Below are 43,080 nucleotides of genomic sequence, written 5' to 3'. Positions count from 1 at the left end.
GTAACGACTTCCCCGCTGTCTCCAGCATAGACTCAGTGAAATTGAATTCCCCGTGAAGATGCGGGGTTCCTGCGGTCAGACGGAAAGACCCCGTGCACCTTTACTACAGCTTCACACTGGTATTCGTCACGACATGTGTAGGATAGGTGGTAGACGTTGAAGCCTTGGCGCCAGCTGAGGTGGAGTCACCCTTGAAATACCACCCTTGTCGTCATGGATATCTAACCGCGGTACAACCATATCCGGGACCGTGTGTGGCGGGTAGTTTGACTGGGGCGGTCGCCTCCCAAATGGTAACGGAGGCGCGCGAAGGTGGGCTCAGAGCGGTCGGAAATCGCTCGTTGAGTGCAATGGCATAAGCCTGCCTGACTGCGAGACTGACAAGTCGAGCAGAGACGAAAGTCGGCCATAGTGATCCGGTGGTCCCTCGTGGAAGGGCCATCGCTCAACGGATAAAAGGTACGCCGGGGATAACAGGCTGATGATGCCCAAGAGTCCATATCGACGGCATTGTTTGGCACCTCGATGTCGACTCATCACATCCTGGGGCTGGAGCAGGTCCCAAGGGTTTGGCTGTTCGCCAATTAAAGTGGTACGTGAGTTGGGTTCAGAACGTCGCGAGACAGTTCGGTCCCTATCTGCCGTGGGTGTAGGAGAATTGAGAGGATCTGTCCCTAGTACGAGAGGACCGGGATGGACGTACCTCTGGTGGACCTGTTGTGGCGCCAGCCGCATTGCAGGGTAGCTATGTACGGAAGGGATAACCGCTGAAAGCATCTAAGCGGGAAACCCACCTCAAAACCAGTTCTCCCTGAAGAGCCGTGGAAGACCACCACGTCGATAGGAAGCGTGTGGAAGTGCAGCAATGCATGGAGCTTAGCTTTACTAATAGCTCGTTCGGCTTGATCCTCTCATTAGTCAATGCTCATCTTGAAGGGTGCGCATCGTGCCAAACCTACGGTTTGGCCCATCCGGACCCTTCAATCTGATTGTTTGTTTTGTTCTCACGGACGTACCGGTCCTTAACGACCTGTCCTGGGAACCACGCGGCCTGACCGGCCGGCGGCCGCTTGGCCTTGCCTTCGCTGCGCTCGGAACAGTCGTTCCCTCGCAACGCCGGCAGTAAGCAGCCCGAAAACAGCCAATCACATCAAAATCATCGATAAGACCAGTTTGTTCTCAGCGCTTCACGCTCAAAACCCGCAAGGGAAAAGAGCCGAACCGATAGGTTCGCAAAGCGCGACCGCGCGTCGGCCACAATTGGCCGCGCCTGCGCAGGTTAGGGCCAAAGGCCCGCTCAACCGTGAGCACAAACAAACAGACCAGTTTTACCAAGCAAACTGCGCTTCGCCGGCCTGGTGGCCCCAGCGGGGAGCCCCCACCCGATCCCATCCCGAACTCGGCCGTGAAACTCCCCAGCGCCAATGGTACTGCATCTTAAGGTGTGGGAGAGTAGGTCGCCGCCAGGCCTGCAAAACGCAGTTTGACAAAAAAATCTCTTCAACAAAAATACCCAATTAACGCGGGATGGAGCAGTCCGGTAGCTCGTCAGGCTCATAACCTGAAGGTCGCAGGTTCAAATCCTGCTCCCGCAACCAAATAATAAAGCCGCCCACAAAGGGCGGCTTTTTTTTTGGTAACGAATACAGATTTTAACCTGGCCAGCAGCCCGCAAGAAGGGCAACCCCCGACGCAGGGGGACAAAAAAACACTCAAATCAACCTCCCGAAACCAGATAACAACCCCGTCAGAATAGCTGGCGGGGTTTTTTGTTGCTCAACGGATGCCGGTCAGAACTGACGTGCGCCCCTTCAAGAAGGGAAAAACCCGGCGAAGAAAGGCACAAAACAAACCCTGACAACGAAAACAAATCAAAAGCCCGAAGGGGAAACCAGCGGGCGTGCTGGCGTTCAAAAAACAAAACAAAGCTCCTTTCCGGACCGCCTCCGGCCGGGACTCCCAGGTTGTCCTTATTCAGAGGGCAGAGGGCAGAGGGCAGAGCCGGCAAGCAGGAAAAACGACTTCAGGCGCTGAAATCAATTGCGAACATGGGCATGCCGGCCCGCCCGGGAGCGTTGTCGCGGTTCCTGGCCGGGCTCGGTTCGGGCTATCTTCCCATCCAGCCGCCGTCGACGGTCATGACGGTGCCGTGCATGTAGTCAGAGGCGCTTGAGGCGAGGAAAACCACCGGCCCTGCGAAGTCTTCCGCATCGCCCCATCGGCCGGCGGGGATCCTGTCCATGATCGACTTAGACCGCACCGGGTCTTTGCGCAATGCCTCGGTGTTGTCGGTCGCGATGTAACCCGGAGCAATGGCGTTCACATTCACGCCCTTCGACGCCCATTCGTTGGCGAATGCCTTGGTCAATTGTCCGATGCCGCCCTTGGAGGCCGCGTATCCAGGGACGGTGATACCACCCTGGAATGTCAAGAGGGAGGCCGTGAAGATGATCTTGCCATGTCCGCGCCGGGCCATTGTCTCGCCGATCTCGCGAGACAGTATGAACTGGGAGGCGAGATTGACCTCCATGACTTCGTCCCACAACGCGTCGGTGTGTTCGGTGAGGGGCGCGCGCCGGATCGTGCCGGCATTGTTGACGAGGATGTCGATGACCTGGTGCTGCTTTTTGACATCGGCAATGAAGCTTTTCAGAGCCTCGCGATCGGCGAAATCGCACTGATAGCCGTGAAACTCCCGCCCCAGCGCCCGGACCTCCCTTTCGACGTCGCTGCCGCTGGTTTCCAAGCTGGCGCTGACGCCGATGATGTCTGCGCCTGCGTCCGCAAGGGCGACCGCCATCTCCTTTCCTATCCCGCGCCGCGCGCCGGACACCAGGGCGGTCTTGCCGGTCAGGCTGAATTTGTCCAGAACGCTCATTGCGGGTTTCCGTCTATCTTGATCATGGATTTGATGGCGCTCGGATCTCCCGTGAGCGCCTCGAACGCTGCCTGGATATCCTCGAGCGGCTGAATGTCGGTGATGAACGAGGCGCAGTCGACAACACCCTCCGCCAGAAACTTCATGGCATCGTCGTAGTCTTCCGGCCTGTAGACGCGGGCGCCGAACAGCTCCAGTTCGCGCCAGAAAAACTGGAACATGTCGACAACGGGTTTGTTGGCGTGAATGGCGACCATCACGATCCGTCCGCGGGTCGCGGCGGCGGCGGTCATCAGGTCGACGCCCGGCTGACTGCCGGACACCTCGAAGACGACATCCGCTCCCTTGTTTCCCGTCATCTGGTTGATCCGTGCCACCGGATCGTCCTTCCCGGGGTTGATGGTCCTGAAGCCGAGCTTTTGAGCATAGGCGAGCCGGTTTTCGCTGATCTCGCTTATGACGATCTTGCCACCCGCCTGTCGGGCGACCAGAGCCACCAGCAGGCCGATCGGTCCGCCGCCGATGACCAGCACGTCTTCGCCAAGGGCAACCTGCGCGCGCTGCACGTCGTGACAGGCAACGGCGAGAGGTTCGATCAGGGCTGCATGTGCCAGATCGAGCCCTTTCGGCAGGACGTGGACCGTATGCGCGGGCACGTTCCAGAATTCCTGAAAGGCGCCCTCGGAATCGATGCCGATGAATTTCAGATTGTGGCAGATGTGCTGGTGGCCGGCTGTGCAGGCAGGGCATGTGCCGCAATGGTCCAGCGGCCGCACCACGATGGGCTGACCCGCCCTGTAGCCTGTCACACCGTCGCCGATGGCAGCAACCGTCCCGGACATTTCATGGCCGATGGTGCGCTCGAAACCGACCCGCTTGTCCATATGACCCAGATAGATGTGCAGATCGGTCCCGCAGATACCGCAGTAGGCGACCTTGATCTGCAGCTCTCCGGGACCTGGAGGCGTAACTGTTTTTTCTTCAAGCGTGAATGTCTTGTCGCCGCGGTAGACGGCTGCCTTGCTGATCATTTGGACCTCTGGTGCGTGAGGATCTGGTGAGGGGCGAGCAGGTTCCAGTCGAAGGAGACCCCGATGCCGGGTTCATCCGGCGCCTGGGCCAGATGCGCCTTCACCTGGAGGGGCCGCATCGTGTACTGGTCGATGGGGAAGGAATGGACCTCGATCCAGCCTGGATTCGACTGGCCGGAAACGAGACTGACGTGAAGTTCCTGCATGCCGTGGCTGCAGACCGGAATGCCGTGCCGCCTGGACAGGTCGGCGACCTGCAGAAATCCGGTGATCCCGCCGCAATTGGAGGCATCCGGCTGGATGAAGCTCAGCTTCGCCTGTTCGAAGGCGTATTCGAATTCGTGGATCGTATGCAGGTTTTCGCCCATGGCCAGCGGCATACCCGTCGCGTCGGCGATCTGGGCGAAGCCCTGGTAGTTGTCCGGAATGATCGGTTCCTCGAACCACAGCAGGTCGAAGGGTTCGAAGGCGCGCGCGGCCGCGATTGCCTGGTCGGTGGTCATGGAATAGTTGGCGTCGACCATGAAGGCGACATCCGGACCGATCAGGTCCCGGACGGCCGATACGCGGCTGACGTCTTCGGCCAGGGTAGGCTGGCCGATCTTGATCTTGACGCCGTTGAAACCGCGATCGAGGTAGCCCTGGATGCTCTTGAGAAGCTTCGGCAGGGGAAAGTTCAGGTCAATGCCACCGCAATAGGCCTTGCAGCGGTTGCCGGCACCTCCGGCCAGCTGCCAGAGCGGCAGTTCCTTTCTTTTGCCCCTCAGGTCCCAAAGCGCAATGTCGAGCGTGGAGATCGCAAAGGAGGCGATCCCCCCTCTCGCTACGTAATGGACGTGCCATTGCATGGCCTCGTAGAGGTCTTCGACGCAGCTTGCGTCCTGGCCAATCAGAAACGGTGCCAGGTCGTGCTGGATCATGGACGCGATCGCATGCCCGCCCTTGCCGCCGGTGTAGGTGTAGCCGGTTCCGGTGCTGCCGTCGTCGAGGGTCACCGTCGCGGTTATGAGTTCAAACAGCGTATGGTTGCCGTGTTTTGCATCCACCAGTACTTCCGCGAGCGGCACATGGAACAGCTGGGTCTGGATGTTCGTTATCGTACTCATCAGGCGTGCCCCGTTCTTGTCTGCTGGTTCATGATACGCGTCTGGAAAAGGATGACGGCGAAGAGGAATGCTCCGCGGATGACCATTTGCCAGTAGGCGCTGAAACTGATCCAGCCCTTGCCGTTTTCGAAATTGAGGATGTTGAACACCAGGCCGAGGAGCAGCGCTCCGGCGACCGTTGCCGGGATCGATCCGAGGCCTCCGGTCAACAGCGTGCCGCCGACGACGACGGACGCGATTGCCGAGAGCTCCCAGCCGACGCCTTCCAGGGGCTGACCGGCGCCGAAGCCGGACGCGAGAAACACACCGGCCAGGCCCGCGCAGCCGCCGGAGAGCGCATAGACGAAGATCTTGGCGCGGTTCACCTTGAGACCCATCATGACGGAGGCATCCTCGCCGCCACCGACCGCAAGGACCGTTCTTCCAAGGCTCGTCATTTCAAGAACGAACCACAGGCCGACGATCAGAATGGCGACGATCACGATCGACCAGGGCACGAGGTCGAACGCCTGTTCCATGCCGAGCCGGGTAAAGTTGGATCCCCAGTCGACCGCAATCGTCTGCGCGCCGGAAATCACCAGAGACCCGCCTTTCGCCCCCAGCATGGTTGCCAGCGTGGTGATGAATGGAGGGATGCGCAGGTAGACGATGCAGACACCGTTGAAGAGGCCGAAGCCGATCCCGGACAGGATCGCGAGCGGCATGGCGATCTCGATCCCGTAGGGGCTGAGATAGGCGGCGACCACGGAGGTAAAGGCGGCCACCGAACCGACCGACAGATCGATGCCACCCGTCAGGATGACAAAACACATGCCGACCGAAATCGCGATGAACATCGCGTTGTAATTGAGGAAGGATGTGATGTTGTAGGCGCCGCCGAAATTGTCGTAGCGCAACAATCCGAACACGATCAGGACAACGAGCGCCACCCAGACAGCAACGGATTGCGGATTTCGGGAGATGTATTTTCGTAGGTCGAAAGCGGACTGATCAAGCACGTCTCATTCCTTTCGCGCTTGCTGGATGTAGACGGCGGCGAGAATGATGGCGGCCTTGGCGATCAGGGCGACCTCGTCCTCGACACCGTTTGCAAGCAGCGTGTATTTCACCAGCTGGATGATCACGGCACCGAGGATCGCCCCGAAGATCGGCGCCTTGCCGCCCTGGAGCAGGGCCCCGCCGACAACCGCCGCGGCGATGGCGTCGAGTTCCATCAGGTTGCCGTTGCGGGCGGCATCCGAGGCGGAATTGATCGCAACGACGATGAGGCCGGCAAGACCCGACAGGATCGAACAGATGACATAGGCGCCGATCTTGACCTTGCGCACCGGACCGCCGGACAGTTTCGCTGCGCGTTCGTTGCCGCCGATGGCGAGCAGGTACCGGCCGAAAATCGTGCGGTTGACGAGCCAGAACAGGAAAATCGCAATCGCAATCGCCAGCCAGCCCTGGAAGGGAAAACCGAGGATCTTGCCGGTGCCGAGATAGCTGAATTCCGGATTGGAAAAGGTTTGCAGGTTGCCGTTTGTCAGGACCTGGGCAATGCCCCGGCCCGAGATGAACAGGATCAGGGTCGCGATGATGGGCTGAACCTTCAAGACGGCGATGATCGTGCCGTTGAACAGGCCACAGGCAAGCGCGGCAACAAGGGGAAGGAACAGCGATGCGACGAGCCCGAGAACCGGGTAGGCGGTTCCCAGCTCGGACTGGAAGATCAGCGGGGCCAGCGCTCCCGACAACGCCATGACGGCCCCGACGGAAAGATCGATGCCGCCGGTGGCAATCACGAGCGTCATGCCCATCGCGACGATCGCGATCGTCGCCACCTGCGAGATGTTGACCGCTAGCGTCTGCGCCTGCAGGAAGTTGGGTGTCACCACGATGTTGAAGATCAGGATAACCGCCAGTGCGACGAGGCCGCCGTTGTTCTTCAGTCGCGTGGACAGGTCGGTACGGCGGGGTTCATCGGAAATGAGACTTGTCATCTGCCGACCTCCTCATGGTGAGCGAGCGCCTTGACGAGCGCATTTTCGGTGATCCCGGGGTTGGTCAGTTCCGAAACCGCATGGCCCTCGTGCATCACCACGATGCGGTTGGCGCCTTCCACCAGTTCCTCGAACTCGGAACTGATCAGGATGACGGCGTGGCCTTCGTCGACGAAGTTGCGAATGATCGACTGGATTTCCCGTTTCGCGCCGACATCGACGCCGCGTGTGGGTTCGTCCAGGATCAGGATGTCGGGTCTGGTTGCCAGCCAGCGTGCCAGCAGGACCTTTTGCTGGTTGCCGCCGGAAAGCTCCCGGATCGGCTGATCCATATGTGCGGTCTTGATACCGAGTTTCGCGATGAACCCGGCAACCAGCTCCCTTTCGGCCTGCCGGTCAACCTGACCGTTGCGCCTGAGGGCAGGAAGCAGCGCAAGCGTCAGGTTTTCCCGAACCGACATATGCGGGATTATGCCTTCCTCCTTGCGGTCCTCCGTCAGGAAGCCGATCCCGGCGCGGATGGCCGCCGATGGATCTGCGGGCCGGAACGCCGCGCCTTTCAGCGTCATCTGCCCTTGTGTGAGCTGATCGACGCCGAAGAGACTTCTGGCCGCCTCGGTTCGGCCCGAACCCAGCAGTCCGCCGAGGCCGACAATTTCACCCCTGTGCAAGGTCATCGAAAAATCGGACAGGCGAGGCCCGGTCGCTGTTCGTTCGACGTCGAGCACAACTTCCTCGAAACTGGCATCGCCTCCGGAAAGTTCCGTCAGGCCTTCTGCGGCAATCTCATCGGCGTTGCGCCCGAGCATCGCGGCAATCAGGTCGAGTTTCGTGGTGCCGGAAATGGATCTCGAACCGACGGTCTGGCCGTCCCGCATGACGGTGACCCGGTCACAGATCTGAAAGAGTTCGTCGAGGAAATGCGAGACATAGAGCACCGAAACGCCGGAGGACTTCAATTCGCGCACGACGCCGAAAAGGATCTCGACCTCGGAACTGTCGAGAGAGGACGTTGGCTCGTCCATGATCACGAGCTTTGCGTCCATGGAAACGGCCCTGGCGATCGCAACGAGCTGCTGAATTGCCGTCGAGAAACTGCCGAGCGGCGCGGTCACGTCAATGTCTATGCCGAAGCGCGCAAGGATTTCACGGGTTCTGCGGTGTGCCTCGGGCCAGTTGATCATCAGGCCGAGGGTGCGCGGTTCCTGCCCCATCACAACGTTCTCGCTGACGGAGCGAAGCGGCACCAGGTTGAGTTCCTGATAGATCGTCGCGATCCCGGCCTGTTGCGCTTCCCGGGGTGAGGTCAGGTGGCTCGGTTCGCCGGCGAGGGAGATTTCACCCCCGTCGCGCCGGTAGAGACCGGTCAGGATCTTGATCAATGTCGACTTGCCGGCCCCGTTCTGGCCGATCAGCGCATGAACTTCTCCTGGAGAAATTTCCAGAGACGCCCCCCTGAGGGCCGGGATCCCTGCAAAATGCTTGGCAATACCTGACATGGCAAGCAGCGGGGCCATATCGTCTCCTGGTGTCTGGATGAATGAAAAAGCCGGGAGGGAAGGATCCCTCCCGGAAGACGGGTTCAGTAGGCTTCGTCGATGTGGTCCGCAGCATTCTCGGGAGTGAAGATGCGGTCCTCTACCTGAACCCAGGGTTCGATGGTTTCGCCGGCGGCGTAGCGTTTCATGGTGGCGCAGGCGAGCGGTCCGAAGAACGGAGAGCTTTCCACTGTAACGCCCATCTTGCCGTCGATAATCGCCTGCAGCGCGTCGCGGGTGCCGTCAATCGACACGACCAGAACGTCCTCGCCGGGTTTGCGCCCTGCCAGTTCCAGGGCCTGGATCGCACCGATGGCCATTTCGTCGTTGTGCGCGTAGACGATGTTCACGTCCGGGTGCGCCTGCAGCAGGGTTTCCATGACCTGGCGGCCGAGGTCCCGGGCGAAATCGCCGGTCTGTGAGGCAACGATCTCGAACCGCTCGTCCTGCAGGATCCGGTCGTCGAACCCTTTCTTGCGGTCGTTTGCCGGCGACGAACCGGTGGTGCCCTCCAGTTCGACGATGACGCCTTTGTCGCCCTTGAAGTTCTCGATGGTCCATTCGGCGACACGTTTGCCCTGGTCGATGAAGTCGGAGCCGAGGAAGGAGACATAGTCTTCGCCGGCCTTGGCTGCATTCGGATCGACGGAGCGGTCGACCAGGAAGGTCGGAATGCCGGCGGCCTTGGCCTTCTTGACGGCGGGGATCAGGGGTTTTTCCTCACGAGGCGGCAAAAACAGGACATCGATGCCCTGGGCGATCATGCTGTCGACATCCGCAACCTGCTTGGCTGCCGATCCGGCGGCATCGGTCGCGATCAGATCCCAGCCGCAGCTTTCCGCCGTGTCGTGAAAGGATTTGGTTTCAGCTATGCGCCAGGGGTTGTTGGATTCCATCTGGGAGAAGCCGACCTTGTAGCGCTCCTTCACCTCCAGAGGGGGCAGGCCGGCCGCAGCGGCCATTGACGTCATTGCGCCGAATGCGATGGCGGTTGCCAGCAAGAGAGTCCGTTTCATGTTTTCCTCCACTTTGGTGCGGCCAAACTCCTCCGGCCGCTGATCTTGAGGTGTCACCCCCAATTCAGGTACGCGGTCTGTTTGCGCAGATAGTTGTCGAAGCCGTAGCGGCCGTCCTCACCGCCAAGTCCGGACATCCCCCAACCCGTATGGAACCCCTGAACCGCTTCTCCGTTGGAGCGATTGAGGTAGAGTTCGCCGAATTTCAGGAGATAGGGCGCCTGCGCCAGACGCTTGTAATTGTTCGTGAAAAGATAGGCCGACAGGCCGAATTCCGTGTCATTGGCCAGGGCGATGGCTTCCTCGAAACCATCAACGCGCATCGCGACGGCAACCGGCCCGAAGACTTCCTCTCTTGCCGCCGGGTTGCCGTTGTCCTTCACCTCCAGGACCGTCGGGGCATACCAGTGGCCCTTGCTGTAATTGCCGTCCTCGAGAACACCGCCCTCCAGCAGAACCTCCGCGCCGCTTTCGACGCTCTGGCCGACCATCTGCGCAACCTTGTCCCGCTCGACCCGGCTGACCTTCGGGCCGAGGTCCGCGTTCCTCAGCGGGTCGCCGACCGTGAGCGCCCTTGAAGCCTCCACAAACCGGGCGAGGAACTGATCGGCGATCGAGCGGTGCAGATACATGCGCTCGTTGCAGGTGCAGATCTGCCCGCAATTTGTGTAGCGGGCGGCAACGGCTGCCGTTACCGCCGCGTCGATATCGGCGTCTTCCATGACGATGAAGGGCGCCTTGCCGCCCAGCTCAAGGCGCACCACCTTGATGTGCTCGGCGCCGGTCCTGTAGATCGCGCGGCCGGCGCGCGTGCTTCCCGTCATGGTGATGAGACCGGACACGGGGCTTCGCACGAGGGCGTCTCCGACCACGGGGCCACGTCCTGTCACCACGTTGAAGACGCCACCGGGGAGGCCGGCCTGCTGGCTCAGCGCGGCCAGTGCAAGTCCCGAAAGAGGGGTCGCTTCATGCGAAAGCAGGACGAAGGTGTTTCCGGCAACGAGCGCGGGGCCAAGTTTTCTGGCAGCCAGGGCCGACGGGTAGTTCCAGGCGGTGAGCCCGACGACGACACCATAGGGGTGCCGCCTGATATGGATTTCTTCCGACGGGCTGTCCGACGTGACGATATCACCCTCGATGCGCCTGGCGTTTTCCGCGGCGTACCTGAGGAAAGTGACGCTTGCCGAGATCTCCTCGAACGCGTGGTTGAGTGGCTTGCCCTGCTCCAGCGTGACGAGACGGGCAAGATGGGCGGCGTTTGACTCGATCGCGTCGGCCAGCGCAGCGACTGCGCGCCCGCGCTCGACCGCCGGCAGCGCCGCCCATGCGGGAAAAGCCTCCTGCGCCGCCCGGAGTGCGGCCTCGGCATCTTCTTTTGTGCCGTCGACCACGCTGGCGATGATTTTTTCCGTCGCGGGATTCTCGACGTCGATCGTTGAACGGTTTTCTGCACCGGTCCATTGTCCGCCGATAAACATGCCTGAGGACTTTCCGGGATCGGAAGGGAGCGAAATGTCAAACACCAGAGACGCCTTTTGGTCATACCAAATTAGGTTCAATAAGAATCAAAACAGGATTGGAGTCAAACCGAAACTTTGGGCGGATCTGAAAATCATCCGGAAGTCGCGGAATTTGGGCTGATTTTTGTGGGTTGATTGGTGTTTGTCGAATTTACGATTTCACCATAGGGAATTTTATGTCATACCAAAATTCAGAAAGCAGAGGCAGAGAATGGACAGCAGGCGTTCCTCAGAACCGGGTGTCGAAGGCGGGCGGGCTGCCGATCATGTCGTAGCCGCGATCGAGGCCCAGATCGTGTCGGGTGAACTGGAGAATCGATCGCCGCTGCCGGCGGAGCGGGACCTGATGACCCGGTTCGGTGCCAGCCGAACGGTCATTCGTGAAGCGATCTCGAAGCTGTCCAGTCTCGGTCTCGTGGAAACGCGGCCCCGCTTCAGGCCGGTCGTGCGCAAACCGGACTACGCGACGGTGCTGCACGCCTGCGGCAACGTGGTCCAGCATCTCCTGACGGACAGGACCGGCATCAAGAACCTTTACGACAGCCGCGTTTTCATCGAACGCGCGCTGGTGAGAGAAGCGGCGATTTCCGCCCGCAAGGAGGATATCGTCGATCTCAAGAAGGCGCTGGAAGACAACAGGAACGCCATCCCGGATTCGGCCGCGTTTTATCGCACGGACGTGGCGTTCCACGGTGTGCTGTACAGAATTCCGAAAAATCCGATCTTCCCGACGATCCATGAGGGCTACACCTCCTGGCTCGCGCCGCAGTGGGACCGGATGCTGCGGTCGCCGGAACGAAACGAAATGAACTACCTTGCGCACAAGTCGATCCTGGAAGCGATCCTGGAACGCGATCCGGCGGCTGCGGAAGAGGCGCTTACCAATCACCTCAAGGCCGCCTGGGAATTCGTCCGCGTGACATTCGACTGGTCGGAAGGATGACGGCCGAATACGACCACATCGTCATCGGGGGCGGCTCGGCAGGGGCCGTCGCCGCCGCACGACTCGTGATGCAGGGCAATGCCAGGGTTCTGCTTCTGGAGGCGGGGCATTCGCACCGCCATCCGCTGCTCGACATGCCGCCCGGCATCTTCAAGATGATCAACGGGTCGAAATACATGCGCTACCACACCACTGTGCCGCAGGCGCATCTGGACGACAGGGTCCACGATATTCCGCAGGCCAACGTGCTGGGTGGCGGGTCTTCCGTCAATGCGCAGGTCTATATGCGCGGCCGTCCGGCAGACTACGATGCCTGGCAGGCGCAGTTGCGCCGGACCAACGACAATCCGGGCTGGGGCTGGCAGGACGTGCTTCCGTTCTTTCGGGAGATGGAAGCGAACAATCGGCTGGCAGGAGCGCTCCACGGGACCGAGGGAGAGGTGAAGGTATCCGATCCCGGTCATGTCGACGACCTGTCACGCTGGTTCGTGCAGGCAGTGCAAGCGCTCGGAGAACCTTACAACACGGACTTCAACGGACCGACCCAGCGCGGTGTCGGCTTCTACCAGTTCACCAACAGGAACGGCCGGCGGAGTTCGACCGCCTATGCGTTTCTCGAGCCCTTGCGGCAGGATCGAAGACTTGCGGTCCAACTGAACGCGCATGTCGAGCGGATTGTCATGGAAGACGGTCGTGCCGTCGGTGTGCGTTACAGGGATCGGAAGGGCGTTCATACCGCCCGTGCAGCTGGGGAAATCGTTCTGGCCGCGGGGGCGCTGGTCACACCAAAGATCCTGATGCTTTCGGGTATCGGAGACGCGGACCATCTGCGTGATCACGGGATCGATGCCGTCGTCGACCTGAAGGGCGTCGGCCAGAACCTGATCGATCATCCGGAAGTGCCCATCACCGCCTATGCCAACGGCCGATATGGCTATTTCCGGCAGGGTGAGGGCTGGCGCATGCTCAGGAACGGAGCGCAGTTCAAACTGTTCGGCAGCGGTCCCGTTACGTCCGCGGGCGTGGAAGCCGGCGCCTTTGTCAACCCGGCGGACCGGGACGGGGAGCCGACCATCCAGGCTTTCTGCGTCCCGATTGTCTATCTGGACCGGGATGCGCGCGCGGAACTCAAGGACGGCTACGGTGTCACCATCACCACTGTCGTGGTCAAGCCACGCTCGCGGGGAGAGGTGCGGCTTGCATCCGCAGATCCGCAGCAGATGCCGCTTGTCAGTCCCAACCTGCTGAAGGACGAGGCCGACATGCGGGAGATGATTGCCGGCCAGCGGTTCTTTCTCGAGGTGTTTCGGTCACAGCCCTTGTCGTCGAGGCTCAAGGGCGTGGCCATTCCCGATCCCCGGGATACGTCCGATTCAGCATTGCGCCGCCATTGCAAGCGGTTCGTCAAAACCAATTACCACCCGGCCGGAACGGCCCGGATGGGAGCGGACGGAGACCCCATGGCCGTGCTGGATGCCAGGATGCGGGTCAGGGGGGTGGATGGCCTGCGCGTCTGTGACATGTCCGCGGTTCCGGACATCAATGCCGGAAACACCAATGCGCCGGCAATGATGCTCGGGGCGCGCTGTGCGGAGTTCGTTCAAGGTTCATGATCGGTGGCCTGGCAAGAGGGGCGCCGGCTGTCATTGCATCAGCCGGTCCCGTTCCATTCCGCCAGTCCCGGACCGCCCGGGGGCCGGCGTTGCGCAAGACCGGCACATGATCGGGCGTCATCGGGAAATCGGCAGTGATCTCTTTCAGCCCGGGGGCGCGGTCGGCGACGATTGCGGTTCCTGATCCCGGTTGGGAGGGAGCATGCGTGTTTTGCGCCAGCCGTTCGAGATCCGGTAGATCACGACGAAGAACAGGGGCACGAACAGGACGCCCAGGATGGTCGCGGAGAGAACGCCGCCCATGACGCCGGACCCCATGGCCGTGCGTCCGCCCGCACCGGCTCCGGAGGACAGCACCAGGGGCAGCACACCCAGCGTGAAGGCCATGGATGTCATCAGGATCGGCCGGAACCGCTGCTGGGCGGCGTCGACCACGCCGGCAAAGAGCGTGTCCCCCGCTTCCATCCGCTCGCGGGCAAACTCGACGATCAGGATGGCGTTCTTCCCGGTCAGGCCGATGACCGTCAACAGCGCCACCTGAAAATAGACGCCGTTTTCAAAGCCGCCGACCCAGGCCCCTGCCAGCGCACCGGCAATCCCGATGGGCATTGCCAGCATGACCGCGAAGGGGATCGACCAGCTTTCGTAAAGTGCGGCAAGACAGAGGAAGACCGCGGCAAGCGACAGGGCGTAGAGAAGACCGGCCTGATCGCCGGATTCGCGTTCCTCCAGCGAAAGCCCGGTCCACGCAATCTGGTAGCCCGGGGGTAATTGCGCCGCCAGGGCTTCCATCTCGATCATGGCCTCTCCGGATGACACGCCGGCCGCCGGGCTGCCCTGAAGCTGGACGGCGGCGACGCCGTTGTAGCGGTAAAGCCCCTGAGGCCCGAACCGCCAGTTGGCGTTGGAGAAGTTCGACAGGGGCACCAGACCGCCCGTGTCATTGCGAACCCGCCATTGTTCGATATCTTCCGGCACCATGCGGTAGGGCGCATCGCCCTGGACGTAGACCCGCTTGATGCGGCCGCGATCCAGGAAGTCGTTCACGTAGCGTCCGGCCCAGGCAATGGACAGCATGTCTCCGACATCGGTTGCCGACAGACCCATGGCGCCGGCAACGCGCCAATCCAGATCGATGTTGAACTGGGTGGCGTCCTCGAGACCGTTCGGCCGGATCTGACCGATCAGACTGCTCTTGCCCGCCAGCCCCATGAGCTGGTTGCGCGCCGCCAGCAGTTGCTCGTGTGTCTGGCCATCGCGGGCCTGCAGGTAGAAATCGAACCCGCTGACATTGCCGAGTTCGATCACCGCGGGCGGGACGATCGGGAACACCAGGGCTTCCTTGATCCGGGAGAAGACGCCGAAGGCCCGGCCCGCGATCGCCTGAACACTGCGGTCCGGCGTCGTGCGCTCGTCCCAGTCCTTCAGGCTGACGAATGCCAGGCCCATGTTCTGACCCTGGCCGGCGAAGCTGAAGCCGCGCACCGTGAACAGGGAAGCGACATTCTCGGCCTCGGTCTCCATGTAGTGCTGTTCGATCTGTTTCAGGACCGCTTCGGTCGCCTCCGCGGTCGTTCCCGTCGGACCCTGCACGAGGGTGAAGAGAATGCCCTGGTCCTCATCCGGCAGGAAGCCGGTCGGCGTGCGCTCGAACAGGACGACCATTCCGGCCCCGATCAGCAGATAGACGATGCCGATCCGCAAGGGGCGGCGGATGATGAAGCCGACGGAAGAGGCATAGCCCCGGGTCAACCGGTTGAAGTTGCGGTTGAACAGTCCGAACACGCCGCGCTCGCGCGCACCTTTTTCAGGCTTGCGCAGAAGGGTCGCGCACAGGGCCGGTGTCAGCGTCAGCGCCACCACGACCGACAGCATCATCGCGGAAACGATGGTGATCGAGAACTGCTGGTAGATCACTCCGGTGGAGCCGGGAAAGAAGGCCATCGGAATGAACACCGCCGACAGGACCAGCGCGATGCCGATCAGGGCCCCGGTGATCTGGCCCATGGATTTCCGGGTCGCTTCATAGGGAGACATGTCCTCCTCCTCCATGATGCGTTCCACGTTCTCCACCACGACGATGGCGTCATCCACCAGAAGGCCGATCGCCAGCACCATGGCAAGCATCGTCAGCGTGTTGATGGTAAAGCCGAACAGGGCGATGATGCCGAAGGTGCCCAGCAGAACGACCGGGACCGCAAGGGTCGGGATCAGGGTCGCCCTGAAATTCTGCAGGAACAGGAACATGACGAGGAAGACGAGCACGATCGCCTCGATCAGCGTGGTGACCACTTCCTTGATGGAAATCTGAACGAACGGCGTGGTGTCGTAGGGAACGACGTATTCGACCCCTTCCGGGAAGAAGGCCGAAACATCCTCGAGCTTCGCCTTGACACGTTCGGCGGTGTCCAGCGCATTGGCGCCGGTCGCCAGCTGGATTGCCATGCCGGCCGTCGGTTTGCCGTTGTAACGGGCGGCGGTGGTGTAGCTTTCCGCCCCGATCTCGACCCTCGCGACATCCCGCAACAGCACGAGGCCCCCGTCGGTCTCCGCACGCACGACGATCTGCTCGAAATCCTCAGGTGTTGAAAGCAGCGATTGCGCGGTGATGGTTGCATTGAGGGCCTGCCCGTCCAGGGCGGGCAGCGAGCCGAAGGATCCGGCCGAAACCTGGGCGTTTTCTTCCGAGACCGCCTGAACGATGTCCGATGGCGTCAGCTCGAAGGCCGCCAGCTGGTCCGGGTTCAGCCAGATGCGCATCGCGTATTGCGCCCCGAAAACCTGGACGTTGCCGACACCCTGTATGCGGCTGAACTGGTCCACCATGTTGGAGACGAGATAGTCGGACAGATCGACTGCATCGAGCGCCCCGTCGGCGGACACGAGCGCTGCCACCATGAGAAAGCCCGCCGAGGATTTCTGAACCGTAACACCCTGCCTCTGCACCGTTTCGGGCAGCAGCGGCGTTGCCTGGCTGAGTTTGTTCTGCACCTGCACTTGCGCGATGTCCGGGTCGGTTCCGGTATCGAAGGTGAGCGTGACGGACGAGGACCCGGTCGAGGTGGAAGACGAGGAGATATACCGGAGCCCGTCGAGGCCGGTCATCTGTTCCTCTATCACCTGGGTGACGGTGTTGTTGACGGTCTCCGCGGAGGCACCGGAATAGGTGGCGTTGACATCAACGGTGGGGGGCGCGATCTGTGGATACTGCGCCACGGGCAGTATCATGATCGCGAGAACGCCGACCCCCATCAAAAGGATCGAGATTACCCAGGCAAAAACCGGGCGGTCGATGAAGAAGCGGGCCATCGCGAACTTTCAGATTGTCTTGAGTTGGGCCGGGCGGTTCAGTTCTGCGCCACGGTGTTTTCACGCAATTGCTCTTCCGGAGCGACGGTGGCGCCGGGTGCGATCTTCTGCAGTCCCGTCACGATCAGCCGGTCTCCGGCCGCCAGGCCGGCGGAAACGATCCAGTTGGTGCCGCGGGTCCCGAGCACCTCGAGCGTGCGCAGCTCGACGGTGTTTTCGTCGCCGACCACCAGAGCCGTCGGCTGGCCCCTGCGGTCGCGGCTGATCCCCTGTTGCGGCGCCAGAACCACGTTTTTGGCCATTTCCACCGGCAAATGGGCCTTCACGTAAAGTCCGGGCAGAAGGAGCTGTTCGGGATTGGGGAACTCCATGCGCAACACCGAGACACCCGTCTTCGGATCCACCTGCGGTTCGGCCGCACGCATGGTGCCTGTCTGGTCATAGGTCAGCCCGTCGGCCAGCGTCAGCGTGACTTCGGGATCGAGGCCACTGTCCTCAGCCGTTCCCTGGGCCAGCCTGGAGCGATTGTACCGCAGGACATCGGCCGTCGAGGCGGCCACGTCCACATAGACCTTGTCAATCTGGCGGATAACCGCCAGCGGCTCGGCCTGTTGCGCGGTGGCCAATGCGCCCTGCGTTGTGAGGGCCCGGCCGGCAATGCCCGAAAGCGGAGCCCGGATGGTGGTGTGTTCAAGGTCGATTTGCGCGGATTTGAGCTGTGCCTGGGCAACCAGAAGTCCGGCCTGTGCCGCATCCCGTTCCGCCGTGGCGTCGTCCACGGCCTGCTCGCTGACGACTTCGCGCTGCAGCAGCTCGTTGGCGCGGTTCAGATCCTTTTCCGCGGCCGTCAGCGCGGCCCTAGCCTGTGCGACACTGGCGCGGGCCTGCTGCACCACGGCCGCATAGACGGCCTTGTCGATCCGGTACATCGGATCGCCTTTCTTGACGGCGGCGCCTTCCTCGAACAGCCTCTCGACGATAATGCCGGAGACCTGGGGGCGCACTTCCGCGACACCGTAGGCAACGACGCGTCCCGGCATGTCCGCGCGAAGCGTGACGTTTTCCGCCTTCAGCGTCACCACGCCGACCGCCGGGAGAGGAGCGGTGCCCTGCGCGAATGCGGTGGAAGATGAAATCGTGCCGAAGGCCAGCAGGCACGTCAGCAGGAGGCTTCTGGGTTCGAACATAAGTCTGGTCTCCGGCGGATCCGCAACGTCATGAGGACAACAGCATGTCGGAAACAGCGGAATGCGCCGGATGAAACTGCAGGACCGCTGGAGTTCCAGACGATCATGCGGCCAAAGCCTGCGGCCGCGCCTCGACACGCAAGCATGCTTGCGTGTCGAGGCGCGGCAATTCGAAGAGCTTTTCTGACGGGTCTCAACTGGGCCGATTGCTGCGGGTGCGAACAGTGTTTCCTAAATCAAACCCGCATATAGGCGTCTGCCGCCGCGGTTTCTATGGTGCAATGCAAAAATATCTGCCCGCCGCCACGACTGGCCGGTAATCGGGAGCAGAATTCCGGGCCAGGCGCGCGTCTTCGGAAAGCCCGCTTTAGCCGATTTCCCGGGCGTATGGCCGGGTCGGGCACCTGCCTCAAACACCACAGTGCACTTTCCTCATGAGCGCGTCGAAACAAGAAATCATTTTGACGTGAAAGGTTGTTCCAGAACAAAGAGAGCCCTGTTTTGTGCCGTTAAGCTCGCGACAATTGAGGCGGGCAAAGTAAAAAATGACAACCAGGACAGACATCGGCGTCTTTTGGGTAGGCTCAGTACTCGTCCTGATCGCGAGCCTTCTGTTTGGCGTCGCCGCCGCGCAGGCGGAACCGCTCGTCACGAAGTTTCTGGATCGGGTCAGTGTCGGGGACATCGTTCCCGGTGCCACCGAGTATGGCGGGCTGCGCGCGGATCTTCCCGTGGTCGAAGCCATGAAGGACGGCAAGCGCGTCGGTTACGTGTTTCTGACCTCCGACTTCGTGACGACCACCGGCTATTCCGGAAAGCCGATCCACACGCTGATGGGGGTCGACGAGGCTGCGAAAGTGACCGGGGTACGGCTGGTCAAGCATTCCGAACCGATTGTTTTGGTCGGCATTCCCGAATCGAAGATCACCGCCGTGACGGAAAAATATGCCGGTCTTGATCTCATCGCGGAAGCGGCCGCAGGCGGCTCGGCGCATGATCTCGATATCGTCTCCGGCGCCACCGTGACCATCATCGTCATCGACGATTCAATCGTCAGGGCAGGGCTGAAGGTCGCACGATCGCTCGGGCTGGGCGGCCTGGAGCCTGAACTGGAAGGGGCCGGCCCGACCAGGGCGCTCCTGATGCCGGGCGGCGCGGACGTTGCGGTCTCCGACTGGCAGACGCTTGCGGGCGACGGGTCTATCCGCAGCCTGCGGCTGGATGTCGGGCAGGTGAACGCCGCGTTCGAGGAAACCGGCGACCCCCGCGCCATCAAACGTCCTGAAAAAGGCGCGCCGGAAGACACGTTCATCGACATGCAGATGGCGCTGGTCAGCGCGCCCGAAATCGGCCGTTCCCTGCTCGGAGACGACGAATATGCCAACCTGCGTGCCTGGCTGGATGAGGGCGACCAGGCTATCCTGGTGGCCGGGCGCGGCAAATATTCCTTCAAGGGATCCGGATATGTGCGCGGCGGCATCTTCGACCGCATTCAGCTGATCCAGGGCGACAGCTCGGTTCGTTTCAACGACAAGCAGCACCGGCGCATCGGCAAGCTCGCAGCGGAGGATGCGCCGTCTTTCACCGAACTCGACATCTTCAAGGTGCGTGCCGACAGCGGATTCGACCCGGCCGAACCGTTCCGGCTGCAGTTGCTGGTGCAGCGCGCCGTTGGTGCCATCGACAAGACCTTCATCACCTTCGATCTCGGATACAGGATCCCGGATCGCCACACCGAGAAACTCGCGGTTGAAACCGCCAGCGCCGCGAATCCGGAGATCCGGAGCGACGTTGCCGTCTCCGATACCAGCGAATTGAGCCATCTGTGGAAGCGGATCTGGCTCCAGAAGCGTCTCGAGGTCCTCTTTCTGGTGGCGGGACTGACCGTCCTGACCGGCGTGTTCTTTTTCCAGATGCAGGTCACCCGGCACGCACGCCTGACATACTGGTTCCGGATCGGCTTCCTGACATTCACCCTGGTCGGCCTCGGCTGGTTTGCCAATGCACAGTTGTCGGTGGTCAATGTGCTGGCGTTTTTCTCGGCGGTCACCACGGATTTTTCGTGGTCGGCCTTCCTGATGGATCCGCTGGTGTTCATTCTCTGGTTCTCTGTGGCCGCCTCGCTGCTGTTCTGGGGACGCGGCGTGTTTTGCGGCTGGCTCTGCCCGTTCGGAGCGCTTCAGGAACTGACCAACAAGATCGCCCGGTTTTTCAAGGTGCCGCAATACACCGTTCCCTGGGGGCTGCACGAGCGCCTGTGGCCGGTCAAATACATGATCTTCCTCGGTTTGTTCGGCCTGTCGCTCTATTCGCTCGAAATGGCGGAGCGCTACGCGGAAATCGAGCCGTTCAAGACAGCGATCATCCTGAAGTTCCAGCGTGGCTGGCCGTATGTCCTGTTCGCCGTCGTATTGCTCGGCGCGGGTCTGTTCATCGAACGGTTCTACTGCCGCTACCTGTGTCCGCTCGGCGCGGCGTTGGCGATACCCGCCCGGCTCAGAATGTTCGACTGGCTCAAGCGCTACAGGGAATGCGGCGACCCCTGCCAGCGCTGCGCCAAGGAATGCATGGTCCAGGCCATCCATCCCGAGGGAAACATCAATCCCAACGAATGCCACCAGTGCCTGCACTGCCAGGTCCTCTACCAGAGCGCCACAAAATGCCCCGTGTGCATCAAGAAAGAGGCCAGACGGGCGAAGTTCCGCAAGCAAAACCACCTTGATCCGATTGGTCCCGCTTCAGCGGGCAAGGGGCCCCCGCCTGCGGGAACCCCGACGGCATCTCAAGCAGCAAACTGAGGAAACAGAAAATGTCAGCCGAAGAAACAAAACGCAGAGGCCTGTCACGGAGATCGCTGATGGCCGCGACAGCAGGTGGGGCGGTTCTGGCCGGCTCGGGGGTCGGAACGGGCCTTCTGAACGGGGCGCTTGTAACCAGGGCCAATGCCGCGACTCCCGCCCTGAACCTTGAGCCGGGCGAACTCGATCCCTACTACGGGTTCTGGTCGTCCGGTCAGACCGGCGAACTGCGCATTCTGGGGTTCCCGTCCATGCGCGAGCTGATGCGCGTGCCGGTGTTCAACCGCTGTTCGGCGACCGGCTGGGGCCAGACCAACGAGAGCCTGAAGGTGCTCACCGAAGGACTCACCGAGGAAACCAGGACCTTCCTGGCCACCAAGGGCATGAAGACCTATGACAATGGCGATCTGCATCACCCGCATATGTCGTTCACCGACGGCACCTATGACGGACGCTTCATCTTCGCCAACGACAAGGCCAACACCCGGGTTGCCCGTATCCGTTGCGACGTCATGAAATGCGACAAGATCATCGAGATCCCGAACGCCCATGACATCCATGGCATGCGGCCGCAGAAATACCCGCGCACCGGCTATATTTTCGCCAATGGCGAACATGAGGCACCGCTGGTCAATGACGGCAAGGTCCTGGATGATCCGTCACAGTATGTGAACATCTTCACCGCCATCGACGGCGACGAGATGAAAGTGGCCTGGCAGGTCATGGTGTCGGGTAACCTCGACAACACCGACTGCGACTATCAGGGCAAATACGCCTTTTCGACGAGCTACAACTCGGAAATGGGCATGAACCTTGCCGAAATGACCGAGAGCGAACTCGACCACGTGGTGGTGTTCAACCTGAAGGCCATCGAGAAGGGCGTTGCCGACGGCGACGTGCAGATGCTCAACGGCGTGGCGGTCATCGACGGCCGCAAGGGTCAGAACAAGAATTACACGCGCTACATTCCGATTCCGAACAGCCCGCACGGCGTCAATGCCGCGCCCGACAAGAAGCACATCATGATCGCCGGCAAGCTGTCGCCGACCGTGTCCGTGATCGATGTGACCAAACTCGACGCGCTCTTTGACGAGGACGCCGATCCGCGGTCCTGCATCGTCGCCGAACCCCAGCTCGGACTTGGCCCGCTTCACACCGCGTTCGACGGCAAGGGGTTCGCCTTCACGACGCTGTTCCTCGACAGCCAGATCGTCAAGTGGGACATCGACAAGGCCGTGCGCGCCTACGCCGGCGAGGATGTCGATCCGATCGTCTCGAAGGTCGATGTGCATTACCAGCCCGGTCACAACTCCACCTCGATGGGCGAAACCGCCGAAGCCGATGGCGAATGGCTGATTTCGATGAACAAGTTCTCCAAGGACCGGTTCCTGAATGTCGGCCCGCTGAAGCCGGAGAATGAACAGATCATTGACATCTCCTCGGACGACATGAAGGTTGTCCATGACGGTCCGACCTTCGCCGAACCGCATGATGCCATCATCGTGCGTTCCGACATCGTCAACCCGGTGAATGTCTGGTCACGCGAGGACCCCATGTTCACCGATGCCTATGCCCAGGCGAAAGCCGATGGCGTCGACCTCGACTACGACGATGTCGTCATCGTCGACGGCGACAAGGTGCGCGTCTACATGACATCGGTCGCACCGCAGTTCGGCCTTGAAAAATTCACGGTCAAGCAGGGTCAGGAAGTCACGGTCTATGTGACCAACCTCGACGACGTGGATGACGTGACACACGGCTTCTGCATTTCCAATTATGGCGTTGCGATGGAAGTCGCGCCGCAGGCGACCGCCTCGGTCACCTTCACGGCGGACCGTCCGGGCGTTCACTGGTTCTATTGCCAGTGGTTCTGTCATGCGCTGCACATGGAAATGCGCGGACGCATGTTTGTCGAACCGCGCAACGTCTGAGGCAGCCAGACCATGAACCCGATCGTCCGCGCAGTCACAGTGCTCCTCGGTCCCGTCCTCCTCGCGGGGGCGGCGCTTGCCGCCGATATCCGCGTCGAGCCGGGCCCCGGTGCGCTGGTGCGGGCGGTCGACCTTGCCCGGCCCGGCGACCGTCTGTTGCTGAGTGAGGGCATCTACCGGGGCGGGCTGGTCCTGACGAGGCCGATCGGGATCGCCGGCGGCGGCAAGGCCCATGTGGCCGGCACGGGCACCGGCTCGGTGATCACCATCGACGCGCCGGATGTCGTCATCAAGGGCCTGAAACTGACCGGCTCGGGCACCTCGCACGAGACCATCGACAGCGCCGTGCAGATGACCAGAAAAGCCGACCGCGCCATCGTTCGCGACAACCGGATCGAAGACAATCTTTATGGCGTCGACATTCATGGTGCACGCGATGCCCTTGTCGAAGGCAACACCATAATCGGAGGCAGCGACAGGCTGATGAACCGGCGCGGCAACGGTGTCTATGTCTGGAACGCGCCCGGGGCGACTGTAACGGGCAACACGGTACGCCAGGGCCGGGACGGGATTTTTGTCAACACCAGTCGGAAAAACACCTTCACCAACAACCGGTTCGAGAACCTGCGCTTCGCCATTCACTACATGAACGCCGACGACAGCACCGTTTCCGGCAACGTCTCGATCGGCAATCATATCGGCTATGCCATCATGTTTTCGAAGCGCCTGACCATCCGCGACAACATCTCGCTGAATGACCGGGATCACGGTGTCATGCTCAATTATGCCAACAACGCCCGTATCGAAGGCAATGCCGTGCTCGGCGGCGGGGAAAAGTGCCTGTTCGTCTACAATGCGAACAAGAACCTCATCCTGGGCAACCGGATAGAAGGTTGTGAAATCGGGATCCATTTCACCGGCGGATCGGCGCGCAACGAGATTTCCGGAAATGCCTTCATCGGCAACCGGACCCAGATCAAGTTCGTCAGCACCAGGGACCATGTCTGGTCCGGCAACTACTGGAGCGATCACGCCGCCTATGACGTCAACGGAGACGGCATCGCCGACCAGGCTTTCCGTCCCAATGACACGATGGACCAGGTGATCTGGACCCAGCCCTCGGCGAAATTGCTCCTGGGCAGCCCGGCCGTGCAATTGGTCCGCTGGGCGCAAAGCACGTTTCCGGCCCTGCTGCCCGGCGGTATCGTTGACGACCGGCCCCTGATGAAACCGCGCGAATTGCCCGAAACCGCGCGCAACTGGAAGGCGTCCCTGCAATGAGCGAGATCGTGAAAGCCCGGGACGTCAGCATGACATTCAAGGAGGTCGACGCCCTGACGAATGTGTCGATCGACGTTGCTCACGGCGAACAGGTCGCTCTGCTTGGTCACAACGGCGCGGGCAAGACCACCCTGTTTCGTCTCATCCTCGGGTTCATCAGGCCGACAGCGGGTTCGATCTCGATCGCAGGCTTCGAGCCGGGGAGCAATCCGGCGCGGCGGACGGTTTCCTATCTGCCCGAGCAGGTCGCGTTCCCGAAAATGCTGACCGGACGCGAGGTCGTGCGCTTCTATGCCAGGCTCAAAGGGGCCGCCCTGAAGGACGTGCAGACGGTGCTCGACAAGGTCGACCTCGCCGACGCGGCGGACCGCCGGGTGGACACCTATTCGAAGGGCATGCGCCAGCGGCTGGGGATCGCGCAGGCGCTGGTCGGCAAACCGGACCTCTTGTTGCTTGACGAGCCGACATCCGGTCTCGACCCGCTGTCGCGCCAGCATTTTTATGAACTGATCGCGGAGGTCGCCCGGCAGGGCGGCTCCGTGCTGCTGTCCTCGCACGGGCTCAGCGAACTGGAGGCCAGGACGGACAGGGTCGCGATCCTCCGGAAAGGCGAACTGGTCGCCAACGGCCCGCTGGCCGAACTTCAGCGTGAGGCCGACCTGCCGACCAGGATCCGCGTGCGGGCCGCGCCCGACGCGGTCGACAGGGTCCATGCGGAAATCGGCGGCGGACGTATCAACTGCGCCTCGGTGGAACTCTTCTGCGCCCGTGACGACAAGATGCGCATCCTGTCCAGGATCAGCGGGCTTGGTGCGCAGGTCGAGGATGTCGAAGTCGCCGCACCGACCCTGGACGAGGTCTACCGGCATTTCTCGAAGACCGGACCCGGCCAGGACTGGAGGAGGCAAGCATGATGCATGGCATTCTGACCATCGCCGCGACGGAAACACGTATCGGTCTGCGCAACCGCTGGATCATCCTGTCGTCTCTCATTCTTCTGGCCTTTGCGCTTATCCTGGTGCTTCTCGGCAGCGCTCCCGGCGGCGAGGTCAGGACCGATGGTGTCACCGTCGTGGTCGCGAGCCTGTCGACGCTTTCGGTCTATCTGGTGCCTCTGATCGCGCTGTTGTTGTCCTTTGACGCCATTGCCGGCGAGATCGACCGCGGCACCTTGCAGCTTGTGCTGGCCAGCCCGGTCTCGCGCGGTGCCGTGCTTGTCGGCAAGTTTCTCGGTCACGTGAGCGTTCTGGGCATCGCCGTGAGCTTCGGCTACGGCATTGCCGGGTTGATCGCCTTTTTTGCCAATGGCGGCGGCGATGCAAGCGCTCTGACCGGTGTCGGCCGGCTGATCGCGAGCTCGGTGGTGCTGGGCGCGACGTTCATCGCCATCGGTTACATCGCCAGCGCCAGCGTGCGCCAGACCGGAACCGCGGCGGCGCTGGCGATCGCGATCTGGCTGTTTGCCGTGGTGCTCTATGATCTTGCGCTGCTCGGCGGCTTGCTGGCCAGTCAGGACGGCTTTTTCGCGCGAGACGTCTTCCCCTGGTTGCTGGTGCTGAATCCCGCCGATGCGTTCCGCCTCTATACCATGAGCGCGATCGACGCCGCAGCCATGGGCGGCAATCTGGGCAGGGGAGCGGGATCGGCACTGCCGCTCAACGGGCTTTCGGCCATGCTCAGTCCGGTCATCTGGACCGCGGTGGCGCTGGCGCTTTCAACCCTCATACTCAAAAAGGTGCGGCCATGAAGAGGCGCATGAGGCTTGCGGCGATTGTCGCCGCGGCGGTGGTCGTTTCCGCGTGCAACGAGCAGCAGGCCGGAACAGATGCGCCGCTGCCGGTCGCCCTGACGGAGGAAGCGGCCGGACACTACTGCAACATGACCATTCTGGAACATACGGGACCGAAGGCACAAATCTTCCTTGCCGGCTTTCCGCATCCCCTGTGGTTCAGCCAGGTGCGCGACGGCATTGCCTTCCTCCGCTCGCCGGAGGAGCACTTCGAAACCGTCGCCATCTATGTCAACGACATGGGCCGGGCGACCGACTGGGACTTTCCCGGTCAGGAGACCTGGATCGACGCGAAAACCGCCTGGTATGTCATCGGGTCCCGCAAGACGGGGGGAATGGGAACCCCCGAGGCCATCCCCTTCGGCAGCGAGCAGAGCGCGTTCGCCTTCACGGCGGGCAATGGCGGCGAAGTGGTGCGGCAGGCAGAGATCCCCGACGCATATGTTCTGGGTCCCGTCGGGCTCGATTCCGAAGCAACCAGCCTGGCTGGAGGAGCGGTCCAATGAAGCTCAATCGCCGCCGTTTCATCGGCATCACGGCCGGATGTCTTCTGGGCGCCCACCCTGTCCTTGCCTCCGGTGCCACGGGCGCGCGCTGGCGAGGGGTCGCGCTGGGCGCGCATGCCGACCTGCGTTTGGTTGGTTTGCCGGCAAACGAGGCCGAAGGCCTTCTGCGCGCGGCTCGCGGCGAAATCGAGCGGCTTGAACGGCAGTTCAGTCTCTACCGTGCCGACAGTGCGCTGGTTCGTCTCAATACGACCGGCATTCTGGAACAACCGGAACCGGACATGCTGGAACTGTGTTCGCTCGTGTCCACCGTCTTCCAGGCCAGTTCCGGGCGGTTCGACCCGAGTGTGCAACCGCTCTGGATGGCGTATGCCCGCGCCGGGGGAGCGCCGGATCGAAAGGCCCTGGCGGCCGCGCGCGCGGCAATCGGCTGGGACAGGGTCGATGTCACGGTGGACCGGATCCGGCTGGCGCCCGGAGCCGCTCTCACCTTCAACGGTATCGCGCAGGGCTTCATCACGGACCGGGTTGTCAGGCTGCTCAAGGCGCAGGGACTTGAAACCGGGCTGGTTTGCCTCGGAGAAATCGCCGCGGTCGGCGCCTCGCCCTCCGGCAATGGATGGGCGGTCGGTCTGGCCGATCGCGAGGATCAGCCGGCCGATGCACGCATCCACTTGCGGGACAGGGCGGTGGCGACCTCAAGTTCTGACGGCACATTGTTCGGGGCCGGCCCCGCCGGACACATTCTCGACCCGGAGACCGGCACCGCCGCACCGGCGGACTGGCGACGGGTCAGCGTCATTCATCGTTCCGCCGCGATGGCCGACGGACTGTCCACCGCGGCAGTTCTGGAAAACCCGACAGGATTGCGCGAGATGGCGAGCCGGGTTCCCGGTGCGGAGATCCACGCGATCGCGCGCGACGGACATGACCTGATCCTCTGACCGGTGACCGCGGGCACGACCTGGCGTGCAATCGGTTGCACCGAATTGACCGGGATGCGCAATCTTGCAGGTTCGGGAACGGACATTGGCACAGAAGCGCTCGGGTTGCGGACTTGGCGGTAACATTGAAGGAAGTGGCTGAACGGGCCGGGGTGTCCCGCTCAGCCGTCTCGCGCACCTACACGGAAGGTGCCAGCGTTTCGGTGCGCGGCGCGGCGAAATGGAATCGATCAGCACCAGATGGCGGCCGCCATGGGCTCTCAGGGCCTTGCAGGTGCGCACGGCCGCGTCCCGGACCATGTCCCATTGCAGCGGATCGTGGAACGGACGGAAGACAACTCCGCCGATGAGGTTCAGGTCACGCGCGGCAAGGGCGTCGCCGAGGATGGCCGGGCCTGTTCGATCGCATCGGTCTGTTGAAACAGACCGTGCCGGATGTCCGTGCCGCCGCCATGCGTGTGATGCGGGATATCTGTGCAAATCCGGCGTCACACGGCTGACCTCGAACGGAGCGGACCTGGCAAGCCTGCACCATCGGCACGGGGGATGCGGGGCGCAATCCACTGACGGCCGGTGCGCCGGGGCAACTCCGTCGGGGCCGCCTCACGCCGGCGGGCCAATCTTGTCCGGATGCGCGTTTCGAAAGGCTTCGAGTTCCCCGCAGGCCCCGGCGGCACGCCGGATGCCCGGGAAGCCGGAAACATCCACGCCCCAGCGGTCGGCGTTGTAGAGCTGCGGGATCAGGCAGCAATCGGCCATGGTGGGTGTTGTGCCGTGACAGAACGGGCCCTCGGAGCCATCGAGCAGGGTCTCGAAGGCGGTCAGTCCCTTGCCGATGAAATGACGCATCCAGGCGGCCTTGGTCTCGTCGCCGCCGCCGGCGAGGTCGGCGACATGTCTGACCACGCCGAGATTGCAGACCGGGTGGATCTCCATGGCGATCGCGTGGGCCAGTTGCCGCACCCGGTATTGTCCGTCGACGGTCTCCGGCAGCAGGCGCGAGCCGGGCTGTGTCGCGTGGAGATATTCGATGATGGCGAGCGACTGGGTCAGGGTCTTGCCGTCGACAATCAGCGCAGGCAGCACGCCTTGCGGATTGAGCGCAAGATAGTCCGCGTCAAGATGAGCGCCGGTCAAGAGGTTGACGGGCCGGATCTCCGCTTCGAGACCGAGCAGGTTGAGCGCGATGCGCACCCGGTAGCTCGCCGACGACCGCCAGTAATCGTAAAGAACAATGTCTCGTGCCATGAATCCCTCCCGGACATGTGCCTGTCCTCCGATAAACGAAATCGGCCGACAATTGGCAAGACGGATGTCCCGGACAGGAGACGGTCCGGCCGGCGGAGGCGAGGGCCGACGCGGCTCTAGCGCAGGGCGACGCCGAACGGCAATTGTTCCTGCGCGTTGCGGTACCACCGGATGATCTGCCTGCGTTCGTCCTCTTTCATGAAGGAGACATTGGCCGGGGGCATGGCGTTGGTGACGCCGGCCTGCAGATAGATCTCCTTGGCGGCGCGGGCGATGTCGGCCCGGGTCTCCAGAAGAACGCCCTTCGGCGCCCAGTGGATGCCTTCGTGGAAGGGTTCGCGCGCGTGGCACATTCCGCAGCGGCCCGGCACGATCGCAAGAACATCGTCAAAGCCGTCGGCATCGGCGAAGACCTGTTGAACCGGCGTCAGTGCGCGGGCGTCGGAGGCCTCCCAGCTGTCCTGCTGCAGTGGCGCCAGGGAGAGCTGGATGACAGCAACGAACAGGATGGCGGTGACGAGCCAGGTCCAGGTCGGTGCGGGTGCGCCGGTGTGTTTGGTATTGAAATAATGCCGGATGGAGACGCCCATCAGGAACACCAGCGCGGCGATCAGCCAGTTGTATTCGGAAGCGAAGGCGAGCGGATAGTGATTGCTCAGCATCAGGAACACGACCGGCAACGTCAGGTAGTTGTTGTGGGTCGAGCGCAGCTTGGCGATCTTGCCGTATCTGGGGTCCGGCGTACGTCCGGCCTTCAGGTCGGCCACCACGATCTTCTGGTTCGGAATGATGATGAAGAACACGTTGGCGGTCATGATCGTCGCGGTGAAGGCGCCCAGGTGCAGCATGGTCGCCCGGCCGCTGAAGATCTCGTTGTAGCCGTAGCCCATGGCCACCAGCAGCGCGAACAGCAGCAGCATCAGAAGGGTCGGGCTTTCGCCGAGGCGCGACTTGCACAGCCGGTCATAGACCAGCCAGCCGATGGTGAGCGATCCGGCGGATATCACGATCCCCTGCCACAGGGAGAGATCGGCCTTGGCCGGATCGAGCAGGTAGAGTTCGCCGCCGACCCAGTAGACGATCATCAGCAGCGCCGCACCGGACAGCCAGGTCGAATAGCTTTCCCATTTGAACCAGATCAGGTGCTCGGGCATGTTTTCCGGCGCCACCAGGAACTTGCGGATGTGATAGAAACCGCCGCCGTGGACCTGCCATTCCTCGCCATGGGCCCCCTTGGGAAGATCCGGCGCCTTGCGCAGGCCCAGATCCAGCGCGACGAAATAGAACGACGACCCGATCCAGGCCATTGCCGTGATCACGTGCAGCCAGCGCACGGCCAGGGCAATCCAGTCCCAAATGATGGCGATGTCCAGCATGTCACCCTCTCTTGTCAGTCCGCCGTTGAAGCTAGCCCATGCAATAATTTTCTGGTATCTCGGCATAATCCCGAGCAGTTTCAAAAAAACCGGAACAATCTCCCGCCGCGACCGAAAGTCCAGATGGCCTATCTTGAAAACATACGGACCTTCCTGCGTGTCTACGAACTGGGAAACATGTCCGCGGCGGCGCGTGACCTGCGGATCTCCTCCGCTGTTGCGTCGTCCCGGATTTCCCAGTTGGAAGAACATCTGAACGTGCGCCTGTTCCAGCGCACCACCCGTGCTCTCAGTCCGACAGAGCATGGCAATTTGTTCTACCGCGGCGCAACAAAAATAATCGAGGCGGTCGAGGAGGCGGAAGCCGAGATCAGCACGGTGACGCGGTCGCCACGCGGCACGCTGTTTGTCGCCGCGCCCATCGGCATGGGTCAGCGCCTGATCGCCCCGGCGATTCCGGCCTTCAAGCAGGCCAATCCGCTGATCGATATTCGCCTGCGCCTGTCGGACCGCAAGGTCGATCTGACCGGCGAGGGCCTGGACGCGGCTTTTTTCCTCGGGCTGCCGGAAGACTCCAATCTCAAGATCCGCAAGATCGCGGATTGCAGCCGGACCTTGTGCGCAGCGCCGGACTATCTCGCCCGCAAGGGCAAGCCGGAGACCATCGATGAGCTGGCCTCAGGCGACCACGATTGCCTGAACATGCGCTATCCCGGCGCACCGGAGTTCCAGTGGCCGCTGCAGACCGACGCTGGCGTGAAGCGGGTGGCGGTCACCGGACCGTTCGAATCCGATCATGGCGATGTCCTGACCGGCTGGGCCCTGGAAGGGCATGGCATTATCCTGAAACCTGTCTTCGAGGTGGCCGAATATCTTGCCGATGGAAGGCTGGTGCGGGTCCTGGAAACCGCGCCGCCGGTGCCGGTGCAGATGGCATGCCTTTATCCGCACCGCCGGCATCAGGACCCGAAGGTCCGTCTGTTTCTGGATTTCATGGTTGCCCATATACACAAGTCGCTGGCCGGAGCGGCTTGAGCCGATTTCGGCAACAGGCTATCGGACTTGAACGCGGGTCGCTTCAGGCGGCACTGCGGTGGCCGTCGGAGAACATGGCCTGGTCCCGTCCCCGCTGCTTGGCCTGGTAGAGTGCCTGGTCCGCTTCGTGCAGGGCATCCTCGAAGGTCGTCGCGGCCAGCAGAAATTCATGGGCCCCCGCGCTGGCGGTAACGGAAATGGTCGATCCCTTGACCTGGATGGACAGCTCCCGGATGGAAGTCAGCAGCCTGTCCAGCGCCGTTCTGGCCTGGGCGGCCGTGGTGTTCGTCATGTAGACGCCGAACTCCTCGCCGCCAAGCCGCGACACGATATCGCTTTTCCGGCACATGTGCTTGAGAAGACCTGCGAATTGCTCCAGCGCGGCATCGCCGGCCGCATGCCCCATTGTGTCGTTGACCGATTTGAAGTGATCGATGTCGAGAATGACAAGGGTGCCGATCTGATGGGTTTCCGCCGAAGTGCGCATGTCCTTCATCTGGCTGGTGAAGGCGCGTCTGTTCAGAAGTCCCGTCAGGAAATCGTTGTTGGCGGCTTTTTCGAGTTCCTGCTCGGTGTGGAACAAGCGCTTTTCCCGCTCAAGAAGCGTGCCGAAAATCAATGTGCTCACGAAATAATAGGGCAACAGGAAAGGCAGCACCGCGACGAACAGATGCAGGGCGACATCCACCGGCAAGGCCAGGACTGCCGCAAAACTGAGCGGAAGAGCCAGACCCAGGATCGCAAGGTTTCGAAATTTGCCGCGCTTTTCTGCCGGAACCCGGTAGTGCCAGGCCAGGCCGATTGCCGCGGACAGCAGCACGCCCAGGGCTCCGGTCGGCGCGCCAATCCCGCCCAGCCACAGTCTGTAACTGCCGGCGATGGCACCGGTTATCACAGCGGGCAGGGGGCCGCCGAATGCGGCGGAGACGGCAACGAAAACCGTTCTGCCGTCGATCTGCACACCGTCGGCAATCGTTGTCGGTGAACTCATGGCGACCATGCTGCCGAAACCCATGATCAGCCCGGTTAGAATCTTCTGGACGACAGGGGGCAGGGCACTGCGTTTCACGGATCCGTAGAAGAACGAAAGCAGCGTCAAAAGCCCCAGGGCGTTGATCAGGCTGACAATTGGTCCACCCATTGATTTGCAGGCTCCAGATTTTTCGCAATGCCACATACAAGTAACGAACAATACTTATCTGACGCTTGCATAGATAACAAATTGCATTTATGCGAAAATACGAAAATTTTTATTAAAACTATAGATAAGTCAGGCTTTTTCCACCACGTCAGGGTGTGCTGTGGATTGTTGCCACAGATGTATTTTCGAGGTGAAATGCGGTAACTGACCTTCAGGACGCCACACCAGGATTGTAGGGAATTTCTCGAAAGAGTGTCAGGCACAACCACAAATCATGGATGCCGGCAGTGACCCTTTCAAGGTAACACCGGACTGGCCTTGTCAGGATGCCGCCGCGGGCCGCTGACGTTAATGCAACGGACCCGGCCAACATGTCTCGCACATCCCGGCACGATAGCGGATACCGGCAGTATCAACGCACCGCCAGCAGGATGATATCACGTGGAAACCGATGTCGTTTGAATGGATTGCGCCGGGCCATCGCTCACTCCACAGTTTAGCAAAACGGTGTGTCAGACATTTCGACGGTTAATGCAACGGACCCTTTCACCCCAATTCCACTGAGCGTATCTTCCTAAGGGAACGGGTCGAAAGCGGACGCAATTCTTCTGAAATCAACTCCCCCGATAGGTCGAATACCCGTAGGGCGAGACCAGCAGCGGCACGTGGTAGTGGGTGTCTTCGGCCATGCCGAAGCGCAGCGGCACCTGGTCGAGGAATTTCGGCTCCGGCAGGGCAATCCCCGCGGCGTCGAAATAGGCGCCGGCGTGGAACACCAGCTCATAAGTGCCGGTCCTGAATTCGCTTTCGGGCAGGATCGGTCCGTCGGTGCGGCCGTCGTCGTTGGTGACGAGGCTGCGCACAAAGGTGCGCGTGTCGCCTGAAATTGCATAAAGATCGATCTTTATGCCCTTTCCCGGGCAGCCGAGGGCGGTGTCGAGCACGTGGGTTGTCAGGTAACCGGCCATCCGGGGCTCCTTCAAGAAACATGGGTTGTGCGCATGATGCAGGCATGCCCTGATAAGGAGCACCTGCCGTTCTCCGAAAGCACTTTCTGAAAAGACAAGAAAGTCAGCGGCATTATACTGATTTATAAGAAGACGACATACACGCCGCTGACCGGGGCACGGTTCTTGCCAGGGTCAACGCGGTTTGTATCAGCAGGAGAGCCGCCTTGAAACGTTATTCCCGCAACATGCGTGGCCATGGCCAGACGCCGCCGGACCCGAAATGGCCGGGCGGGGCGAAGGTCGCGGTTCAGTTCGTGCTGAATTACGAGGAAGGCGGCGAGAACTGCGTTCTGCATGGCGATGCCGCTTCCGAAGCGTTTCTGTCGGACATTCCGGGCGCCGCCCAGTGGCCGGGCCAGCGTCACTGGAACATGGAATCCATCTATGAATATGGCGCGCGCGCCGGCTTCTGGCGGCTGCACCGCCTGTTCACCCGGGCCGGCATCCCGCTGACGATCTACGGTGTTGCCACGGCTCTGGCGCGCAACCCGGAACAGGTCGAGGCGATGAAGGACGCCGGCTGGGAAATTGCCAGCCACGGCCTGAAATGGGTCGAACACAAGGACATGCCGGAGGAAGAGGAGCGCGCGGCCATCGCCGAGGCGATTCGCCTGCACACCGAGGTTGTCGGCGCGCGTCCGCGCGGCTGGTACACCGGCCGCTGTTCGCAAAACACGGTCCGTCTCGCCGCCGAAGAAGGCGGTTTTGCCTATGTCTCGGACACCTATGACGACGATCTGCCCTATTGGCTGGACGTGGACGGCCGCGACCAGTTGATCATTCCCTATACGCTCGAAGCCAACGACATGCGCTTCGCCACCGCGCCGGGCTGGACGGACGGAGAGGATTTCTTCAACTACCTCCGCAATGCGTTCGATGTCCTCTATGAGGAAGGCGGCACGGACACGCCGAAGATGATGTCGATCGGCCTGCACTGCCGCCTCGTCGGCCGCCCGGGCAAGATCGCGGCGCTGAAGAAATTCATTGATCATATCCAGGGCTTCGACAACGTCTGGTGCCCGCGCCGGATCGAGATCGCCGAACATTGGGCGCAAACCCATCCGCCGCAAAAAGGCCTCCGGCCCAGCCGGATGGAGAAGGCGGAGTTCGTGTCGGCCTTCGGCGGTATCTTCGAACACTCCCCCTGGATCGCGGAGCGCGCTTTCGATCTGGAACTCGGCCCGGCGCACGATTGCGCCGCCGGGGTCCACAATGTGCTGTGCCGGATCTTCCGGACCGCCAGCGCGGCGGAGCGTCTCGGTGTCCTGAACGCGCATCCGGATCTCGCCGGCAAGCTGGCGCAGGCCGGCCGGCTGACCTCGGAAAGCACCAACGAGCAGGCCAGTGCCGGTCTCGACATGCTGACCGATGAAGAACGTGAGACCTTCACGAAGCTCAACACCGCCTATGTCGACAAGCACGGCTTTCCGTTCATCATCGCCGTGCGGGATCACACCAAGGCATCGATCATGGAGGCCTTCCGGCGCCGGATCGACAACAGCGGGGAAGCGGAACTCGAGGAAGCCTGCCGCCAGGTCGAGCGCATCGCGCGGTTCCGGCTCGGGGATCTGCTGCCGTGAGCCGTATCCTCCGCCCGATGCCGCTGACGGCAGAAGCCTTCACCGCCTATGGCGACGTGATCGAGATCGCGGGGGCGCCCGACAAGATCATCAATCAGGGCATGTGCGGCCGCCATCACGACCTGGCGCATCTCGATTTCGGCACGGGCAAGGCGGGCATCAGCCTGTTCGACGCAAAGGCCCGCAGTCTTCCCCATACCGTCGACATGGTCGAACGCCACCCGGAAGGCAGTCAGGCATTCGTGCCGCTGGACGGCGTGCCGATGCTGGTCGTCGTCGCCGACGACCTTGCCGGCCACCCGGTCGATCTCAAGGCTTTCATCAGTGGACCCGGCCAGTCCATCAATCTTTTCCGCGGCACCTGGCATGGCGTCCTGGCGCCTCTCGGCAAGGCCGGGCGGTATGCCGTCGTGGACCGTATCGGGGCGGGAACCAATCTGGAGGAACATTGGTTTCCCGAACCCTGGATCGTGGAGGCGTCCGGCCCGGACTCTGGCCCGGATTAGCCTTCCAGCAAGGACGACTTTCGCCCGTGGAACGAGGCGGCGGCGTCCGAATACCTTCAGAGGAGCAGATATGTCTCATTCGTCGATCGGAACCGCGGAACAGCTCCGCGATCCCAACTTTACACCTCCCATGCACAAGGCGATCCCGCTGGGCATCCAGCATGTGCTGGCGATGTTCGTCTCCAATGTGACCCCGGCGATCATCATCGCCGGCGCCGCGGGCTTCGGCTTCGGGTCCAATTCGCCCGACTTTCCCGAGTTGCTGTACCTCATCCAGATGTCGATGGTGTTCGCCGGGATCGCCACGCTGCTTCAGACCGTGACGCTGGGTCCGGTCGGCGCCGGCCTGCCGATCGTCCAGGGCACGTCCTTTGCGTTCCTGCCGATCATGATCCCGCTTGTCGCCGGCAAGGGGGTCGACGGACTGGCCGCCCTGTTCGGCGGTGTGATCATCGGCGGGGTCTTCCACGCCGCGCTCGGTCTCTTCATCGGCAAGATACGCTTCGCGCTGCCGCCTCTGGTAACGGGCCTGGTGGTGACCATGATCGGTCTGGCGCTGGTCAAGGTCGGCATCCAGTATGCGGCCGGCGGCGTCCCTGCCATCGGCAAACCGGAATACGGCTCCCTGCTCAACTGGTCGGCCGCGCTGGTGGTGATTGTCGTGACCCTCGGGCTGAAATTCTTCGCCAGGGGCATGCTGTCGATTTCCGCTGTCCTGCTCGGCCTCATTGTCGGTTACCTGTTTGCGCTCGCAACCGGCATGCTGACATTCGGTACCATTTCCGGTTCCTGGTCGAACGCGGCCGTCTTCGCTCTGCCGCAGCCGTTCAAATACGGCTTCGAGTTCTCGCTGGCGGCGGTGATCGGCTTCTGCCTGATGGCCTTCGTCTCCGCGGTCGAGACCGTCGGCGATGTCTCCGGAATTGCCAAGGGCGGTGCCGGTCGTGAAGCCACAGACAAGGAAATCGCCGGCGCGACCTATGCCGACGGGATCGGCACGGCCATCGCCGGGTTCTTCGGCGGCCTGCCGAACACGTCCTTCAGCCAGAACGTCGGCCTGATCGCCATGACCGGAGTCATGAGCCGTCACGTGGTCACGATCGGCGCGATCTTCCTGATCGTCTGCGGTCTCATTCCGAAGGTCGGCTCGGTCATCCGCACCGTGCCCATCGAGGTGCTCGGCGGCGGCGTGATCGTGATGTTCGGCATGGTCGTTGCGGCGGGCATTTCCATGCTGTCGGACGTCAACTGGAACCGGCGCAACATGGTGATCTTCGCCATCTCGCTCTCCATCGGCCTCGGCCTGCAACTGGAGCCGGGTGCCCTGCAGCACGTGCCGGACACGGCCCGCATTCTGCTTACCAGCGGCCTGCTGCCGGCCGCGGCGATTGCCATCGTGCTCAACCTGGTGCTGCCGCAGGACCTGTCCGGCGAATCCACCGAGGAAGTCTCCGGCGGGCTTGCCGGACACGGCAAGGGCTCCCTGCCGAAAGACGGGACGGCCTGACACCGCGTATTTGCAAATATCGGAAGGGCCGCGTGAGCGGCCCTTTTTTACTTGAGTTGTTCGCTCTCGCCTGTTTCCGGGCAAGGTCGTGTCCCCCACCCTTCCCCCTTGTGGAGAAGGGTCAGAGATGGGGGTGAACCGCAACGCGGTTGGAAGGGCATCTCCACATGCAAACGCGGACCTTGAGACCTACCGCCCCGCCATCCGCCGCGCCACGTCGATCATGCGCGCCGAAAAACCCCATTCGTTGTCGTACCAGCCGAAGATCCGCACTTGCCGGTCCCCGGTCTCGAGCGTTTCGGGCAGAGCGATCACAAGGGATTCCGGACGCGCGCGCATGTCCGTCGAGACAACCCGGTCCTGCGTGAAGCCGATGACCGGATTGTCGGCGAAAAGCGCCTGAAGAACGTCGTTGGCGGGCGCGCCGAACGGCCTGGCCAGCATCAGCGTCAGGTCGACGGCGGACACGCTGATGGCGGGCACACGCACGGCGGCGCCGGAAATCTTGCCCTCGAGTTGCGGCAGCACCTTGGCGAGCAGCTTGGTGGCGCTTGTCGTGGTCGGCACCATGGAGACCCCGCCCGCCCGGCTGCGTTCCAGCGGGCCGCGCGGGGCATCCACCATCGGCTGGCTGCCGGTGTAGCAGTGGATCGTCGTCATGTGCCCGGTCTCGATGCCGTTGGCCTCATTGAGACCGCGCAGCAGCGGGGCAAGCGCATTGGTGGTGCAGGATCCGTTGGAAACGATCCGGTGGTTGCCGAGCCGGTCCTCGTTCGCCCCGAGCACAAGCGTGATGTCCGCCGCCGACGACGGGCCGGAAATCAGCACGTTGGCGGCTCCGGCCAGAACACCGCGTTCCGCGACATTGCGCGTGTCCGCCTTGCCGGTGCATTCCAGAACGACATCGACACCCGAAAGATCGAGCCGGGACAGGTCGGGCTCGGCGGAAAACGGCATGGTCCGGCGGTCCACGGTCAGGGTGCCGTCGCCCGCCGTCACTTCGCCGGGCCAGGGGCCGAAGACGCTGTCATACCTGAACAGATAGGCGCAGGTCTCCAGTGGCGCGATGTCGTTGATCCGCACCACTTCAATCCGGTCTGTTTCCCGGAGCTGGAGAACCTGACGCAGCACGGTCCGGCCGATCCGGCCGAACCCGTTGATGACGATCCGCATTTTCGTGTGTCCGGTTTGAAGGTCCGCGCCCTTGCAGTTCAGGGCTGATGGGCAAGGGGTAGCACCGGGCACCGGTGCAGATCTTCAATTTTATTGTCCCCTGGGACAATTCCGTCGTGGGGCCGGGGCAGCGGCGATCAGGACCGCAGCTTCATGTGACGGTTGACGTCCTTGTAGAGCAGGTAGCGGAACGGTCCGGGACCGCCGGCATAACAGGCCTGCGGGCAGAAGGCGCGCAGCCACATGTAGTCGCCGGCCTCGACCTCGACCCAGTCCTGATTGAGCCTGTAGACCGCCTTGCCTTCCAGGACATAGAGACCGTGCTCCATGACATGGGTTTCGGCGAAGGGAATGACGGCGCCCGGCTGAAAGGTGACGATGGTGACATGCATGTCATGGCGCAGGTCCTGCGGGTCGACAAAACGGGTTGTCGCCCATTTGCCGTCGGTGCCGGGCATGGCAGACGGGGTGACCTCGTCTTCGTGGGTGACGAAGAAATCCGGCCGGTCGAGGCCCTCGACGGGTTCATAGGCCTTGCGCACCCAGTGGAACCGGACCGGGTCGGAACCCGGGTTGCTGAAGGTCCATCCGGTCTGCGGCGGCAGGTAGGCGTAGCTGCCCGGACGCAGGTCGAAGTTTTGGCCGCCGGCCGTCAGGGTCGCGGTGCCCTCCACGACAAAGAGCACACCTTCCGCCGCGGGGTCCGATTCGGGACGGTCCGATCCGCCGCCGGGCGACACTTCCATGATGTACTGCGAAAAGGTCTCGGCAAAGCCGGACAGCGGCCGTGACAGAACCCACAGCCGTGTCTTGTCCCAGAAGGGCAGCAGGCTCGTGACGATGTCCCGCATCGTGCCCTTCGGAATAACGGCATAGGCCTCTGTAAAAACGGCGCGGTCGGTCAGCAGTGTGTCCTGGCCCGGATGGCCGCCTTTGGGTGCGTAGTAGGTACGGGGTCCGTCGGACTGGGTCACGGGCAACCTTTCTGGATCGAAACCGGGTATCGCAGAGTATGGCGTGCCATCCCGGCCGGCGCCATGGCGCGCGGCCGATGAGCTCCTATCTGAAAAACAAGATAATCGGGCTCGTGCGCGGTTACGCCTAAACCCTGGCAATGGCGATGTTGAGGAGCACCTGGCGTTTTTCCTGGGTGGCCACCGTGATGGCGCGGTCCAGCGCGGCCGGAAGCGCGTCGCCCTCGGTCACGGTTTCCGTGTAGGCGCGGCTGGCCTCCGCCGTCCGGGTGAAATCCGGGCTCGGTCGCAGCGATGTCAGCGGCACCTCGTTGGCTTTCGTGGCCAGGCCGTCCTTGTAGGTGCCGACGACAGAATGGCGTACGGCGCCCCATTCCTCGTTGTTGAGCACCAGGGTGATGACGGGCAGCTCATGCGCCTCCGCCACCATGTGGCAGGCGGTCGGATTGGCGAACATGTAACTGCCGTCGCCCATCGTCGCGAAGATCAGCCGGTCGCGGTCGGCGAGCTGTGCGCCGAGAGCGGCCGGAAGACCCCAGCCGAGACCGCCGGAATGGGGTTCCTGGAAATAGCTGTTGTGGCTGTCGAGATCGAGCGGCTCCAGCGGGCAGCCGAGTTCGTGGAACACGCTTGCCTTGCGGCCCCTGATCGCCCGGCCCAGACACAGGCTCACCCAGTCCTTGGACATCGGGCCGCTATTGCCGCTCTCGGCACGGTCGACCACTTTCCTGCGGTTTTCCGCTGACTGCGCGCTGATGCGCTGCCTGCGCCGGGTGAGCGCGTCCTCGTCGCGCGGACGGGTGTTCATCTCGCCGATCAGCGCCAGCAGCGTGTCCGCGGTTTCACCGGCCAGCGTGACATCGGCCTGGAAATTGCGGATCGGCGTGCGCGAGAACAACGGGTCCGGTCCAAGCTGGATGACGGCGACATCGTCCCGCAGCCGGACCTTGTCCGGCCACCAGGGGGCCAGGGAATTGATCACAAGGATGACATCCGCTTCACCAAGCAGGCCTTCCGGTGCGCAGCCGACCTGCATGGGATGGGACAAGGGCAGGGAGAGCTTGTTGGCCCAGTAGTGGGACAGCGGCAGCGCCCAGTCGTTCACAAACGCCCCCAGCGCGGCAAAGGCTTCCTCGGAGCCTGCCCCGCGCTGACTGATGATCAGCGGATGTTTCGCCCCGGCCAGCAGGTCGGCGGCCGCTTTCAGGTCGCGGCCGGAGGCCACCGGGAGAACCGGTGCCTGTTTTGAGGGTGTCTGGAGACCATCCGGCGGTGTCTGTTCGCACAGCACTTCCCGCGGCAGGCTCAGATAGACCGGGCCTGTCGGTGTCGACGTCGAGATGGCCCAGGCCCGGTCGAACAGATCGGCGATCTGCTCGGGAAAGCGTAGCTCGTAGTCCCATTTGGTCACTTCGCGCAGCAGGGCGGTCTGGTCGAACATCTCCTGCCCCCAGCCGATCGGGACGGTGCGCGCACCGAAGCGACCGCCTTCCATCACGGGCGTGCGCCCGGACATGATCAGCATCGGAATCTGGTCGCACCAGGCATTGATCGTGCCTGTCGCCCCGTTGGAAAGGCCCACATTGGTGTGCAGCATGACCGACTGGACCTTGCCCGAAAGCTGATAATAGCCGTGGGCCATGCCGACAGCGACATGTTCGTGCGGCACGGTGACGGGTGTCGGCAGGTCGAGACCGGTCTGGCCGGCTTCGATCAGGCCCTCGATGATCGGCGGAAAGTCCGTTCCCGAATTGGCGAAGACATAGTCGATGCCAAGTGCCCTGAGCTTGCCGAAAACGGCACCGCCCGCGGTGATAGTCTTGCCTTCCAGCCTGTCAGCCATTCTGTCCTCGATGGTTGCCCGCGCCGGGGCCGGTGTTCCGGGTGCCCGGTATCTCGTACTGTGTCTCGTCCTGCATCTCGTCCGGTGTCGTGCCGGTCAAAAAACCGGTCTGCAATCCGGGACGGATGCCGCCGCGCGAGGCGGTCAGTTCCAGTTTGGCAGGCACCCTAGACGAAAAAAAACCACGAATGGAACCGTTATTTTTGTTGCTTATAATGGAAAGTAATTCAGCAATTTTGTCATTTTACATTCCAAAACTAATTAGTGAAGATGGTGCTGGAGGTATGCTTCGAGCTGGTTGCCGATGCTGACACATTCGGGCCCGGCCACAGTATCTTGCCCGATGGAAGACCTTGAAATTCCGGTGGCCCGCACCTGCAAGGCCGCCCATCCGGCTGATCGGACCTGCAAGTGACATCGCAGGGGTCCAGCCGGCAAAAGACCATTCCCGGAGGAGGAAAAATGAACATCATCAAAAACGCGGTTCTCGCAGCGGCGCTGCTCGCGGGCGGCGCCACTTCGGCAGCTGCCGCGGACCATGAATTCAAGCTGCACCATTTCCTGGGTGAAAAGGCTCCGGCCCATTCCAAGATGCTGGTGCCGTGGGCCAGACAGGTCGAGGAAAACTCGGGCGGCAAGGTGTCGATCGAGCTCTATCCGGCGATGACGCTTGGCGGTCGTCCGCCCGAGCTGATCAGTCAGGTGCGCGACGGTGTTGTCGATCTGGTCTGGACCGTCAACGGCTACACGCCGGGCCTGTTCCCGCGCTCCGAAGTGTTCGAGCTGCCGGGCGTCCACACCAACAACACCAAGGCCACCAATCTGGCACTGATGGACCTCTACGAGAGCGACCTGAAGGAAGAATACAAGGGTGTGGAAGTGATGTTCCTGCATGTCCATGCAGGACAGGGCATTCACATGCGCGACACGGAAGTCCACACGCCTGCGGATCTTGAAGGCAAGAAAATCCGCATTCCGACCCGCACCGGTGCCTGGGTGATCGAGGCGCTCGGCGCAGCGCCGGTCGCCATGCCGGTTCCGGAACTGCCGACTGCGCTGCAAAAAGGCGTGATCGACGGGGCTTTCATTCCCTGGGAGATCATCCCGCCGCTGAAGATCCAGGAGCAGACCGAATACCAGATCGAAGGCGCCGGCAAGGAGCGTTTCGGCACGACGACGTTCCAGGTGTCCATGAACAAGGAGCGCTGGGACAGCCTGCCGGCGGACATCCAGAAGGCGTTCCGGGATGCATCCGGGCCGGAATGGGTCGAGCAGGTCGGTGAAATCTGGGCCGGAGCCGATGAATTCGGCATCGGTCTTGCCGTCAAGGCCGGCAACACCCACGTCACCTTGAGCGAAGAGGAAACCGAGGCATTCCGCGAGGCCCTGGCTCCGGTCACCCAACGCTGGGTGGACGAAGTCGCCGCCAAGGGGATCGACGGCGCCGCACTCGTCGAAAAGGCCAAGGCAGCGGTTGCGAGCCACTCAGGGAACTGATGCCGGGCTCCTCTCAACACAGCAGTCCCGGGTTCACCGGGGCTGCCAGCGGCCTGATCACCGCCTGGGCCCTGCTCGGCGGAATTCTTCTGCTTGCGGTGGTCGCGGTGAACATGATCTCCATCGTCGGGTCGGTCTTCGGCAAACCCTTTCCCGGGGATTTCGAACTGACGGAAATGGGTGTGGCGGTAGCGGTCTTCGCGTTCCTGCCATATTGCCAGCTCGTCGGTGCCAACGTTTCCGCCGACATCTTCACCTCGGGCGCGTCCAGAAGAACCATTGCCGTCTTCACCATGTTCGCGTCGTTGGTCGCTCTCGGTTTTGCCGGGCTGCTCATCTGGCGCATGTATTTCGGCATGCTGAACCAGAAGGACTACGACTACACCACCACCATTTTGCAGATCCCGCACTGGATGGCGTTCGTGCCCATCCTCGTGTCACTTGCCCTGCTGGCTCTGGCGGCCTTCGTCACGCTGCTGCGCGACGTGAGCGTGCTGTCGAAAGGATAACAACAAAATGACGGACGCACTTGTCCTGGGCCTGGGCGCGCTCGTGGTGCTGGTTGCCCTGATCGCGATCCGCATGCCCATCGCCTATGCGATGATCCTGGTCGGCGGTGTCGGCACCATGATGCTGAACGGGCCGGCGCTTGTTCTCAGCCAGCTCAAGACCCTGGCCTACGGCCAGTTCTCCATTTACGACCTGTCGGTCGTGCCGATGTTTGTCCTGATGGGGGCAATCGCGTCCAAGACCGGCCTCAGCCAGGCGCTTTTCCGGGGGGCAAACGCCTGGCTCGGCTGGCTGCGCGGCGGTAC

Annotated in this window: 35 protein-coding genes, 1 tRNA gene and 2 rRNA genes (2 of these 38 running past the window's edge); 20 read left to right on the top strand and 18 right to left on the bottom strand. The window is 62.2% G+C overall.

Annotation, left to right across the window (positions count from 1 at the left end):
- The 3 genes from AC0VX3_RS00915 to AC0VX3_RS00905 all read left to right on the top strand — a co-directional run.
- Positions 1–910, top strand: a 23S ribosomal RNA gene (locus tag AC0VX3_RS00915); it begins 1,815 nt to the left of the window's first position.
- A gap of 444 nt (positions 911–1,354) precedes the next feature.
- Positions 1,355–1,469: ribosomal RNA gene (gene rrf, locus AC0VX3_RS00910) — 5S ribosomal RNA — on the top strand.
- A gap of 52 nt (positions 1,470–1,521) precedes the next feature.
- Positions 1,522–1,598, top strand: a tRNA-Met gene (locus AC0VX3_RS00905).
- 509 nt (positions 1,599–2,107) lie between these two features.
- Here the strand turns inward: AC0VX3_RS00905 and AC0VX3_RS00900 are convergent.
- The 8 genes from AC0VX3_RS00900 to AC0VX3_RS00865 form a co-directional block, all read right to left on the bottom strand.
- A complete protein-coding gene (locus AC0VX3_RS00900; RefSeq protein WP_475523156.1) occupies positions 2,108–2,878 on the bottom strand; it encodes an SDR family oxidoreductase in 771 nt (256 codons plus the stop codon).
- Positions 2,875–3,909, bottom strand: coding sequence for a zinc-dependent alcohol dehydrogenase (locus tag AC0VX3_RS00895; RefSeq protein WP_475523155.1), 1,035 nt, complete (start codon positions 3,907–3,909; stop codon positions 2,875–2,877). Before AC0VX3_RS00895 ends, AC0VX3_RS00900 begins: the two co-directional genes overlap by 4 nt.
- The gene (locus AC0VX3_RS00890; protein WP_475523154.1) at positions 3,906–5,015 is read right to left on the bottom strand and encodes a mandelate racemase/muconate lactonizing enzyme family protein; all 1,110 of its coding nucleotides are present in this window, start codon (positions 5,013–5,015) and stop codon (positions 3,906–3,908) included. Before AC0VX3_RS00890 ends, AC0VX3_RS00895 begins: the two co-directional genes overlap by 4 nt.
- Positions 5,015–6,013, bottom strand: coding sequence for an ABC transporter permease (locus AC0VX3_RS00885; protein WP_475523153.1), 999 nt, complete (start codon positions 6,011–6,013; stop codon positions 5,015–5,017). The genes AC0VX3_RS00890 and AC0VX3_RS00885 overlap by 1 nt, the downstream gene beginning before the upstream one ends.
- Before the next feature lie 3 nt (positions 6,014–6,016).
- The gene (locus tag AC0VX3_RS00880; protein WP_475523152.1) at positions 6,017–7,000 is read right to left on the bottom strand and encodes an ABC transporter permease; all 984 of its coding nucleotides are present in this window, start codon (positions 6,998–7,000) and stop codon (positions 6,017–6,019) included.
- The gene (locus tag AC0VX3_RS00875; RefSeq protein WP_475523151.1) at positions 6,997–8,517 is read right to left on the bottom strand and encodes a sugar ABC transporter ATP-binding protein; all 1,521 of its coding nucleotides are present in this window, start codon (positions 8,515–8,517) and stop codon (positions 6,997–6,999) included. Before AC0VX3_RS00875 ends, AC0VX3_RS00880 begins: the two co-directional genes overlap by 4 nt.
- Before the next feature lie 65 nt (positions 8,518–8,582).
- Positions 8,583–9,554 carry an ABC transporter substrate-binding protein gene (locus AC0VX3_RS00870; protein WP_475523150.1) on the bottom strand — a complete coding sequence of 324 codons (972 nt, stop codon included), beginning with the start codon at positions 9,552–9,554 and terminating at the stop codon, positions 8,583–8,585.
- A gap of 53 nt (positions 9,555–9,607) precedes the next feature.
- Positions 9,608–11,032, bottom strand: coding sequence for an aldehyde dehydrogenase family protein (locus AC0VX3_RS00865; protein ID WP_475523149.1), 1,425 nt, complete (start codon positions 11,030–11,032; stop codon positions 9,608–9,610).
- A gap of 253 nt (positions 11,033–11,285) precedes the next feature.
- On the opposite strand from AC0VX3_RS00865, the gene AC0VX3_RS00860 reads away from it, so the two are divergent.
- Both AC0VX3_RS00860 and AC0VX3_RS00855 read left to right on the top strand, forming a co-directional pair.
- Positions 11,286–12,017, top strand: a complete 732-nt coding sequence (locus AC0VX3_RS00860; protein WP_475523148.1) for an FCD domain-containing protein — start codon at positions 11,286–11,288, stop codon at positions 12,015–12,017.
- Positions 12,014–13,630, top strand: coding sequence for a GMC family oxidoreductase (locus tag AC0VX3_RS00855; protein WP_475523147.1), 1,617 nt, complete (start codon positions 12,014–12,016; stop codon positions 13,628–13,630). The genes AC0VX3_RS00860 and AC0VX3_RS00855 overlap by 4 nt, the downstream gene beginning before the upstream one ends.
- Before the next feature lie 144 nt (positions 13,631–13,774).
- Here AC0VX3_RS00855 and AC0VX3_RS00850 read toward each other — a convergent pair whose 3' ends face one another.
- The gene (locus AC0VX3_RS00850; protein WP_475523146.1) at positions 13,775–16,939 is read right to left on the bottom strand and encodes an efflux RND transporter permease subunit; all 3,165 of its coding nucleotides are present in this window, start codon (positions 16,937–16,939) and stop codon (positions 13,775–13,777) included.
- A gap of 38 nt (positions 16,940–16,977) precedes the next feature.
- A complete protein-coding gene (locus tag AC0VX3_RS00845) occupies positions 16,978–18,126 on the bottom strand; it encodes an efflux RND transporter periplasmic adaptor subunit (RefSeq protein ID WP_475523145.1) in 1,149 nt (382 codons plus the stop codon).
- A gap of 545 nt (positions 18,127–18,671) precedes the next feature.
- Here AC0VX3_RS00845 and AC0VX3_RS00840 point away from each other — a divergent pair.
- The 8 genes from AC0VX3_RS00840 to AC0VX3_RS00805 all read left to right on the top strand — a co-directional run bounded on the left by AC0VX3_RS00840 (position 18,672) and on the right by AC0VX3_RS00805 (position 27,795).
- Positions 18,672–20,924: a 4Fe-4S binding protein gene (locus tag AC0VX3_RS00840; RefSeq protein ID WP_475523144.1), complete on the top strand. Its 2,253-nt coding sequence runs from the start codon at positions 18,672–18,674 to the stop codon at positions 20,922–20,924.
- An 11-nt stretch (positions 20,925–20,935) separates the two neighbouring features.
- Positions 20,936–22,855: a TAT-dependent nitrous-oxide reductase gene (gene nosZ, locus AC0VX3_RS00835; protein ID WP_475523143.1), complete on the top strand. Its 1,920-nt coding sequence runs from the start codon at positions 20,936–20,938 to the stop codon at positions 22,853–22,855.
- A gap of 12 nt (positions 22,856–22,867) precedes the next feature.
- Positions 22,868–24,136, top strand: a complete 1,269-nt coding sequence (locus AC0VX3_RS00830) for a nitrous oxide reductase family maturation protein NosD (RefSeq protein WP_475523142.1) — start codon at positions 22,868–22,870, stop codon at positions 24,134–24,136.
- Positions 24,133–25,050 (top strand): ABC transporter ATP-binding protein, encoded by a 918-nt coding sequence (locus tag AC0VX3_RS00825; protein ID WP_475523141.1) that lies wholly within the window; start codon positions 24,133–24,135, stop codon positions 25,048–25,050. Before AC0VX3_RS00830 ends, AC0VX3_RS00825 begins: the two co-directional genes overlap by 4 nt.
- The gene (locus tag AC0VX3_RS00820; RefSeq protein WP_475523140.1) at positions 25,047–25,883 is read left to right on the top strand and encodes an ABC transporter permease; all 837 of its coding nucleotides are present in this window, start codon (positions 25,047–25,049) and stop codon (positions 25,881–25,883) included. The genes AC0VX3_RS00825 and AC0VX3_RS00820 overlap by 4 nt, the downstream gene beginning before the upstream one ends.
- The gene (locus AC0VX3_RS00815) at positions 25,880–26,431 is read left to right on the top strand and encodes a nitrous oxide reductase accessory protein NosL (RefSeq protein ID WP_475523139.1); all 552 of its coding nucleotides are present in this window, start codon (positions 25,880–25,882) and stop codon (positions 26,429–26,431) included. The genes AC0VX3_RS00820 and AC0VX3_RS00815 overlap by 4 nt, the downstream gene beginning before the upstream one ends.
- Positions 26,428–27,375 carry an FAD:protein FMN transferase gene (locus AC0VX3_RS00810; protein WP_475523138.1) on the top strand — a complete coding sequence of 316 codons (948 nt, stop codon included), beginning with the start codon at positions 26,428–26,430 and terminating at the stop codon, positions 27,373–27,375. The genes AC0VX3_RS00815 and AC0VX3_RS00810 overlap by 4 nt, the downstream gene beginning before the upstream one ends.
- A gap of 252 nt (positions 27,376–27,627) precedes the next feature.
- Complete coding sequence (locus AC0VX3_RS00805) at positions 27,628–27,795, top strand: hypothetical protein (protein WP_475523137.1); 168 nt, start codon at positions 27,628–27,630, stop codon at positions 27,793–27,795.
- A gap of 183 nt (positions 27,796–27,978) precedes the next feature.
- Here the strand turns inward: AC0VX3_RS00805 and maiA are convergent, their stop codons facing one another.
- Together maiA and AC0VX3_RS00795 are read right to left on the bottom strand one after the other, a co-directional pair.
- Entirely contained in the window at positions 27,979–28,623 is a 645-nt protein-coding gene (gene maiA, locus AC0VX3_RS00800; protein ID WP_475523136.1) for a maleylacetoacetate isomerase, read from the bottom strand.
- 116 nt (positions 28,624–28,739) lie between these two features.
- On the bottom strand, positions 28,740–29,999 hold the full coding sequence (locus AC0VX3_RS00795) for a urate hydroxylase PuuD (protein ID WP_475523135.1): 1,260 nt from the start codon (positions 29,997–29,999) through the stop codon (positions 28,740–28,742).
- Positions 30,000–30,122: 123 nt separating this feature from the next.
- On the opposite strand from AC0VX3_RS00795, the gene AC0VX3_RS00790 reads away from it, so the two are divergent.
- Complete coding sequence (locus AC0VX3_RS00790) at positions 30,123–31,034, top strand: LysR family transcriptional regulator (RefSeq protein ID WP_475523134.1); 912 nt, start codon at positions 30,123–30,125, stop codon at positions 31,032–31,034.
- 43 nt (positions 31,035–31,077) lie between these two features.
- On the opposite strand, the gene AC0VX3_RS00785 is transcribed toward AC0VX3_RS00790, so the two are convergent.
- Both AC0VX3_RS00785 and uraH read right to left on the bottom strand, forming a co-directional pair.
- Positions 31,078–32,175 carry a GGDEF domain-containing protein gene (locus AC0VX3_RS00785; protein WP_475523133.1) on the bottom strand — a complete coding sequence of 366 codons (1,098 nt, stop codon included), beginning with the start codon at positions 32,173–32,175 and terminating at the stop codon, positions 31,078–31,080.
- Positions 32,176–32,789: 614 nt separating this feature from the next.
- On the bottom strand, positions 32,790–33,143 hold the full coding sequence (gene uraH / locus AC0VX3_RS00780) for a hydroxyisourate hydrolase (RefSeq protein WP_342895923.1): 354 nt from the start codon (positions 33,141–33,143) through the stop codon (positions 32,790–32,792).
- 227 nt (positions 33,144–33,370) lie between these two features.
- On the opposite strand from uraH, the gene puuE reads away from it, so the two are divergent.
- The 3 genes from puuE (at position 33,371) to AC0VX3_RS00765 (ending at position 36,778) form a co-directional block, all read left to right on the top strand.
- On the top strand, positions 33,371–34,765 hold the full coding sequence (puuE, locus tag AC0VX3_RS00775; RefSeq protein WP_475525260.1) for an allantoinase PuuE: 1,395 nt from the start codon (positions 33,371–33,373) through the stop codon (positions 34,763–34,765).
- Positions 34,762–35,271 carry an ureidoglycolate lyase gene (locus AC0VX3_RS00770; RefSeq protein ID WP_475523132.1) on the top strand — a complete coding sequence of 170 codons (510 nt, stop codon included), beginning with the start codon at positions 34,762–34,764 and terminating at the stop codon, positions 35,269–35,271. Before puuE ends, AC0VX3_RS00770 begins: the two co-directional genes overlap by 4 nt.
- A gap of 70 nt (positions 35,272–35,341) precedes the next feature.
- Entirely contained in the window at positions 35,342–36,778 is a 1,437-nt protein-coding gene (locus tag AC0VX3_RS00765; RefSeq protein WP_475523131.1) for a uracil-xanthine permease family protein, read from the top strand.
- Between the two features lie 189 nt (positions 36,779–36,967).
- On the opposite strand, the gene AC0VX3_RS00760 is transcribed toward AC0VX3_RS00765, so the two are convergent.
- From AC0VX3_RS00760 to AC0VX3_RS00745, 4 genes are all read right to left on the bottom strand, one after another.
- Complete coding sequence (locus tag AC0VX3_RS00760; protein WP_475523130.1) at positions 36,968–37,951, bottom strand: type I glyceraldehyde-3-phosphate dehydrogenase; 984 nt, start codon at positions 37,949–37,951, stop codon at positions 36,968–36,970.
- A gap of 137 nt (positions 37,952–38,088) precedes the next feature.
- On the bottom strand, positions 38,089–38,925 hold the full coding sequence (locus tag AC0VX3_RS00755) for a bifunctional allantoicase/(S)-ureidoglycine aminohydrolase (RefSeq protein ID WP_475523129.1): 837 nt from the start codon (positions 38,923–38,925) through the stop codon (positions 38,089–38,091).
- Positions 38,926–39,052: 127 nt separating this feature from the next.
- Complete coding sequence (locus AC0VX3_RS00750; RefSeq protein WP_475523128.1) at positions 39,053–40,768, bottom strand: thiamine pyrophosphate-requiring protein; 1,716 nt, start codon at positions 40,766–40,768, stop codon at positions 39,053–39,055.
- Entirely contained in the window at positions 40,761–40,934 is a 174-nt protein-coding gene (locus tag AC0VX3_RS00745) for a hypothetical protein (protein ID WP_475523127.1), read from the bottom strand. The genes AC0VX3_RS00750 and AC0VX3_RS00745 overlap by 8 nt, the downstream gene beginning before the upstream one ends.
- Positions 40,935–41,230: 296 nt before the next feature.
- Between AC0VX3_RS00745 and AC0VX3_RS00740 the strand changes: the two genes are divergently transcribed.
- The 3 genes in view from AC0VX3_RS00740 to AC0VX3_RS00730 are tightly spaced (at most 7 nt apart) and all read left to right on the top strand, a layout consistent with a single transcriptional unit that may run on beyond the window.
- Positions 41,231–42,265 (top strand): TRAP transporter substrate-binding protein, encoded by a 1,035-nt coding sequence (locus AC0VX3_RS00740; RefSeq protein WP_475523126.1) that lies wholly within the window; start codon positions 41,231–41,233, stop codon positions 42,263–42,265.
- On the top strand, positions 42,265–42,774 hold the full coding sequence (locus AC0VX3_RS00735) for a TRAP transporter small permease (RefSeq protein WP_475523125.1): 510 nt from the start codon (positions 42,265–42,267) through the stop codon (positions 42,772–42,774). The genes AC0VX3_RS00740 and AC0VX3_RS00735 overlap by 1 nt, the downstream gene beginning before the upstream one ends.
- 7 nt (positions 42,775–42,781) lie before the next feature.
- Positions 42,782–43,080, top strand: partial view of a TRAP transporter large permease gene (locus tag AC0VX3_RS00730; protein ID WP_475523124.1) — the start only. 1,057 nt of this gene lie beyond the right edge of the window; 299 of the gene's 1,356 nt are visible here — the first part of the coding sequence; its start codon is at positions 42,782–42,784; the stop codon falls past the right edge of the window.

The organism is Roseibium sp. QJM3NY_11 (assembly GCF_056173175.1).
The sequence above is the reverse complement of the archived record's forward strand: the minus strand, read 5'-3'. Positions and strand labels throughout refer to the sequence as shown.

Bases quoted from the DNA above. Each gene is read 5' to 3' on its own strand.
- AC0VX3_RS00900 (WP_475523156.1), bottom strand. From the start codon at position 2,878: ATGAGCGTTCTGGACAAATTCAGCCTGACCGGCAAGACCGCCCTGGTG.
- AC0VX3_RS00895 (WP_475523155.1), bottom strand. From the start codon at position 3,909: ATGATCAGCAAGGCAGCCGTCTACCGCGGCGACAAGACATTCACGCTT.
- AC0VX3_RS00890 (WP_475523154.1), bottom strand. From the start codon at position 5,015: ATGAGTACGATAACGAACATCCAGACCCAGCTGTTCCATGTGCCGCTC.
- AC0VX3_RS00880 (WP_475523152.1), bottom strand. From the start codon at position 7,000: ATGACAAGTCTCATTTCCGATGAACCCCGCCGTACCGACCTGTCCACG.
- AC0VX3_RS00875 (WP_475523151.1), bottom strand. From the start codon at position 8,517: ATGGCCCCGCTGCTTGCCATGTCAGGTATTGCCAAGCATTTTGCAGGG.
- AC0VX3_RS00870 (WP_475523150.1), bottom strand. From the start codon at position 9,554: ATGAAACGGACTCTCTTGCTGGCAACCGCCATCGCATTCGGCGCAATG.
- AC0VX3_RS00865 (WP_475523149.1), bottom strand. From the start codon at position 11,032: ATGTTTATCGGCGGACAATGGACCGGTGCAGAAAACCGTTCAACGATC.
- AC0VX3_RS00860 (WP_475523148.1), top strand. From the start codon at position 11,286: ATGGACAGCAGGCGTTCCTCAGAACCGGGTGTCGAAGGCGGGCGGGCT.
- AC0VX3_RS00855 (WP_475523147.1), top strand. From the start codon at position 12,014: ATGACGGCCGAATACGACCACATCGTCATCGGGGGCGGCTCGGCAGGG.
- AC0VX3_RS00850 (WP_475523146.1), bottom strand. From the start codon at position 16,939: ATGGCCCGCTTCTTCATCGACCGCCCGGTTTTTGCCTGGGTAATCTCG.
- AC0VX3_RS00845 (WP_475523145.1), bottom strand. From the start codon at position 18,126: ATGTTCGAACCCAGAAGCCTCCTGCTGACGTGCCTGCTGGCCTTCGGC.
- AC0VX3_RS00840 (WP_475523144.1), top strand. From the start codon at position 18,672: ATGACAACCAGGACAGACATCGGCGTCTTTTGGGTAGGCTCAGTACTC.
- nosZ (WP_475523143.1), top strand. From the start codon at position 20,936: ATGTCAGCCGAAGAAACAAAACGCAGAGGCCTGTCACGGAGATCGCTG.
- AC0VX3_RS00830 (WP_475523142.1), top strand. From the start codon at position 22,868: ATGAACCCGATCGTCCGCGCAGTCACAGTGCTCCTCGGTCCCGTCCTC.
- AC0VX3_RS00825 (WP_475523141.1), top strand. From the start codon at position 24,133: ATGAGCGAGATCGTGAAAGCCCGGGACGTCAGCATGACATTCAAGGAG.
- AC0VX3_RS00820 (WP_475523140.1), top strand. From the start codon at position 25,047: ATGATGCATGGCATTCTGACCATCGCCGCGACGGAAACACGTATCGGT.
- AC0VX3_RS00815 (WP_475523139.1), top strand. From the start codon at position 25,880: ATGAAGAGGCGCATGAGGCTTGCGGCGATTGTCGCCGCGGCGGTGGTC.
- AC0VX3_RS00810 (WP_475523138.1), top strand. From the start codon at position 26,428: ATGAAGCTCAATCGCCGCCGTTTCATCGGCATCACGGCCGGATGTCTT.
- AC0VX3_RS00805 (WP_475523137.1), top strand. From the start codon at position 27,628: ATGGGCTCTCAGGGCCTTGCAGGTGCGCACGGCCGCGTCCCGGACCAT.
- maiA (WP_475523136.1), bottom strand. From the start codon at position 28,623: ATGGCACGAGACATTGTTCTTTACGATTACTGGCGGTCGTCGGCGAGC.
- AC0VX3_RS00795 (WP_475523135.1), bottom strand. From the start codon at position 29,999: ATGCTGGACATCGCCATCATTTGGGACTGGATTGCCCTGGCCGTGCGC.
- AC0VX3_RS00790 (WP_475523134.1), top strand. From the start codon at position 30,123: ATGGCCTATCTTGAAAACATACGGACCTTCCTGCGTGTCTACGAACTG.
- AC0VX3_RS00785 (WP_475523133.1), bottom strand. From the start codon at position 32,175: ATGGGTGGACCAATTGTCAGCCTGATCAACGCCCTGGGGCTTTTGACG.
- uraH (WP_342895923.1), bottom strand. From the start codon at position 33,143: ATGGCCGGTTACCTGACAACCCACGTGCTCGACACCGCCCTCGGCTGC.
- puuE (WP_475525260.1), top strand. From the start codon at position 33,371: ATGCGTGGCCATGGCCAGACGCCGCCGGACCCGAAATGGCCGGGCGGG.
- AC0VX3_RS00765 (WP_475523131.1), top strand. From the start codon at position 35,342: ATGTCTCATTCGTCGATCGGAACCGCGGAACAGCTCCGCGATCCCAAC.
- AC0VX3_RS00760 (WP_475523130.1), bottom strand. From the start codon at position 37,951: ATGCGGATCGTCATCAACGGGTTCGGCCGGATCGGCCGGACCGTGCTG.
- AC0VX3_RS00750 (WP_475523128.1), bottom strand. From the start codon at position 40,768: ATGGCTGACAGGCTGGAAGGCAAGACTATCACCGCGGGCGGTGCCGTT.
- AC0VX3_RS00740 (WP_475523126.1), top strand. From the start codon at position 41,231: ATGAACATCATCAAAAACGCGGTTCTCGCAGCGGCGCTGCTCGCGGGC.
- AC0VX3_RS00735 (WP_475523125.1), top strand. From the start codon at position 42,265: ATGCCGGGCTCCTCTCAACACAGCAGTCCCGGGTTCACCGGGGCTGCC.